Source organism: Halomonas sp. TH-94 (assembly GCF_057473365.1).
On record NZ_JBYCKL010000070.1, the window covers coordinates 1 to 40,503 of the forward strand.

Annotated in this window: 38 protein-coding genes; 9 read left to right on the forward strand and 29 right to left on the reverse strand. The window is 64.7% G+C overall.

Going from position 1 to position 40,503, the window contains the following annotated elements; translation table 11 throughout:
• Both AC2VNO_RS14020 and AC2VNO_RS14025 read right to left on the reverse strand, forming a co-directional pair.
• Positions 1–302 (reverse strand): contractile injection system protein, VgrG/Pvc8 family (locus tag AC2VNO_RS14020; protein ID WP_486934701.1); only part of this gene is annotated, 302 nt, incomplete at its 3' end.
• Positions 303–525: 223 nt separating this feature from the next.
• A complete protein-coding gene (locus tag AC2VNO_RS14025; RefSeq protein WP_486934702.1) occupies positions 526–1,044 on the reverse strand; it encodes an Hcp family type VI secretion system effector in 519 nt (172 codons plus the stop codon).
• 289 nt (positions 1,045–1,333) lie between these two features.
• Here AC2VNO_RS14025 and dksA point away from each other — a divergent pair, with 289 nt between their 5' ends.
• The 3 genes from dksA (at position 1,334) to AC2VNO_RS14040 (ending at position 4,459) form a co-directional block, all read left to right on the forward strand.
• A complete protein-coding gene (gene dksA / locus AC2VNO_RS14030) occupies positions 1,334–1,762 on the forward strand; it encodes an RNA polymerase-binding protein DksA (protein WP_486934703.1) in 429 nt (142 codons plus the stop codon).
• A complete protein-coding gene (gene zigA, locus AC2VNO_RS14035) occupies positions 1,762–2,982 on the forward strand; it encodes a zinc metallochaperone GTPase ZigA (RefSeq protein ID WP_486934704.1) in 1,221 nt (406 codons plus the stop codon). Before dksA ends, zigA begins: the two co-directional genes overlap by 1 nt.
• Before the next feature lie 169 nt (positions 2,983–3,151).
• Positions 3,152–4,459: a serine hydrolase gene (locus AC2VNO_RS14040; RefSeq protein ID WP_486934705.1), complete on the forward strand. Its 1,308-nt coding sequence runs from the start codon at positions 3,152–3,154 to the stop codon at positions 4,457–4,459.
• 85 nt (positions 4,460–4,544) lie between these two features.
• Here the strand turns inward: AC2VNO_RS14040 and AC2VNO_RS14045 are convergent, their stop codons facing one another.
• From AC2VNO_RS14045 to AC2VNO_RS14065, 5 genes are read right to left on the reverse strand one after another with little or no spacing between them, the layout of a single operon-like run.
• Positions 4,545–5,981, reverse strand: coding sequence for an ABC transporter ATP-binding protein (locus AC2VNO_RS14045; protein WP_486934706.1), 1,437 nt, complete (start codon positions 5,979–5,981; stop codon positions 4,545–4,547).
• A complete protein-coding gene (locus AC2VNO_RS14050) occupies positions 5,978–6,802 on the reverse strand; it encodes an ABC transporter permease (protein ID WP_486934707.1) in 825 nt (274 codons plus the stop codon). The genes AC2VNO_RS14045 and AC2VNO_RS14050 overlap by 4 nt, the downstream gene beginning before the upstream one ends.
• The gene (locus tag AC2VNO_RS14055) at positions 6,799–7,782 is read right to left on the reverse strand and encodes an ABC transporter permease (protein WP_486934708.1); all 984 of its coding nucleotides are present in this window, start codon (positions 7,780–7,782) and stop codon (positions 6,799–6,801) included. The genes AC2VNO_RS14050 and AC2VNO_RS14055 overlap by 4 nt, the downstream gene beginning before the upstream one ends.
• Positions 7,779–9,305: an ABC transporter substrate-binding protein gene (locus AC2VNO_RS14060; protein WP_486934709.1), complete on the reverse strand. Its 1,527-nt coding sequence runs from the start codon at positions 9,303–9,305 to the stop codon at positions 7,779–7,781. Before AC2VNO_RS14060 ends, AC2VNO_RS14055 begins: the two co-directional genes overlap by 4 nt.
• Positions 9,306–9,349: 44 nt before the next feature.
• Positions 9,350–9,994, reverse strand: coding sequence for a DUF1826 domain-containing protein (locus AC2VNO_RS14065; protein WP_486934710.1), 645 nt, complete (start codon positions 9,992–9,994; stop codon positions 9,350–9,352).
• A gap of 328 nt (positions 9,995–10,322) precedes the next feature.
• Here AC2VNO_RS14065 and AC2VNO_RS14070 point away from each other — a divergent pair, with 328 nt between their 5' ends.
• On the forward strand, positions 10,323–11,198 hold the full coding sequence (locus AC2VNO_RS14070) for a DMT family transporter (protein WP_486934711.1): 876 nt from the start codon (positions 10,323–10,325) through the stop codon (positions 11,196–11,198).
• Here the strand turns inward: AC2VNO_RS14070 and AC2VNO_RS14075 are convergent.
• The 3 genes from AC2VNO_RS14075 to AC2VNO_RS14085 are packed head-to-tail and all read right to left on the reverse strand — an operon-like array spanning position 11,195 to position 13,803.
• Positions 11,195–12,067 (reverse strand): metal ABC transporter permease, encoded by an 873-nt coding sequence (locus AC2VNO_RS14075; RefSeq protein ID WP_486934735.1) that lies wholly within the window; start codon positions 12,065–12,067, stop codon positions 11,195–11,197. The two genes, AC2VNO_RS14070 and AC2VNO_RS14075, sit on opposite strands and share 4 nt — an antisense overlap.
• A 43-nt stretch (positions 12,068–12,110) precedes the next feature.
• The gene (locus tag AC2VNO_RS14080) at positions 12,111–12,899 is read right to left on the reverse strand and encodes a metal ABC transporter ATP-binding protein (RefSeq protein ID WP_486934712.1); all 789 of its coding nucleotides are present in this window, start codon (positions 12,897–12,899) and stop codon (positions 12,111–12,113) included.
• Positions 12,892–13,803 (reverse strand): metal ABC transporter solute-binding protein, Zn/Mn family, encoded by a 912-nt coding sequence (locus AC2VNO_RS14085; RefSeq protein WP_486934713.1) that lies wholly within the window; start codon positions 13,801–13,803, stop codon positions 12,892–12,894. The genes AC2VNO_RS14080 and AC2VNO_RS14085 overlap by 8 nt, the downstream gene beginning before the upstream one ends.
• Before the next feature lie 160 nt (positions 13,804–13,963).
• Here AC2VNO_RS14085 and mntR point away from each other — a divergent pair, with 160 nt between their 5' ends.
• On the forward strand, positions 13,964–14,446 hold the full coding sequence (gene mntR, locus AC2VNO_RS14090; protein ID WP_486934736.1) for a manganese-binding transcriptional regulator MntR: 483 nt from the start codon (positions 13,964–13,966) through the stop codon (positions 14,444–14,446).
• 52 nt (positions 14,447–14,498) lie between these two features.
• Here mntR and thiE read toward each other — a convergent pair whose 3' ends face one another.
• Positions 14,499–15,116: a thiamine phosphate synthase gene (thiE, locus tag AC2VNO_RS14095; protein ID WP_486934714.1), complete on the reverse strand. Its 618-nt coding sequence runs from the start codon at positions 15,114–15,116 to the stop codon at positions 14,499–14,501.
• Positions 15,117–15,182: 66 nt separating this feature from the next.
• Positions 15,183–15,710 carry a C40 family peptidase gene (locus AC2VNO_RS14100; protein WP_486934715.1) on the reverse strand — a complete coding sequence of 176 codons (528 nt, stop codon included), beginning with the start codon at positions 15,708–15,710 and terminating at the stop codon, positions 15,183–15,185.
• 145 nt (positions 15,711–15,855) lie between these two features.
• Between AC2VNO_RS14100 and gloA the strand changes: the two genes are divergently transcribed.
• Positions 15,856–16,389: a lactoylglutathione lyase gene (gene gloA, locus AC2VNO_RS14105; RefSeq protein WP_486934716.1), complete on the forward strand. Its 534-nt coding sequence runs from the start codon at positions 15,856–15,858 to the stop codon at positions 16,387–16,389.
• An 87-nt stretch (positions 16,390–16,476) separates the two neighbouring features.
• On the opposite strand, the gene AC2VNO_RS14110 is transcribed toward gloA, so the two are convergent.
• From AC2VNO_RS14110 to AC2VNO_RS14120, 3 genes are all read right to left on the reverse strand, one after another.
• Positions 16,477–17,445: a Bug family tripartite tricarboxylate transporter substrate binding protein gene (locus AC2VNO_RS14110; RefSeq protein WP_486934717.1), complete on the reverse strand. Its 969-nt coding sequence runs from the start codon at positions 17,443–17,445 to the stop codon at positions 16,477–16,479.
• A gap of 65 nt (positions 17,446–17,510) precedes the next feature.
• On the reverse strand, positions 17,511–19,031 hold the full coding sequence (locus AC2VNO_RS14115) for a tripartite tricarboxylate transporter permease (protein WP_486934718.1): 1,521 nt from the start codon (positions 19,029–19,031) through the stop codon (positions 17,511–17,513).
• 1 nt (position 19,032) lies between these two features.
• A complete protein-coding gene (locus tag AC2VNO_RS14120; protein ID WP_486934737.1) occupies positions 19,033–19,473 on the reverse strand; it encodes a hypothetical protein in 441 nt (146 codons plus the stop codon).
• A gap of 204 nt (positions 19,474–19,677) precedes the next feature.
• On the opposite strand from AC2VNO_RS14120, the gene AC2VNO_RS14125 reads away from it, so the two are divergent.
• Positions 19,678–20,496 (forward strand): helix-turn-helix domain-containing protein, encoded by an 819-nt coding sequence (locus AC2VNO_RS14125; protein ID WP_486934719.1) that lies wholly within the window; start codon positions 19,678–19,680, stop codon positions 20,494–20,496.
• Here the strand turns inward: AC2VNO_RS14125 and AC2VNO_RS14130 are convergent.
• The 6 genes from AC2VNO_RS14130 to AC2VNO_RS14155 all read right to left on the reverse strand — a co-directional run bounded on the left by AC2VNO_RS14130 (position 20,493) and on the right by AC2VNO_RS14155 (position 27,124).
• The gene (locus tag AC2VNO_RS14130; RefSeq protein WP_486934720.1) at positions 20,493–21,230 is read right to left on the reverse strand and encodes a DODA-type extradiol aromatic ring-opening family dioxygenase; all 738 of its coding nucleotides are present in this window, start codon (positions 21,228–21,230) and stop codon (positions 20,493–20,495) included. The genes AC2VNO_RS14125 and AC2VNO_RS14130 overlap by 4 nt on opposite strands.
• 54 nt (positions 21,231–21,284) lie before the next feature.
• Positions 21,285–21,734 carry a DoxX family protein gene (locus tag AC2VNO_RS14135; RefSeq protein WP_486934721.1) on the reverse strand — a complete coding sequence of 150 codons (450 nt, stop codon included), beginning with the start codon at positions 21,732–21,734 and terminating at the stop codon, positions 21,285–21,287.
• A gap of 89 nt (positions 21,735–21,823) precedes the next feature.
• A complete protein-coding gene (locus AC2VNO_RS14140; RefSeq protein ID WP_486934722.1) occupies positions 21,824–22,732 on the reverse strand; it encodes a LysR family transcriptional regulator in 909 nt (302 codons plus the stop codon).
• A 17-nt stretch (positions 22,733–22,749) separates the two neighbouring features.
• Complete coding sequence (locus tag AC2VNO_RS14145; RefSeq protein WP_486934723.1) at positions 22,750–23,916, reverse strand: lipocalin-like domain-containing protein; 1,167 nt, start codon at positions 23,914–23,916, stop codon at positions 22,750–22,752.
• Complete coding sequence (locus tag AC2VNO_RS14150; protein WP_486934724.1) at positions 23,913–26,426, reverse strand: FtsX-like permease family protein; 2,514 nt, start codon at positions 26,424–26,426, stop codon at positions 23,913–23,915. Before AC2VNO_RS14150 ends, AC2VNO_RS14145 begins: the two co-directional genes overlap by 4 nt.
• Entirely contained in the window at positions 26,426–27,124 is a 699-nt protein-coding gene (locus tag AC2VNO_RS14155) for an ABC transporter ATP-binding protein (RefSeq protein WP_486934725.1), read from the reverse strand. The genes AC2VNO_RS14150 and AC2VNO_RS14155 overlap by 1 nt, the downstream gene beginning before the upstream one ends.
• 123 nt (positions 27,125–27,247) lie before the next feature.
• On the opposite strand from AC2VNO_RS14155, the gene AC2VNO_RS14160 reads away from it, so the two are divergent.
• The gene (locus tag AC2VNO_RS14160) at positions 27,248–28,258 is read left to right on the forward strand and encodes an AraC family transcriptional regulator (protein ID WP_486934726.1); all 1,011 of its coding nucleotides are present in this window, start codon (positions 27,248–27,250) and stop codon (positions 28,256–28,258) included.
• A gap of 9 nt (positions 28,259–28,267) precedes the next feature.
• Here AC2VNO_RS14160 and AC2VNO_RS14165 read toward each other — a convergent pair whose 3' ends face one another.
• The 8 genes from AC2VNO_RS14165 to AC2VNO_RS14200 form a co-directional block, all read right to left on the reverse strand.
• Positions 28,268–29,128, reverse strand: a complete 861-nt coding sequence (locus AC2VNO_RS14165; RefSeq protein WP_486934738.1) for a bile acid:sodium symporter family protein — start codon at positions 29,126–29,128, stop codon at positions 28,268–28,270.
• A 92-nt stretch (positions 29,129–29,220) separates the two neighbouring features.
• Positions 29,221–30,957 carry an AMP-binding protein gene (locus tag AC2VNO_RS14170; RefSeq protein ID WP_486934727.1) on the reverse strand — a complete coding sequence of 579 codons (1,737 nt, stop codon included), beginning with the start codon at positions 30,955–30,957 and terminating at the stop codon, positions 29,221–29,223.
• 177 nt (positions 30,958–31,134) lie between these two features.
• Positions 31,135–32,787, reverse strand: coding sequence for a fatty acid--CoA ligase (locus tag AC2VNO_RS14175; RefSeq protein WP_486934728.1), 1,653 nt, complete (start codon positions 32,785–32,787; stop codon positions 31,135–31,137).
• A 77-nt stretch (positions 32,788–32,864) separates the two neighbouring features.
• Entirely contained in the window at positions 32,865–34,052 is a 1,188-nt protein-coding gene (gene bktB / locus AC2VNO_RS14180; protein ID WP_486934729.1) for a beta-ketothiolase BktB, read from the reverse strand.
• A 39-nt stretch (positions 34,053–34,091) separates the two neighbouring features.
• The gene (locus AC2VNO_RS14185) at positions 34,092–35,249 is read right to left on the reverse strand and encodes an acyl-CoA dehydrogenase family protein (protein ID WP_486934730.1); all 1,158 of its coding nucleotides are present in this window, start codon (positions 35,247–35,249) and stop codon (positions 34,092–34,094) included.
• A 3-nt stretch (positions 35,250–35,252) separates the two neighbouring features.
• Positions 35,253–36,809, reverse strand: coding sequence for a fatty acyl-CoA synthetase (locus AC2VNO_RS14190; protein ID WP_486934731.1), 1,557 nt, complete (start codon positions 36,807–36,809; stop codon positions 35,253–35,255).
• 12 nt (positions 36,810–36,821) lie between these two features.
• A complete protein-coding gene (locus tag AC2VNO_RS14195; protein WP_486934732.1) occupies positions 36,822–38,042 on the reverse strand; it encodes an ABC transporter substrate-binding protein in 1,221 nt (406 codons plus the stop codon).
• A gap of 328 nt (positions 38,043–38,370) precedes the next feature.
• Positions 38,371–39,405: an AraC family transcriptional regulator gene (locus AC2VNO_RS14200; RefSeq protein WP_486934733.1), complete on the reverse strand. Its 1,035-nt coding sequence runs from the start codon at positions 39,403–39,405 to the stop codon at positions 38,371–38,373.
• A gap of 218 nt (positions 39,406–39,623) precedes the next feature.
• Here AC2VNO_RS14200 and dctP point away from each other — a divergent pair.
• A partial coding sequence (gene dctP, locus AC2VNO_RS14205; protein ID WP_486934734.1) for a TRAP transporter substrate-binding protein DctP occupies positions 39,624–40,503 on the forward strand: 880 nt, incomplete at its 3' end.

Genomic DNA, 40,503 nt, shown 5'->3' on the forward strand with positions numbered 1-40,503 from the left:
CACAGCGCCGGGCGGGCCACCAGGGAGTACAGGGTGCGCCGATGACCGCGGTCGCCGCGCCCGAACTCGCTGACGATGGCATGCACCCGGCGCAGCGTCTCGCCGTCCTGCCAGATCGTCAGGCTCACCGGGCGGTCGAGCAGCTCGGTGGCCGACAGGCCGGCGTCACGGCTGGCGAAACGCACCTTGAGGGTGAAGGGTGCGGAAAGGGCCTCCTCCAGGGTGAAGTCGACCACCGCCAGCGCGGCGGAATCGGCCCCGGCAAGCTCGAGGGTGAACTGGAGTCCGGTCTGGTTGGCCATGCTTCCCTCCTGGAAGTCAGAAACGCGACGGGTAGCCGCGACAGCAGATTACGTGTCGCCCCCGGCAAGACAAGAGCGCAACGGCACGAAGGGACAAAGGCTGACAGGCATGTCAGCGATGTCGTACGCACCACGACGCCAGCGCTCGGACAAGAACGCTGGCGTCGTGGTGTGAACCATCGCCCCCGCCCGGCGAGCTGGCGGGAGGGGACGAAAGAGCCGATCAGGCCTCGGCGGGAGCGCGCCAGTCGTCAGAACCGGAGGTGCCGGCGACGTTGTGTTCCCAATCGATCTTGCGGTAGGCCAGGGAAACGTCCATCAGCTGAGTGAACTCGGCCTTGGTGGCGTCCTGGGCGTGGGGCATGCGCAGGTTGATGTCGACGATGGTGGCGTCGGTCAGGGTAGTGGTGAAGAAGTGCTCCTGCTTGCCTTCGACGGAAGTGCGGTACCACTTCAGTTCCACGTTCGGCAGCATTTCGCCGGAAGCCAGGGCGTTGTACATCAGCGGCACGGCCTTGTTCAGGGCCACGGTGAAGACGAACGGCTTGTGGGCGCGCTGGCCGGAAGGCTGACCGGACTGCGGGTCGGTGGGCACGGTCACGACGTGCTTGAACTCCTGGACCAGCATCTCGTCTTCATGGCCTTCCACGTAGATGTTGCCCACGGAATCCGGGGTGAAGGCACCAGCGGTGATGTTGCCCTGGGTTTGGCCTTCGATGCTGATATAGCAGGGAGTCGGCATGGTCTGCTCCTTGACGATGTGAATGAAGATGTCCCGATGGACAGCATAGTAATAGCGAAATCAGTGCCATAATTGCTGTAAGCAATTAAAAACAAAGGCTTGGGGTGTTATTTCAAAAAATAGCTAAGCATGTTTAGGCAATAAGTTGCCCAGGTCAGGCAAGAAGTTGCCCGGCGGGCAACTTCTTGCCTGACCTGGGCCTGGATGGGATGGCTGCCGAAAGGTATCGCATGACACTCTTCTTATTTTTATTGTTATGTTATAACAATGCTTTTAGGAGATGATGCCCATGCAAGACGACCCCGAGGTGCAGCGATTGCTGGCCATGCCTGAAGCGGCGTACATGAACGATGAGCAGCTGGCCTTCTTTCAGCGGCGTCTCGTTGCCGAGCAGAGCGAGGTGGAGGCGCACCTGGAAGAGGTGCGCAAGGCCATCGCCGACAATGAACGCAGCGGCGACGATCTCGATCGAGCGGCAGTCGAGGAGGAGGTGAGGTTGCTGCTGCGTCAGGCCGACCGCGAGACTCGCCTGCTGCGCAAGATTGGCCAGGCGCTTCGGCGCATCGAGGAAGGCGATTACGGCTACTGTGCGGAAACCGGGCAGCCCATCGGTCTGGCTCGACTGATGCTGCGCCCTACGGCCGAGCTGTGCCTGGAGGCCAAGGAGCGTCAGGAGAAACGCGAACACCACTACAGCAAACAGCGAGGAGACTCGTGATGTCCCCCAAGACCTTGCCCGTTACCGTCCTGTCCGGCTTTCTCGGCGCCGGCAAGACCACGCTACTCAATCACATCCTGGCCAATCGTGAGGGCCGCCGAGTGGCGGTGATCGTCAACGACATGAGCGAGGTCAATATCGATGCGGCACTGGTCCGGGGCGGACCGGACAGTGCGAATGACGAAGTGGCGCTCAACCGGGCCGAGGAGCGCCTGGTCGAGATGAGCAACGGCTGCATCTGCTGTACCTTGCGCGAGGATCTGCTGATCGAGGTGAGCCGCCTGGCGCGGGAAGGTCGCTTCGACTATCTGGTCATCGAGTCCACCGGCATTTCCGAACCGCTCCCGGTGGCGGAAACCTTTACCTTCGAGGATGAGAAAGGCCAGAGCCTGTCCAGTGTCGCTCGGTTGGATACGCTGGTGACGGTGGTAGACGGCGCCAATTTCCTCTCCCAGTACCTGGAAGCGAAATCGCTGGCGGAGGCCGGCGAGAGCCTGGGCGAAGAGGACGAGCGCAACGTCGCCGATCTGCTGGTCGATCAGATCGAGTTCTGCGACGTGTTGTTGATCAGCAAGACAGACCTGATCGACGAAGCGCAGCTAGCCGAGGTGAAGGCCGTGTTGAGTACGCTCAATCCCGACGCCAAGGTGATCCCCATGGCCAACGGCCAAGTGGCGCTCGACAAGGTGCTCGATACCGGTCGCTTCAGCTTCGAGCGGGCCAGCCTTGCCCCGGGCTGGCTCAAGGAGTTGCGTGGCGAGCACATCCCGGAGACGCAGGAGTACGGTATCTCCAGCTTCGTCTACCGTGCCAGACGTCCCTTCTATCCCGCGAAGTTTCACGAGCTGCTGCATGCCGACTGGTTCGGGGGCAAGCTGCTGCGCTCGAAGGGGTTCTTCTGGCTCGCGACAAGGCCGCAGTTCGCCGGTCAGTGGAGCCAGGCGGGGGGGATCGCCCATTACGGTTTCGCCGGCATGTTCTGGAAGGCGGTGCCCGAGTCGCGTTGGCCCAGCGATCCGGAGACGCGCAGCTACATCATGGAAAAATGGGAAGAGCCCTTCGGCGACATGCGCCAGGAGCTGGTGTTCATCGGCCAGAACCTCGACGAGGCTCGCATTCGCGAGGCCTTGGACGCTTGCTTGTTGGGCGATGCCGAGCTGGCGGACGGCCATCAAGCCTGGCAAGCGTTACCCGATCCCTTTCCCTCCTGGGAGTCGTAATGAGGCTGCTCAGCACTTAATCAACGAAAATTTAATGGAAGCAGCCGGTATATCTGCAAAAAAACCCGCTATTCCGGCTGTAAAGCGTTTCGTTAATAGCCATACTGAGCCAAGGTCCGCTTCAGAATCGGGCCACAGGGGAATCACAAGGGAACCAGAGGTATTCTTCATGCGCTCCTACAACCGACATTACTTCGGTGTGGCCATCTTCTTTTTGTTTTTTATTCAGCTATTGGCGATCAGTACGGCGCAGGCAAACCCCCGCTATGCCGCTATCGTGATCGATGTCGAGAGCGGTGACGTGTTGCATGCGGCAAATCCCGATGCGACGCGCTATCCCGCTTCGCTTACTAAGATGATGACGCTCTACATGCTGTTCGAAGCGCTGGAGAATGGCACCATGCGTTTGAATCAGCCGTTGCCGGTGTCGTCCCATGCCGCTTCGATGCCCGCGTCGAAGCTCTGGCTGTCGGCGGGAAGCTCCATTACGGTGGAAGAAGCCATCAAGGCCTTGGTGGTGCGCTCCGCCAACGATGTTGCCGTGGTGGTGGCCGAGGCGCTGGGCGGTACGGAAGCCAGCTTCGGGCGCATGATGACTCAGCGTGCCAATGAGCTGGGCATGCCCAATACCGTGTTCCGCAACGCATCGGGCCTGCCCGACAATGCGCAGGTCACCACGGCCCGCGACATGGCCACACTGTCGATCCGGGTGATGCAGGATTTCCCCCAGTACTACCACTACTTCTCTACGCAGAGCTTCACCTATCGCGGGACTACTCATACCAGCCACAACCGCCTGGTGCGTAACTACGCCGGAGCCGACGGTCTCAAGACCGGTTTCATTCGCGCTTCCGGCTTCAATGTGGCGACCTCGGCGATTCGCAACAATCGGCGTATCGTATCGGTGGTGATGGGCGGCTTCACGGCCGCCTCGCGGGACACTCACATGGCCGACCTGCTCGACCGGGGCTTTGCCCGGCTGTCCATGCTGCAGCGTGGTGACTGGATAGCGCAGGCCGACGTGCTGGGCGACAGCATGGACCTGCCCGCTAGCCCCCCCGCATCTGCTCAGCAGCTTGCCGCGGCACCCGAGGCCGTCGCCCAGCCGTCGGGCTCGGAAAGCGAGAGACGGATCTCGTTCCAGTCTGAAATGGGTATCGAAATGGGCTCGGCAGACGATCCGATTCGCGCCTTGATCGCCCAGGCGGATACGCCGCGGACATCAGCGACCAGGGGCAACTGGGCCGTTCAGGTCGGCGCGTTCAACAATCCCGATCAGGCACGCCATCTTGCAACGCGTGCCGCCGACCAGCTTGCCAACATGATGCGTGACGTACGTGTCTCGGTAGCGGAGTCGGAGGGAGAGCAGCGTATCTTCCGCGCCCGGTTGGTCGATCTCCAGGAGAGCGACGCACACTCGGCCTGTAACAGCCTGCGTGCCCAGGGTATGGACTGCATGGTAGTGGCCCACTACTGAGCCGTAGCTGCCTCTGACCAGTTTCCTGACGCCCCGCCCATGCGGGGCGTCAGTCGTTTGGGCCTTATCCGCCTGACAGGGCGATTCAGGCCATGGCGGTTTCGAGCTTGCGCTCTGTCAGGCTCGCCGTGCCCCCCAGGGAAATACGCCTGTCGCAGATACGCTCGACCAGCGCGGGGTCGTGGCTCACCAGCATCACCCCGCAATGGCGCTCGCGGGCTAGCTCCACCAGCAGTTCGAGGGTCTGCCGCTGGGTGATGGGGTCGAGGCGTGATGTCGGTTCGTCGGCGAACAGGAAGCACGGCTCTAGCAGCAGCACGCGCAGGATGGCGAAGCGCTGCAGCTCCCCGCCCGAGATTTCACCGGGGCGCCGGGTCAGCAGCCTCTCGTCGAGGCCCAGGCGCGTCATCAATTGCGGGATCTGGGCTCGATTCAGGCGGTGACGACGTATCAGGTCGTCGAGCAGGCGCGAGAGCCGCCAGTGGGGCGAGAATGCCGCCGGCGGGTCCTGATAGAGCTTCTGAAAGCCGAGCCGATGCCCTGTGGCACGTTGGACACGGCCGGCGTCGGCGGACGTTATGCCCAGCAGCATGTCTCCCAGGGTGCTCTTGCCGCAACCGGAAGGGCCGACCACGCCGACGATCTCGCCGGGACTGACCGAGAGCGAAAGATCGCGGAACAGTTCGCGACCGCCGCGGCGCTTGGCCAGGCCGTCGGCGCTCACCACCGTTGCCCGCTGCTCGCCCAGCGGCTGCGGTCGCGGCCAGCGGCTGGGCTCGGCAGCCAGCAGTCGCTGGCCGTACTCGCTCTGCGGGTGAGTGAGCACTTGCTGGGCCGGGCCGCGCTCGACCACCTGGCCCTGACGCAGGATGACTACCTCGCCACCCAGCCGACGAGCGACATCGATGTCGTGGGTGATGGTGAGCAAGGCCCCGGCCGCCTCGGGAGTGCGGGCCAGCAGCTCAACTACCGCGTCGCGCCGTGGTGCATCGAGCCCCTTGGTGGGTTCGTCGGCAATCACGATGGGCGCGCCGCCGGCACTGGCGGCGGCAAAGGCCACTCGCTGTGCCATGCCGCCGGAGAGTTCGCCGGGCAGCTTGGTACCCGCCTCGGCCAGGCCGAGTTCGCCCAGGTCGGCCCAGGCTGCGTGCATGGCGTCGCGCCGCCCACGACCGGCAACGTGGCGATGGCTCTCGGCGACCTGGTGAACGGCACGCATGGTCGGGTCCAGCGCATGCCAGGGTTCCTGGGGCAGCAGCGCCAGGCGGTGGCCCCACAGTGCGCGACGTGACGCGTTGTCGGCGGCATCGAAGCGCTCGCCATCGATGACGAGTCGTCCCGCTGCCTTCAGGCCTTTGGGCAGCGTACCCATGATGGCTTGGGCGATCAGGCTTTTGCCCGAGCCGGTTTCGCCGAGCAGGGTCAGGCGGTCGCCGGGGCCCAGCGAACAGGAGAAAGGCGCGATCGTGACCCCCTCGCCCTGGATGGCGATCGACTCAGCCTGAAGTAAGTACGCACTCATCTTGGATCCCTTCCGGCCAGCAGGTTCAGGCTCATTACCAGCACGAACAGTACGACGATGGGCTGAGCCATGGCCCAGGGGGCCTCGTGATAATAGGGCAGCAGCTCGATCATCATCAGCCCCAGCTCGGCGGTGGGCGGTCGTAGCCCGACGCTGACGAAGCCCAGTGCCGCCATGGCGAGTATCGCGCTGGCGGCACCGAAGGCTGCCAGTGTGAGCACCTGAGGTGCCAGTTCCGGCCACAGGTGCCGGCGGAACAGGTAGAGCGGGCCGAAGCCTAGCAGCCGGCTCGCCTCGAGCTGTGGTGAGGTGACCAGCACGCGGGTGCGGGCCCGAACCACGCGAAAATACTCGATCCAAAGCACCAGCGAGATACCCACGTAGAGCGCCCAGAAGTTGCCCGGGGCGATGGCCACCAGCAAGAGCACCAGCAGCAGTCCGGGCAGTGCCAGGCAGGCGTCGGCCAGGCTGCCCAGCACGCGGTCGAGCCACCCGCCGCGCCAGCCGGCGATCACGCCGAGGATCACTCCGGGCACGGCGGCCGTAACCACGCTGAGCACTGCCATGCCAAGCGAGAGCTGCACAGCGGCTGCCAGTCGCGCCAGCATGCTACGGCCGAGGTGATCGGTGCCGAGCGGTTCGGCAAGCGAGGGCAATTGAAGAATGCGGGAAAGCTGCTGGCGTGCGGGGTCGGCATCGGAGAGCCAGGGCACCAGCCAGGCGAAGGCGAGCAGCAGGGCGAGCAGCGTGGCGCCGAGGCGCTGGCGGCCATTCAAGGCCGGCAGCCAGCGGCGAGCGGGAGTCATGGCTAGCGTGTTCATGCGCTGCGCCTCCTGGGGTCGAGCCAGTGGCAGAGCAGGTCTACCACGGTATTGAGGGCGACGAACATCAGCCCCATGACCAGGGCAGTGCCCTGGATCATCGGCACGTCGCGGGCGACGATGGCATGCACCAGGGCGTGGCCGATGCCGGGCCAGGCGAATAGCGTCTCGACCACCACCACGCCCTCGATCAGATAGACGAACTGCACGCCGAGGTAGGCGACGACCGGCACCGCCGCGTTGCGCAGGCCGTGGCGGAAAAAGCTGAGGCGTTCGCCCAGGCCCTTGGTGCGTGAGAAGGCGTAGTAGGGGGACTGCGAGACGTCGGCCATGGCATTGCGCGCTACCCGGCTGGAGATGGCGGCCAGCGCCAGCGCCAGGGTCAGCGCCGGGAGCACACCGTGAACGGTGCGGCCATGGCCGGCGGCGGGCAGCCAGCCGAGCGACACCGAGAAGATCAATATCAGCAGCAGGCCCACGGCGAAAGGCGGCAGGGCACGCAGCACACTAGCCGCCACCTCGCTGACCCGGTCCAGCCAGTCATTGGGCTTGAGCCCGGCGATCAGCCCCAGCGGTGGGCCCAGCAGCAGCGAGAGCAGCACGGCCATCGCCGCCAAGCCCAGGGAGTGGCCGAGTTGGTGCCAGAGTTCATATATCACGGGTTGGCCGCTGACCAGCGAGCGGCCCAGGTCGAACTGCACCAGGTCCCACAGCCAGCCTAGGTAGGCGGTCAGTGCCGGCTGGTCCAGCGCCAGTTCGGCGCGCACCGCCTCGGCGGCACGGGTATTGACCATGTCGTGCCCATAGCGGCCGGCGGCGATGCGGTAGGCCATGTCGCCGGGCAGCGAGCGGGTCAGCACGAAGGTCAGGGTGCCGACCATCCAGGCCACCAGCCCAGCCTGAAACAGCCGTTGCAGCAGCAGGCCGCCCAGGCCAGCCGTCCAGCGCGGGGTCGTCCGTGTTGCCCACACTGCTCTCATTCGCTCCACCTCAGCTCGTCGATGCGGTAGCTGCGCTCCAGCGCATCGATGGAGAAGCCATCCAGCTCGGCGTTGACCGCTGCGGTTTGCTGGTACCAGGCGACGGGGACGACCGGCATGGCCTCGTTCAGGCGTCGCGCGACCTGCCCTGCCAGTTCGGTACGAGCCTCGGGATCGGCTTCCTGGCGCAGGGCGTCGAGCCAGGCGGCCAGTTCGTCGTCGCGCCACCCCATGGCGCCCCAGTCGCCGCCCATGGTCTCGGGGTCGGTGCCGAAGTCGTCGAGCAGGGTGCCGAGCGGGTCGGGCACCAGGCCGTAGTTGCGTGCCATCAGGCCCAGTTCCAGGCTACCGTCCTGGTGGCCGGAAGGGATCGCGCTGGCGTTGCCCACCTCGACTTCCAGCGCCACGCCGATCTCGCGCCATTGATCCTGCAGCGCCGTCGCCACCAGAGGCAGCTCAGGGCGGTCGGAGAAGGTGCGCAGGGTCAGCGCGAAAGGCTGGCCGTCGCGTTCGAGCATACCGCTGCCGTCGGCTTCCCAACCCAGCTCGGCGAGCAGCTCGCGGGCGCGCTCCACGTCCTGCGCTTCGCCGGCATCGAGACCCAGGTGCCAGGGCCCGAGGCTGGCGGGGAACAGCTCGGCGGCGGCGGCTTCGGTATCACGCAGCAGGCCGGCGGCAATGCCTTCGCGATCGATGGCCAGGCTCAGCGCCTGGCGGGCACGCTCGTCTTCGAGAAGCGTATGAGAGGCATTGACCTTGAAGACGATGGTGCGCGGAATCGGCTCGGCATGTACTGCCAGGCGGGCATGGCGTGCCAGACGTGCGCGGCTGGCCGGATCGAGGGTGAATACCATGTCGGCATCGCCGCTCTCGGCCATCAGCGCGCGGGTTTCGCCGCGCCCGACGGCCAGGTAGCTGGCGTTGCCGATGGCGGGCGTCTCGCCCCAATAGTCGTCGAAGCGCTCCACATCGAGCCGCTGCGGTGGAGCCACATTGGCTACCCGGTAGGGGCCGGTACCTATCACCTGGGTGACCCGCCCCTCGTCGTCGTAGGATGCCGGGGCGAGGATGAGGGTGGTGGAATGGGTCAGCAGAGCCGGCAGCGGCGCGAAGGGGCTCTCGAGTTCGATCATCACCTCGTTGCCATCGGCCTCGATGCCGGTGATGGGGGCCGAATCGAGAATACCCGGCTTGGCCAGGGCGTGCTGCAGGCTCGCGGCCGCCGCATCGGCGGTCAGCGGGCTGCCGTCGTGAAAGATAACGCCTTCACGCAAGGTGAAGCGCCAGGTCAGTCCGTCTTCACTGGGCTGCCAGGACGCCGCCAGCCCCGGTGCGGGCCGGCCGTCGGCGTCGGTATCGACCAGTGTCTCGGCAACGCGCATGCGGCCGTAGACATAGCCCGAGGTCGACGGGTCGGCGCCGGTAATCTCCCAGGGGGCTACTATCGCCAACGGTCGGTCGGCTGCTGCTGCCATGGGTAGCAAGGCGAGACCTAACAAGAGTGAGCGGAAACGCGGGGTCATCGATGATGTCTTCCTTGAGGGTAAGAACGAAAGATTGGCTGGACTCAGCCCGGGTCCAGCGCCAACAGCAGGCGGCGCTCACCGGGGGCGGGCTGGGGGCTGCGGTGAACGAGGCCACGCTCCTCGTTGCCTACCCATCCGCAGCCCTTCAGCAGCGCGAGGTCGCCTACATTGAGCTGTTGAACGGCGCTGGGGTCGGCGACCATATCGGGCTTGGCGGGGTGCGGAGCGCCGAGCCCCGTCCGGTTGACGGCATGTTCGGGTAGCCATTCGCTGGCCGGACCGGCGTAGGTAGTCACGAGGCGCACCGCCAGGTTGTCGACATGGAAGCGTGGACACATCGCACCTTCCAGCGTGCGCAGTCGGATACCTATGGTCTTGGTGTCGAAGAGATACGCCATGGCATCGGCGATGTTGCCGATATCCTCGATCAACGCGTCACCGGCCTCAGGGGCGGGGAATCGGCTCGCCAGATCGTCCTTCATCTCCTGGCCCGGCGCACCGCGCCAGTACCACTCCAGACCGCGCTGGCAACCCAGTTGGCCACTTACGGCCAGCGCAAGGGCCGGATCGAGCCGTCGCTGCATGACGGCCAGAGTGATGTCGTCGTCGAAAATTCGCGGCAGCACCTCGATGTCCGAGCCGAATGCCCAGTGCACCGAGGCGCCGGATGAGGAATGGGGCAGCATGGGCTCCTCCTGAAACTCTATAACATATCAATCATGCTGCGGCTGACCCGAATGGCGAAACGCCGCAGTGCTGAGATCGGGCTGGCGGTTATTCCAGCTGAGTGCTGAGAATGATTCGTTATAACATAACGATAATGGCGTGGCCATGCCCCCAAACGTCCAGTGACGTTCCGGTTTCGACCTCGTCACTACCCTCTGCGCCATCTTGGGGCATGGCACTTGCCGCTTAGCGCTTCACCCGTTAGGTTGTTAATCAACGAACCCCGCCGGCCGTCTCAGGTCGGCGGGGTGGTTTTTTGGCAGCCTGGGATGAAGCGAGGGGGCGTCCATGACACCGTCACTGAAAGGCATCCTGTTCATGTGTGCCGGCGTGCTTTGCCTTGCCATTGGCGATGCCATCGCCAAATGGTTGGGTGAAGTGCATTCACCGCTTCAGATCATCTTTTTTCGTACCCTGGTCTCGCTGCCGCTGATCGCCCTGCTGGCGCACTATGGCGGTGGGCTGCGCAAGCTGCGTACCCGGCGGCCCGGTGTGCACGTGGTGCGCGGGCTTATATACACCGGCACCATGGTTTGCTTCGTGTTCGGCCTGACATTGCTGCCCCTGGCCGAGGCCACGGCGATCGCGTTCGTTGCTCCGTTGTTCGTCACACTGCTATCGGTGCCGCTGCTCGGCGAGCGAATCGACCCGCCGGTGATGGCAGCTTCCCTGCTGGGGTTTGTCGGTGTGTTGATCGTGGTACGCCCAGGTGGCGATGCCTTCCAGCTGGGTTCGTTGATGCTCATTGCCGCCGCGGTGTTCTACGCATTGATGATGATCACCTCGCGGCGCTACGGCTCCACCGAGCATCTCTGGGCCATGGTGTTCTACATGACGCTGGTGCCTCTGGTTCTTACCGCCGCGGCTTTGCCCTGGGTATGGCAGACGCCCCACCCCTGGCACTGGCTGGGCTTCCTCGGGGCAGGGGTGATCGGGATCGGGGCCACGGCCTGCATCACCATGGCTTTCCGCTTCGCCCCGGCGGCCATCGCCGCGCCGTTCGATTACACCGCCATGCTCTGGGCGGTGCTGCTGGGATGGTGGTTCTGGGGAGAAATGCCCGACATCTGGGTGTTCGTCGGCAGCGCGCTGATCATCGGCAGCGGCCTGGCGATCGCCTATCACGACCGCAGGACTACTTTGAAGCGTCGCCCAACGTCTTAAATCCGGTTCAGCCGCCAGCGCCGCCACTGGCGCGCCACCAAGCCGTGCTTGGGAGCGGCCAGCAGGGCGACGAGAAACAGCCCCGAGGCCACCAGCACGATGGCGCCGCCCGAGGCGACGTCGAGCGATACCGACAGTACCAGCCCCACCACGGCGGAAATCACTCCGACGCCGACCGAAATGGCCAGCATGACGGGGAAGCGGTCGGTAAGCAGGTGAGCCGTGGCCCCTGGAGTGATCAGCATCGCCACTACCAGAATGATGCCTACGGTTTCCAGGCTGGCGACGATGGTCAGCGTCAGCAGCAGGATCAGCCCATAGTGAATAAGGCTGGTATTGAACCCCAGTGCCTGAGCCTGCTGGGGGTCGAAGGTGTAGAGCAGCAGGGGGCGATAGGCCAACCAGACGACCAGAAGGGCCACCAGGCTAGCTATCAGCGTGAGGGTCAGCGCCGGTGTCTGCACCCCCAGGACATTGCCGAACAGGATATGCATCAGATGCGTGCTGGTGGCGATCTTGCTGATGATCACGATGCCCAGCGCAAAGGCGGCAGTGAACATCAGCCCCATGGCGGCATCGGCCTTGATCCGGGTATGGCGTTCCAGTGCGCCGATGCCCAGCGAGGTCAGCGCACCGGTAATGAAGGCGCCGATGAAGAATGGCCAGCCCAGCAGGTAGGCGATGGCGACCCCCGGCAGCACCGCATGGGAGATGGCGTCGCCCAGCAGCGACCATCGCTTGAGTATCACGTAGCACGAGAGCAGGCCGCAGATGGCTCCCACCAGCACCGAGGTGAGCAGGGCGCGTTGCATGAAGCGGTATTCGAAGGGAGCTGACAACGGCTCGGGGAGCAGGTTGACCCCGGCCATCAGTACGCTAATCAGCGCCTCGATGACGCCGGTGGCCAGGGCTTCAAGCGGCAATGCCAACCCCCCCGTACTCGGCGGCCGGCGTACCCACCGCCAGGCGTGCCAGCATGGCGTCGCTGAGCATCTCGTCAGGCCTTCCCATCCCGATCAGAGTGCGATTGATCAACAGTACGTTGTCGGCATGGAGGCGGGCGCTGGGCATGTCATGGGTCACCATGATGATGGTACGACCGGCACTGCGTTCACGTTCCAGCGTCGCAAGGATCAGCGCTTCACTGGGCGGGTCGACGCCGGCCAGGGGTTCGTCCAGCAACAGTATCCTGGCCCGCTGTGCCAGGGTGCGAGCCAGCAATACGCGCTTCTTCTGGCCTCCCGAAAGCTCACCGATGGGACGTGAGGCATGGTCGGCCATATCGACCGCCTCGAGAGCGGCTTCGACGGCCTGGCGATGGTCGGGCTTGGCCCAGCGCTGCGGCAGCAGGCGCCGCCATAGCGGATCCTGGCGCATCAGGCCGTAGCGGCCGGTCAGCACCGTTTCACGCACCGAAATGGGAAAGTCCCACTCCATGTTTTCCTGCTGAGCCATGTAGGCGATGTTACCCATCCTGCGCTGCATGGACGGGCGCTCGCCGAGAACGCTGAGCTCACCGCGCAGCGGCGCAAGGCCGCCCATGATGAGCTTAAGCAGGCTCGACTTGCCGGCGCCGTTGGGGCCGACGATGGCGGTCCATTCCCCCTGAGGCAGCGACAGCGTGACGTTCTCCAGCACGGGCTGCTGGTGGTAGGCCGCACAGAGCCGAGTTGTCTCGAGCGCGGGCACCGCATCAGTCATGCTTGCCCCCTAGCGTGTCACGCAAGAGCCGAACGTTATGACGCATCATCCCGACGTAGTCCGGTGCGTCGCCGTCCGGTTCGCTGAGGGAGTCGACGTAGAGGGGGCCTGCGATATCCACTTGGGACTCGTCGGCCACGCTGCGGACGTGGCGATCGGAAATGGTGCTCTCCCAGAAGATGGCGACCGGCTGGCGCTGCTCGATCAGGTCGACGATACGCATGATCTGGCGCGGTGAACCCTCCTCTTCGGCGTTGGTGCCCCAGATGCCGTCATGTTCGAAGCCGAAGGCGTCGGCGAAGTAGACGAAAGCCGCCTCGCTGGTGATGAGCAGTCGCTGCTCCTCGGGTAGGGCGGCGAGAGCTTCCTGCGACTCTTCGTAAAGCGCCTGAAGCGACTCGCTCAGTGCCTCGGCGCGCGCGTTGAAAGCCTCGGCGGCATCGGGCCTCGCCTCGGCAAGCGTTTCAGCGATCACGCGGGCATATTCGGCGGCGGCACGCGGGTCCATCCACATGTGCGGGTCGATCTCGCCGGCATATTCGCCGGTGGCAATCGGCTGGGTGGGGTAGCCGCTCTGCTCCGCCAACGCGACTACCGGTACGCCGTCTCCCACCGTGGCATTGACCTGGCCGATCCACTGCTCGAGACCGTAGCCGTTGTAGAACACCACGTCGGCTCTCTCGAGGGCGATGAAGTTGCTCGGAATCAGCTCCCACTCATGGACTTCGGCTCCTGCCGGGGTCAGCACGTCGAGCTCGGCATCATCACCGGCCACCTCGCGTACCAGGTCGCCGATCACAGAGAAGGTGGCGACTACCCGGAGAGGGGGTTCGTCGGCCTGGACGGGGATCGAAAGGACGAAGGGCAGTGCGGCAAGCAGCATCGCTCCTTTGGAAAACGCCATCATTCCTCTCCTGTGGGTCAGCGGTGACGGGAGCTGTTTCACCTTAGCGATATTTTAGATGGATAGAATCTATTTTAGCCTAGGTTAACTTATAGGGTAGTAGGAAATCTCTATCGGGGCCTTGTTGCTGCGCTATGAGGAGATTGGCTATATTGGCGCGATGACCAACTCGCCCAACGATGTCACCCCTGATCGCCTTTGCAAGGCGGATGCTCTGCCGCCCAGCGACCAGCATGCGCAGCAGTACGCTGCCGTGCGCAACGCACACGAAACCGAACTGCTCGAAGATTACGTGGAGCTTATCGCTCACCTGCTGAAGCATCAGGGCGAGGCGCGCTCGACCGACATTGCGGCGCGCATGGGGGTCAGCCAGGCGACAGTGTCGAAAACGGTGGCTCGCCTGAAGTCGCTGGGGCTGGTTTCGAGCAAGCCCTATCGCTCGCTGTTTCTCACCGAGCAGGGGGAGGCGATGGCGGCCATGGCCCATGAGCGTCATGCCATCGTGTTGCAGTTCCTGCGCGCCCTCGGCGTCAGTGACCGCACCGCTCGCATCGATGCCGAAGGCATGGAGCACCACGTCAGCCAGGAAACCCTGGACGTCATGCAGCGCTTTGCACGCGAGCAGGAGCGTCGCGACGCCTGAGGTCTTCGCCTCAGGGTCGAGGCTCCTTGTGACGTTCCTCAGCTACTCGTCATCAGTGCCCGGCGAAGAACGCCCTGGCGGCGGCCTCGGGATCGGGCTGACCGCAGATGGCCGATACCACTGCCGGCCCTTTCGCGCCGCTGGCACGCACCGCGGCGGCATGTTCCGCCTTGAGGCCGCCAATGGCCACGGTCGGTAGCGGGCTCGCCGCCACCAGTGCGGCCAGGCCGTCGAAACCGAGCGGAGTGGCGTGATTGCGCTTGGTCGAGGTGGCAAATACCGGGCCGAGGCCGAGATAGTCCAGCGCGGCCGGGTCGAGTCGGGCCAGCTGGTCGTGATTCTGTACGGAAAGGCCGAGGATCCTCCCTTCACCCAGCGCGGCACGGGCCGCGGCCACATTGCCGTCATCCTGGCCGATATGCAGGCCATCGGCACCGCTCTCCAGCGCCACTTCCAGGCGGTCATTGATGATCAGCGGGACACCGCTGCCGGCCAATGCCGTCATGAGACGGCGTGCCTGGTCGATCAGCTCACCGTCGCTGGCCTTCTTGTCGCGCAGCTGTACCACGGTGACACCGCCCCGTACGGCGGCCATCACCGTTTCTACCAAACCGTTGCGGGCGCAGAGGTCGGGGTCGGTTACCAGATAGAGAGAAAGATCGAGCGGCATGACATCCTCTGAGTTGAAGCGCTTTGAAAAGTCGGCGAGCGCAGGCACTTTTCGGGTAGAGCGACGTCAGGGGGCCGGCCCGGCGGCACCCAGAAACCGATCCTGCCAATAGTCGATATGCAGCGGCACGCTGGTGACCTCGCGCCCGCTGCCTGGGGCGTGGATCATCTGGCCATTGCCGCGATAGATGCCCACGTGCGTCGCCTTGCGCCGGTCGCCGAAGAACAGCAGGTCGCCGGGCTGGGCACGGCTCACGGCGGGAAGTGCGCGGAACTGCTCGTCGGCTGTGCGTGGTACGGGGATGCCTGCCGAGCGATAGGCCAGCTCCACCAGGCCCGAGCAATCGAGACCTTCCGGCGAATTGCCGCCCAAGCGATAGGGGGTCCCCAGGGCGCTTTGCGCGGTAGCCAGGATCAGCGCCCGCTCGATCGAGAGGGCGTCCGATCCGGGCCGGGGGTCGTGAGTCGCCAGATCGCGGCTGGCACAGCCGGCCAGCAGTGCCAGCATCAGCAGGCAGGAGAAGAGGCGTAACAAGGGCGCTGCATCGTGAATGCGGCTCGGCGCTATCGGGGCGAGCCTGGATGAGATCGGCATCGGCTGTCGCTCTTCGTGGCTGTGCTTTTTCTACTTTAGCGCGTTCCATAGGTGATGGCAGCTGCGCGACTGGAAAAACGTCGTGCGGATCCGCATCATCCTGTTATCGACCACAACGGTGACAGCGACGGCAAAGGAGGCAGGCATGAGCTTCAAGGGAGAACAGCATCCGGGGGTCGCAACGCCGACGGCGGATTCGCAGGGGTTCCGACTCAATCACACCATGCTGCGGGTGAAGGATCCGGAAAAGGCGCTGGCGTTCTACACGCGAGTGTTCGGTATGCGAGTCATGCGCCGGCTCGATTTCGAGGAGATGGGCTTTTCCCTCTACTTCCTGGCCCGCTTGGACGACGCCGAACAGGTGCCCGAGGATAAAGGGGCGCGCACGGTATGGACGTTCAGCCAGACGGGGCTGCTGGAGCTGACGCACAACTGGGGCACTGAAACCCAGGACGATTTTGCCTACCACGATGGTAATGCCCAGCCCCAGGGCTTCGGTCACATCTGCTTCTCGGTACCCGATCTCGATGCCGCGCAAGCCTGGTTCGACGCCAACGACGTCACCTTCGTCAAGCGCTCGGATCAGGGCAAGATGAAGGATGTCATCTTCGTCAAGGACGTGGATGGCTACTGGATCGAGGTGGTGCAGGCCGACCGGCTGGGAGCGCTGGGCGACTGATTTTGCCGCATCAGATACAACGACGCCGCCCAAGGGGCGGCGTCTGCGTTCGAGCTGCCCTGTCTTGAGCCAGGGCAGTCCTCGTGATCACTCCTCGTCGGGCAGGCCGCCGAGTTCCTCGATCAACGCCTTGTAGCCCTCGACCTGGTCGCGCAGGGTCTGGGTCACTTCGTCCTCGGGGATATAGGTCACCGGCATCAGGATGCGCTCTTCGGTGATCTCGATGAAGCGCTCGTCCTGGGTAGCGGCTTCCAGCGCCTCGGCCAGGCGTTCGACGTGGGCGTCCGGCACGTCTTTCGGCACCATCACCACGCGGATTTCGGCGGCATTGATGTCGTAGCCGGCTTCCTGCAGGGTCGGTGCGTCGGGGAAGGCCACCAGGCGATCCTCGGCCAGGCTCATCAGTACCGGCATTTCACCGGTGTCGGCGTAGCCGGAGTGAGTGCCGCCGCTGTAGCCGAAATCGACATCGCCGGAGAGAATCAGCGGTGCCATGCCGGCACCGCCCGAGGTGGGAACGATGCGCAGCTCCAGGCCTTCCTGACGAGCGATGTACTCGATGATCATGCGATCCAGGGCGGTCTGGGTGGCATAGCTTACGCCCGGATTTTCACGAGCGTACTCGACCAGCTCTTCCCAGCTGTCGCCGAACGGACGGTCTTCACCGGTAACGATGGCCGACTGGCCCAGGGTCACGCCCGACACGTAGCGGAAGTCGTCCAGCTCGTAGTCCGTTTCGCTGGAGAGCGGACCGAAGGTGATGGTCATGGAGGTACCGAAAACGAAGGTGTAGCCCTCGTCGGTGTTGTTGGCCAGGCGTGCCAGAGCCACGCCGCCGCCGGCTCCCGGCTGGTTCACCACGTTGACCGGCTGGCCCAGCTTGTCCTCGAGCACGTTGGCCAGTACGCGGGCCTGGATGTCGGTGGAGCCGCCGGCGCCGAAGCCCACTACCATGGTCAGCGGCTTGGTCGGAAACTCATCGGCTTGAGCCATGCCGGCCATGCCGAAGGCCACGGCGGAAGAAAGAATGGCAGTACCCAGCAGTTTCATTTTCATGGTTGTAGCCTCGTGGTTACGTTGTTGTGGTGTGGTAACGGTGCCCGCCAGCGCCAGCCGCGGACTCAGCTGCTCGGCGCCTTGAGCCGCTTGCGCAGCCACTGACGATAGCTGCTCCAGCCCAGGTGCAGCGCCATCAGGACGGTGAAGACGACGAAGGCCAGAGCGATGGGACGATCGAGCAGGATGGCGATGTCGCCGCCCGAGAGGATCACCGACTGGCGCAGGTTCATTTCCAGCATGGGGGTGACGATGAAGGCCACCAGGAAGGTCACGAAGGAGTAGTCGAACTTCTTCAGGAAGTAGCCGAAGATGGCGAAGGCGAATACCGTGACCAGGCCGAAGGTGCCGTAGCCCTGTACCTGAATGCCCGCCAGGCAGAGAAAGATCACCACCGGAATCACGATGTGCGGCGGCACGCTGGTGACCTTGGCGAAGATGCGCAGGCCGTACCAGCCCACCGCCAGCATCAGTAGGCTCGCCACGATCATTCCCGAGAACAGCGTGAAGAGCATTTCCGGGTGATCGCGCAGCATCAGCGGCCCCACCTGGATGCCGTGGATCATGAACGCCCCCACCAGCAGCGCCGCCGATACGCTGCCCGGAATACCCAGGCCGAACAGTGGAATGTAGCTGGCCGGGATCACCGCATTGTCCGACGCCTCGGCGGCGGCGATGCCGTTGGGGTTGCCCTTGCCGAAGCTGTCCGGATCCTTGGCGCTGCGTTTGGCCAGGCCGTAGGCCATGAAGGCGCCCACCGATGGACCGAGTCCCGGCAGGGCGCCGACAAAAGCCCCGATGCCGGTACTCTTGAAGATGGTCGGCAGGGTGCCCTTGAACTCCTGGTAGGAGAGGTCGTCTTCCTTGTCCTTGCTCAGCTTGATCACGCTGGCGCCCTTGTTGCGTCGATACTCGTCGAGCTGCACGAACATCTCGGCCAAGGCCAGCGTGCCGATCACCAGCGGCAGGATCGGCACCCCCTCCATCAGCTCGGCATGGCCGAAGGTCAAGCGTGCCGCGCCCGTTTCGGGGTCGAGCCCCACGGTGCCGAGAATCACCCCCATGCCGCCAGCCGCCAGGCCCTTGAGAAAGGAGCCCCCCGCCATGCCGGCAATGAACACCAGGGCAAAGATCAGGATGGCCGCCAGCTCATACGGGCCGAACTTGAGCGCCACCGAGGCAAACGGAATCACGACGGCAATCAACAGCAAGGTGGAGAGCAGGTCGCCGATGACCGACGCCAGCAGCCCTACCTTGAGCGCCTTGCGCGGCCTGCCGGATCGCGCCATGGGATAGCCGTCCAGGCAAGTGGCCGCTGACGACGGTTCGCCCGGCGTATTGAGCAAAATCGCCGAGACGGCGCTGCCCGCCGCAGTGCCCTTGGAGAGCCCGATCAGGAAGGCGATGGCGGCATAGGCCGACATGTAGAACGTCAAGGGAATGGCGATGGCGATGGCCACTGCCCGATTGAGGCCGGGGATCACCCCGACGATATAGCCCAGCAGCACTCCGCCCAGAATGATCGCAATCGATTCATAGTGCAGCGCCGCGGCAAACGACATCAGAATGGCATCGAACCCGATCATTTCACACCACTCCAATGCGCATCAGGTGCGCCGTCAAGCCATATAGGCCGGCGGCAGGAATCACCGCGGTGAGTACGACCACGTACCAGCGCCGCTCACCCAGGATCACCAGCAGCGAGCCGATCAGGAACGGCGCCACCCAGGTGAGCGGGAAACGATCCACCAGCACGATGAAGCCAAGCACGAAGAGAAACGGCCAGGTCTGGTGCCATAGATGTCCGGGCTCGGGCAAACGGAAGAACGGCTGACGCTGGCGGATCAGTACGATGGCACTGAGCAGCGAGAGCGCTGAGGCACAGACCAGCATGACCCAGGCGCCCAGGGTGGCCAGGGTGCGGGGGTGCATGCCCACGGCGAAACCGCGGCCTCCATAGGTGGGCACGATCCAGGCCAGCAGCAACACCGCGACGGCGGCGACGCCCAGGCCCGACCAGAAATTCATTCGCACTGTGTGAGTTTCGGTCATTTTGTTTTAGAAGCGCCGATTTGGGTAACTGGGAAGACCTAACCTGTTGTAGGCAGCCAACGATTGAAACAATTGCAGCGGCAGAAGGGATTTGGCGCTGCGTTGCACTCTGGTGCACTTTCTGCGAAGGTTAGTGCGCCAGACTGCACCACCTCAGGCTGGTACCTGCGGGAGCACCCTATGCACGACGACTTCGTCGACAATCTTCGGCTGTTGTGTAGCTACTATCCTTCGATCGCCGAAGTATGTCGGCGGCTCGAAATCAACCGCGCCCAGTTCAATCGCTACTTGAAAGGGCGCTACCGGCCCCGGCATGCCGCCATGCAGCGCCTTTGCGCCTTCTTTGGTGTGGAAGAGCACGAGCTCTACCTGCCGCATGAGAACTTCGTCAGTCTGGTACAGGCAGGGCGGATACCGAACGAATCCTCACGAATGGGCGGCGTCGGCTGGCCCGACGAGTTGCTCCACCGCGGCCGCGAAGGCATGGCGCGGTATCTGGGCCGCTACTTCGAGTACTACCACTCGATGGCGCAGCCGGGGCATGTCATCCGTACGCTGGTGTGTCTCGAGGAGCGTGAAAGCGGCATCGTCTATCAGCGTACCGAACGCATGCAGGCAACGACCCAGGCGCGGCCCTGCCACAATCGGTATCTGGGGGTTGCGGTCAAGCTGGCCGACCGAATTTTCCTGACTGACCACGAAACCCTGAACGGCTATGAAGTGACGCACACCATCCTGTTTCCGACCTTCCAGAGCCAGGTGACCCGCTTGACCGGGCTGAGGCTCGGGGTGGCGGACAACAGCGAGCGCATGCCCTGTTGCGTGCGTGTGCTTTTCGAGCGTCTTGACGAGCAGGTGGGCATGCGTCAGGCGCTGTCGCAGTGCGGACTGCTCGCGCTCGATGACCCCAGCCTGGATGCCGAACTACTGGCGGCGGTGCGCAACGACGTAGCCCCGGGGGAGCAGCATTTTCGCGCCCGCCATCAGGGCGAATTCTAGGCGAAGGCGTAAACGTCCATGGCCAGTACGCCATGCTCCACGCTGTGGTGCAGGCGGCTGGCCTTGCCGCCTGCGCCCATCGCCACCAGCAGCGGCTGGAAGTGCTCGGGGGTGGGGTGATTGCGCCGCGCCTGCGGAGCGGTTTCCCAATCGAGCAGGGCACGGCGTTCACCCGACGTCAGCGTCTCATGTATCCAGTCGGTGAACTCGCCGACCCAGGTGGGCATCGGCATGCTCCGTTCCTGCATTTCGCTGAGGTTATGGGTCAAGCTGCCCGAGCCGATCACCAGAACGCCTTCCTCACGTAGCGCTGCCAGCTTTTCCCCAAGCTCCATGAGGGCCTGGTTCGTCCCGCTCACCGGCAGCGATAGCGATATCACCGGCACGTCGGCGGCGGGAAACATCAGCGACAGCGGTACCCAGGCGCCGTGATCCAGGCCGCGCTCCACCGGCACGGCGTTCAACTTTCGGGCCAGGCGAAGGGCCAGCGCGGGGTCGCCCGGAGCCGGATACTGGCATTCGTAGAGTTCGCGGGGAAAACCGCCGAAGTCGTGAATGGTCTCGGGCCGCTCGCTGACGCTTACCAGCAGGCGCTCGCTGGCCCAGTGGGCCGAAACCACCACGATCGCCTTGGGCGAGAGGGTCTGGCCGAGTTTACCCAGGAAGTCGTGAGCCGGCGTCTCGGTCAGCGCCAGCATGGGGGAACCGTGAGATATGAACAGGCTGGGCAGCATGGCGAAGCTCCTCGGTGGCTGGCGCCGACAGGCGGCGCCAGGCAGTGAATTCATTCAGGCGAAGCGGCGGCTCAGCGTCAGGCTACCGCTGCCGAGGCCGGCCTGCACCAGCAGGGCGACGGTCCAGAACACGGGAAACTCCCAGCCGCCGCCCGGGTTGGAGAAGAGCCAACCGTTGCCGATATGCACCCAGGTGGCGCCAAGCAGTATGGGCACCAGGGCCAGGCTGATCCAGCGCGTGTAGACGCCGAGCAGCAGAGCCAGACCGCCGCCGACTTCAGCGAGAACGGTCAGGTAGGCGATGAAACCGGGCAGGCCGAGTGACTCGAAGTAGCCGACGGTGCCGGGCAGGGTGAAAACGAATACCTTGAGCAGGCCGTGGGCAAGGAGCATGACGCCGAGCGAGATACGCAATAGCGCTGTGGCATGGGCTTGAAGACCCTGCTCCTGGGTGCGGCTGAGCAGGGGGGTACGTGACGGCGCGTGTGTGGCTTGGGTTTGCATGGCAGGAACTCCGTTATATGTCAGGGTATGCCTGCACTCTACGCCGCCTGGAAGTTGGGATAATCTGTTTCCAATGCACATCTTTGTCGCTAAATAGGCGACAATCCCAGTTCCCGCTCCCATTCGGGCGGATCGCCCCACGCTTCTGCCAAGAAATCGAGTAGGCGTTCGACCTTGGCCGGCAGGTGGCGCCGCGCCGGGTAAACGCCATGTATGCCTATCGTTACGCTGGCCTCGTCGACCAGTAGCGGTACGAGACGTCCGCTCCTGATGCTCTCGTTGACCAGGAAGCTCGGCTGGTGGGCAATACCCAGCCCGGCCTCGGCAGCCTGGGTCAGGACGTCGCCGTTGTTGCTCTCCAGCGGGCCCTGAACCGTCAGGCGCTGCCCACCGAACTGCCACTCGCTGCCATTGGCGGTGCGATAGCGCAGACAGCGATGTTCGCTCAGCTCGGCCAGAGAGCGCGGCTTACCGAAGCGCGCCAGGTAGTCGGGTGAGGCGCACAGCAGCAGGCGGCAGCGCGCCAAGCGGCGGGCCACCAGGCTGGAGTCAGGCAATTCGCCGATGCGGATGGCAAGATCGTAGCCCTCCTCCAGCAGGTCCACGCGGCGGTCGTTGAGATCGAGGCGTACCTGCAGCGCGGGGTGCGCCACCATGAAACGCGCGATCAACGGCGAGAGAAAGCGCGTGCCGAAGGACATCGGACCGTTGAGGCGCAGCCGTCCGCATACTTCGGTGGAGCCGGCGCCCAGTTCGGCTTCGGCTGCTTCCAGCTCCAGCAGGATGCTCTGTGCACGGGCCAGGTAGCTCTCGCCGGCTTCGGTGAGGTGCAGGCGCCGAGTCGTGCGCTGCAGCAGTCGCACTCCCAGGTGGCTCTCGAGTTCCATGACCAGTCGTGACACCCGCGTGCGCGAAAGGTCCAGCATCTCCGCCGCGCGGGTGTAGCTGCCGAGTTCGGCGACGCGCACGAAGGCGGTCATGGCGTCCAGCAGATTCATGGGCTCTCCTCGCAATCTCAGTAGCCGGTCATCTCCAGGTAGCCGATGCCCAGATTTTCGCCGCTCTGGGCATCGCTGGCGATCACTTCACCCTCCCAGTAGGGCACGCTGGTGTCCATCCAGCGTTCGGCGTGGGGCGCCTCGACGATCAGGTCGAGCCCGGCACGGGGGATCGCCAGGCGCCAGCGGGTCGGCACTTCGCGTCCGGCGGCCTCTTGGGTCGCGAGCGGTTCCATGTCGATCTCGTCCGGTGCCAGCGGGGTGGCCTCGCCCTCGGGGTCGATCCAGGTGCCGGAGCGGTAGTCACCACCGTCCGCCCCGCCGCCGCGTAGCTGGAAGGCCATCAGCTTGTGGCCGCTCGCCAGATGCAGCGAAAACCAGTCCCAGCCCCGCTGCTCGGGCCCCAGCAGCTGGCTGCTCCACTCGCGGTCGAGCCAGCCGCGTCCGCTCACCGTGCGGGTTTCGCCGTCCAGGGTGACCTCGCCTTCCACGCGCCAGAACGGCTGGCTGTAGTACATCGAGCCCTGGCCGTCGGCAGATTTCTGGCTGAAGCCTGCGGCGCCGTGTAGGACCAGCGGCCCCTCGGCGGTAAGCGCCAGGTCGTAGCCGAAGCCGCCGTGCTCGTCGTCCTGGTGGGCCGTCAGCTGTAGCTCGGCGAAGGTGTCGCCTGCGTTCATCTCCTCTGACGTGTCGTCTGACGTTTCTCGCTGGCTGGCCAGCTGCCAGTGGTCGATCCAGGCGCGAAACGGTTCGGCCACCGTACCCGCCTGGCCTGCGTCGTCAGAAGAATGGCTGCGGGCGAAGCGCTCCGCCACTCGGTGGGTGTCGCCGCGGGAGACCGCCATGTGCGCCATCCACAGCTGGTCGGCGGCCCAGGGGGCGGAGTCGGGGCGATCGTCCGGAGAAGTGAGCGCCTGGCGGAACAGGGTCCACTGCAGGCCCAGGGGGTCGCCGCGCTCGTCTTCGAGGTTGGCGGTGAGGTACCACCACTCGATGCGATAGTCCGGGTGGGCGGCGTGGTCCTCGGGGAAGCGCAGGGTAAGGCCCTCATGGGCCTGGGCGAAGTCGCCGGCCTCCTCGCCCAGCCCGGCGAAACCGGCGGTCTCGGTGGGCGGCGACTCCTCGGTGCAGCCCGAAAGCCAGAACACGGCCAGCAGCGACAACAGGGCGGCAACGCGCTTCATGTGGCCTCCTCCGCCAGCAGGGCGCGTGGTGGCGTACGCCACAGTTTCGCTGCCGGCAGTGCGGCGGCGGCCAGCGCCACGCCCACCGCGGTGGCCAGGGTCAGGGCCATCTCGGCAGGAAAGATGAACAGCGGCAGGCGCCAGCCGAAGGCCGCAACGTTGATCACCGCCACCAGCCCCAGGGCAAGCAGCGTGCCCAGCGGCAGCGCCAGGGCGCCGACGACGAAGGCCGAGCCGCCGAGCTGGGCCAGCTGTATCGTCATCAGCCGTGCGCGTGGCACGCCCAGCGCCCACAGCGGAGCCAGTTGGCGGCGGCGCTCCCGGGCCTGGGCCAGCAGGCTCGCCAGCAGCGCCAGGGCGGCCACCGCCAGAGTCAGCGCGGAGAGCGCTCGGGTGATGGTGAAGGTGCGCTCGAAGATCCCGGTGGCGATGCGCTTCACTTCGCGCTGGTCCACCAGTTCGTCGCCACCGATGGCAAAGCGCTGGCGCAGGCCCTCTCTCAGCGCCGTTCCGTCGCCGTTCGGGGCCAGTACGATGCCGATGGAGCCCGGCGGTGCGGCGAAGCGACTGACTAGCTGGGGCGTGGCCAGCAGCACCTCGCCTTGGGTGTTGCCGTAGTCGGGGTAAACGGCGGCTACCGTAAGAGTCTCCTCTCCGCCCGGTGCCGTCAGCGTAAGCCGGTCGCCCGGGGCGAGCCCCTCGGCAAGGGCGAGCTGCTCGTTGACGAAAGCGGCCTCACCCGCGGCAAAGGCCTGCCAGGCATCGTCACGTCCGGCCTGGGTAGCCAGCAGCGGCCAGCTCGGCATCAGCGTCGCCCCGGGAGTGATGCCGTAGACGCCCACCGGCAGGGCCAGTTCGCGAGTTTGCTCGCCGCGCTCCTCTGCGTAGTACTGTATGGCCACCAGGGTGGCCTCGCTGCGGCGGGTAGGCAGCAGCTCGTCGACCTCGGTGCTATCGGCCAGCCAGGCGTGGATGTCGTCGTGCTGCTCGGCGGGCGGGCGCAGGTAGAAGTCCGCCACCAGGCGCTGATCGAGCCAGTCGAGGAAGGTGAGGCGAAAGCCGCCGACCATGCTGCTCACACCCAGGTTGGCGGAAAGCGCGATCAGCAGCGCCATCATGGCCAGCGCCAGCCGGGGTAGCTGCAGCTGCAAGTCGGCCAGCGCCCACTGGGCCAGGGGGCGGCGGGCGACGAGGCGGCCGAGCCCGGCCAGCAGCAGGGCGATCAACAGCGGCAACAACAGAGCGCTGGCGAGCAGCAAGGCCCCGATCAGAGCGAAGCCGGCCAGCAGCCCCTCACCTGGTGGCTGGTAGGAGAGCCACAGCCACAGCGCCAGGCCGCCCAGGGCCACTGCGCCGCCCGCCACGCCCATCAGCTTGAGCTGGCGATGAAAGCCGGCGCGCCAGGCCTGGGCCTGGCCCAGCCCCAACACGCTCAAGTGTGCCGCTCGCCACAGCACGCCACTACCGGCCAGCAGCAGCCCGCCCAGCGTCACGGCGAGCCCGCCGAGCCAATAGTGCCAAGGCAGGTTGAGAGTCACCGCCACGTCGGCGCCATACAGGCTGCCCAGGGTGGCGGCCACGTCGGGTTGCAGCACGCGCGCCAGCCACACGCCGCTGACGATACCGGCCAGGGCGCCAAGCACTCCCAGCAGCACGAGCTCGAGGGCGAGGAGCCCGACCAGCCCACGTCCCGACACGCCGAGCGCCCGCAGCGTGCGCAGCAGCCCCAGGCGCTGTTCCAGGGCCAGGCCCAGCGCCGCCTGCACGATGAACAACCCCACGACCAGAGCCAGCAGAGCCATGGCGCTGAGATTGAGATGAAAGCTTTCGGTAAGCTGGCCCGGCGAGACCAGCGTGGCCGCCCGGGTCAGCACCAGCCCCTCGGGGGCTTGCTCCAGCGCGTTGGGAGAGGTGACCAGGCGGGCGATGCGCTCGCCGCTGTCGAGCAGCGCGGCGGCGGCGGCAATGTCCATCACCAGCGTATCGGGCGGCAGTGCGGGGGCCAGCGTCAGCGGCGGCAGCCGGCCCGCAGCCAGCTGCGGCTCGGCGCCAGCCGCTTCGCGGTGGCTCACGCCCAGGGCGGGCAGGGTGTCCGGGGCCACGCGTGTCTGCCACGGCGGGGTGAGAAAGGCGGTTAGTTCGCTGGTGCTGCCTGCCGAGGCGAAGGCGTTGTCGCCGGGCAGGGTGAAGGGGTCGATGCCGATCACCGTCAGCCGGGTGCCGTCCGGAGCTTCGATGGTGCCTTCCAGCAGCGGCGAGACGGGCAGGCCGGCTCGGCGTAGGCGCAAATAGTCGTCGCGGGTCAACGGCTCGCCGTCGCGCCGTTCCAGGCGGTCGAGCCCGGTGGTAAACAGCGCCTCGGCGCGAGCGTAGCTGTCGCGGGCCGAGGCGTTGATCGCCTGCACGCCGCTCCACAGAGCGCTGGCCACCCACAGCCCGAGCAGCAGCATGGCGAGCTGGCCGGGGTGACGCTTGTAGTGGGAGAGCAGGGTGGCGAAGGCAGTCAGCATCAGCGGCGGCTCGGCTCCGGTCCCGTGGGCTCCGATTCCGTGGGAGTGCCCAGCCGACCGTGGGTGAGGCGCAGGCAGCGGTCCAGCGGCGCCGCCACCTGGGGGCTATGGGTTACCAGAAGCAGGGCGCTGCCGGCTTCGCGCACCAGCTCCAGCAGCAGTGCAAGGACTTCGCCGGCGGTGGTTTCGTCCAGGTTGCCGGTGGGCTCGTCGGCCAGCAGCAAGGCGGGGCGAGGTGCCAGCGCCCGGCCGATGGCCAGGCGCTGCTGCTGGCCGCCGGAGAGCTGCTCGGGATAGCGCCGTTCCAGCCCTGCAAGGCCCAGCCGCTGCATCAGATGCGCCGACCAGTCGGCCTTTTCGCGCCCGGCCAGCCGCGCTTGCAGGCGCAGGTTGTCGCCCACGTTCAGGCTCGGCACCAAGTGGAACTGCTGGAACACCAGGCCCAGGGTATCGCGGCGCAGCCGGGCGCGGGCCGGCTCGTCCAGCGTGGAGATCGAACGGCCGGCCACGTCCACCTCGCCGGCGTCCGGCAGGTCGAGCCCCGCCGCCAGGTGCAGCAGGGTCGACTTGCCGCTGCCGGACTCGCCCATCAGTGCCAGGCTCTCGCCAGCGTCGAGCCGGAGGTCGACGCCATCCAGCACCGCAAGCGGCCCTTGAGGTGTGGGGTAGGTCTTGTGAACCTGGCGGATTTCGAGCATGGCGGTTCCCGTCGAGGTTACTGCGATGATTCCATGGTCGCAGAGTATCTGGCCAAGGCAGCAAGTAACTTACCATGACCACACGACTTCATGTGGTCAGGTTGGAAACAGAGGGAGCGGGGCGTGACCGTCACGGTATCCATGCATTTCGTCAACGAGCTGTTCCGCGGGGTGCCCGAGAGCGAGGTGGCCCGCGAGACTCATCTTGTCCGCGCAGGGATCTCGCCGTTTCTGCTCACCGCGCCCCATGGGCGGGTCACCGTCGAGCAGTTCGCCACTCTCTACCGGCTGCTGGTGAACGAGTGCGACGACGAGACGCCGGGGTTCTTTGCCCGGCCGCTGCGCGGCGGCACGCTCAAGCTGCTTTGCCTGAGCGTACTGGAAGCCCCCACGCTGAAGGTGGCGCTGCACCGCTATACGTTGTTCTTCCGCATCGTCCTGGACGACTTCGGCTACGAATACAGCGTCGAGAACGGACTGCTGAGGGTGGCCCTGGTAGAACATCAGCTACCGAAGGGCAGTCGCATCCTGGTGCACGAGCTGATGCTCAAGCTGTTTCACGGTATCGCCTCGTGGATGATCGCACGCAAGCTTCCACCGGTGATGATGGAGTGCGCCTACGCACAGCCGGCCCACAGCGCCGACTATCTCTACTTCTACCCGGGCAAGGTGAGTTTCGAACGGCCGCAAACGGCCATGTATTTCGATGCCGCCCTGCTCGAGCAGCCGATTCGCCAGACCAAGAAGCACCTGGGCGCCTTCCTGCGTCGGGCGCCGGCCGACTGGTTTTATGTCTCACTCGAGGAGCGGCTGGTGTCGCACCGGGTGCGCGAGCATCTCTCACGCCACCTTGCCACTGCGGGCTCGGTGCACGATGTGGCGCGGGCGCTGCATATGTCGGGCCGCACCCTGGCGCGGCGGCTGGCCGCCGAAGGCACCCATTTCCAGGCGGTCAAGGACGAGCTCCGGCGCGATTTAGCCATCCAGGCGCTGACCCGCTCCGAGCGGCCGCTGCTGACCGTTGCCGATGAGCTGGGCTTTCAGGACCTGGCCTGCTTCAGCCGTGCCTTCAAGGCCTGGACCGGCAATTCGCCCGCTGCCTATCGGCGGGCGATCGCGCCGTCACCTGCATGATTCTCCCGCTCAGGCCGGTTCGACCTTGGCCTGATCCCGGGCCAGCTCCTCCTGACGGGTCCAGCGGCGATAGAAGAGGGTGGCAAAGGTAGAGTTGATGACGATGAAAAGCGAATACATGACGGGCATCAGCAGGATGAGCTGCTGCGTTTCCCCCGCGAACGTCATGATCACGATCAATACCGCCAGCGGGCCGTTCTGGATGCCGGTTTCCAGCGATACCGTTCTGGCCTTCTGCGGATTAAGCCGCAGTACACGAGAGAAGAGGTAGCCGAAAGCGAAGCCGATCAGGCCGATCAGGATGACGGCGGCATACACTTCCCAGCCGGTCTCGACCAGCAGACGCCAGTTCCTGGGCACCCAGGTCACTACCAGGAAGAGAATGACGACGGCGCCGAGAATTCCGCCCATCAGTTCGATCACGGCACCGATATTGGAGTTCTTGCGGCGCAACCACATGCCGATAAGGGTCGGAATCAGCAGCACGAAGAGCAGCCGGGCGATCTGATCCGGCGGGATGCGGAAGGCATCGTCGATGCCTTGGGTGTAGAACTCCATCAGCAAGGGCACCATGATGAAACCGGCCAGGGTGGAGCAGATGGTCATCATGATGCTCAAGCTGAGCAGGCTTTTGGAAAAATAGGCGAAAATGTTGCTGGTCGTACCACCGGGCATACAGCCGATCAGCACCAGGCCCACCGTTTGCTCAGGCGTCAGATTCAATACGCGCGAAAGCAGAAAGGCGATCAACGGCATCAACATGTACTGGGAGGCAAAGCCTACCCCGACTGCCTGAGGATGGCGCAAGGCCAACTTGAAATCCTTGAAGGTCAGCGACGCTCCCATGCCGAACATGATGATTACCATCATGATGGACAACAAACTCTCTTCCAATGGACTCAGCATTCTTCATTTGCTCCACTTTTTTGTTATCAGCGCCGATAAAGCCACCGATGCTTCGGTCAGGCTCGAGTCACGCTGGCGCGTACTTCCTTGCGCAAGACCTTGCCGACCGGTGTCTTGGGCAATTCGTTCCAGAACACGACTTTCCGGGGCACCTTGTAGGCAGCCAGCTCCTGCTTGCAATGCGCAATCACGTCCTTTTCGGTGATGCCTTCTTCGCGCAAGACCACATAAGCATGGACGGCTTCGCCGGTATGGTCGTCGACGACACCAATCACCGCCGACTCCTGCACCTGTGGAATGCGGGCGATACAGTCTTCGACTTCATTGGGGTATACGTTGAAGCCGCTGACCAGAATCATGTCCTTCTTGCGGTCGACGATGGTGAAATGCCCATCTTCGCTCATGACACCGATGTCGCCCGTGTAGAACCAGCCATCCTTGATGGCGCTGGCGGTTTCCTCCGGGCGATTCCAGTACCCCTTCATCACCTGCGGCCCACGAACGACGATTTCGCCCGGCTCGCCAAGCGCTACCGGCTCGCCCTGCTCATCGACGATTCGCACGTCGGTATCCGGGGCGGGTATGCCGATGGAGTCCGGGCGCTCCTGGCCGATGGGGTTGAAACAGATGACCGGTGACGTCTCGGTGAGTCCGTAACCCTCGGCAATCGGGCTGCCCACTACCGTGCGCCAACGCTCGGCGACCGCCTTGTGCAGGGCGGTGCCACCCGCCAGGGCAACCTTCATCGACTGGGGCGGATAGACGGTGAACCACTCTTCGTTCAACAGCGCGTTGTAAAGCGTGTTGACTCCCGAGATCCAGGAAATGGGGTAGTTGTCGAAAGCGCGCTGGCAGTTCTGTATCGGGCGTGGATTGGGCACCAGCACGTTGTGCGCGCCCTTGTGATAGAAGGCCAGCAGGTTAACGGTGAAGGCAAAGATGTGGTAGATCGGTAGGGCCGTCAGGATGCACTCCTTGCCCGGCTCGATGTGGCCACCGGCAACCGAGTCCACCTGCTCCAGATTGCTGATCAGGTTGCCGTGGGTCAGCTCGGCGCCCTTGCTGACCCCGGTGGTGCCCCCCGTGTATTGCAGCAAGGCGGTGTCCGAGCGGGTCAAATGCTGCCAATACTGGCGAACCTCGGTGCCGGTGGCGGCCTGCGCTTCCCGTCCTTTCTTCAGGGCCTGGTCGATGGTGTCGACATCCAGCCGGTGTACGGGAATTGCCCGGTTCCAGTATTTCAGGACGAGCTTCAACACCCCCTTCACGACGGGAGGGAACCACTGGGCAACGGAGGTCACCACTACCTGCTTGATGCCCGTGTTTTCAATGATGGCCTCCAGCTTGTCGACGAACATGTCGACGATGACCACTGCTTGGGCACCGCTGTCATTGAATTGATGCTCCATCTCCCGCTTGGTATAGAGCGGATTGACGTTCACCAGAATGCAGCCGGCCTTGAGAATGCCAAAGACAACGACGGGCAGCGTCAGGCAGTTGGGCATCTGCACGGCGACACGGGTGCCGGCCTCCAGTTTGACGCACTCACGCAGATACACGGCGAAGGCATCCGACATCTCTTCGACGTCGGCATAGCTCAGCCGGCCGTTCATGCCGTTGGGCATGCAGGTGGTGAAGGCGAGCTGTTGGCTGTAGTGCTGCCCGGCCGCCTGAATCAGTGCCGGCAGGTTGTCGTGCAGGTGGTGGCTGGCGGTTGCCACGCTGGCGTCGGATTGAGTGTCCCGGTAGTGGCGTGCCCAGGGCTTGTGATCGTAGTAATGTGCATTCGCCATGAATGGCCTCTCGTGATGGCCTGGCTGCTGTGTGCGGTGGCACTCTTGGCCCCGCTCAGCGACTCAGTCCCATTATTATTCATTGTCTACAGTAACCAGCTCTGTCGTTTAACAACAGTTGAACAGCAGTCGCCACAGGGGCCGCCGAGCGACCCCTTCCTGCTGCCGTCTGCGGAATCACACCTCCTGGCGAATGCGCTTCTTGTCGAGCTTGCCCACGCTGGTCTTGGGAATCTCGTCGACGAAGCGCACGAACGACGGAATCGCCCAGCGGTTGATGCGTCCCACCTCGACGAAGCGCTCCAGGAATGCCTGGACCTCCTCGGCCTTGGGCGGATTATTGAGATCGCTGGGTACCGCAAGTGCGGCGGGGCGCTCGCCCCACTTCTCGTCGGCCACGCCGATCACCGCCACCTCCGAAATGCCGGGGAACTGGCCGATCAGGTTCTCCAGCTCCAGCGAGGAGATCCACTCGCCGCCGGTCTTGATCACGTCCTTGATGCGGTCGCGAATCTGCAGGAAGCCGCGCTCGTCGATCACCGCCACGTCGCCGGTGTGCAGCCAACCGTCGCGCCACAGCTCTTCGCTGCGCGTTTCTTCCTTGTAATAGCTCTGAGTGAGCCAGGGGGCGCGTACGCGCACTTCGCCAACGCTTTCACCGTCGTGGGGCAGCGGCGAGCCGCTCTCGTCGACCACCTGGAGATGCACCAGCGGTACGGCCACGCCGGCCTTGCAGCGCCATGGCAACTGGGTGGCGAAATCGGCTTCGTTGATGTCCCGGGGCAGGATGTCGGCGGTGAGCAGCGGGCAGGTCTCGGACATGCCGTAGGCGCTGCGGGTGTCGATGCCCAGCTCCCACGCCTTCTGCGCCAGCGGCTGAGTCAGGGCGCTGCCGCCGACAAGTACCTTCCAGCCGGTGAGATCGACCTTGCCCGAGGCGATGGCCTCGGCGCTGACCACCATGTTGAGCAGGGTCGGCACGCAGTGGGAGAAGTCGACCTTCTCGCCAACCAGCAGCTTGACCAACATTTCAGGTTCGTAGCGCCCGGGGTAGACCTGGGTGGCGCCCATCAGCGTGGCGGTGTAGGGCACGCCCCATGCATGCACATGGAACATCGGCGTGATCGGCATGTACACCTTGTCGCGGTTGAGCAGCTCGAAGCCTGGGGTCTGAAAGGCGTTGGCCTCGCCTAACGTGTGCAGCACCAGCTGGCGATGGGTGAAGAACACGCCCTTGGGGTTGCCGGTGGTGCCGGTGGTGTAGAACAGCGTGGCCACCGCGTTCTCATCGAAGGTGGGAAAGTCGTAACGGGTCGGCTGCTCGGCCAGCAGTGCCTCGTATTCGCCGGCCAGGGCGAGCGAACTTTGAATCTCGGCAGGAGCATCCTGGCACAGCAGGTAGCCGCGAACGCGCGGCAAACGCGCGGCCAAGGGCTCGAGCAGCGGCACGAAGTCCTCGTGAACCAGTACGAAGTCGTCTTCGGCGTGCTCCATGGTGTAGAGGATCTGCTCCGGCGACAGGCGTACGTTCACCGTGTGCAGCACCGCGCCCAGCATGGGGATGGCGAAGAAGGCTTCCAGGTAGCGGTGGCTGTCCCAGTCGAGCACCGCCACCACGTCGCCGGCCTTGACGCCCTGGGCGCTGAGCACGTGAGCCAGCTGGTGTACCCGCTCACGGAAGCGGCGATAGTCGTGGCGGCTCAGGTCGCGGTAGACGATCTGGTTGCTTCCGGCCATGCGCACGCCCGAATCGAGCAGTTCGCCGATCAGCAGCGGCGGGTTGGTCGCGGAGGGCGTGGCAGGCAGGATCTTGGGCGTGACGGTCGTCATGTGCGGCTCCTTGTCTTTGTTTCCGTCCTGATGCGCTGACCCGAGAGGGTCTCGGGCGCAGTCGCTTGTGGGTGCTCTCAGCAGCGTTCGATCAGCAAGGCGATCCCCTGCCCGCCGCCGATACATAGCGTGATCAGCCCGTAGCGGCCGCCGGTGCGCTCCAGCACGGCCAGCGCCTTGATGGTGAGTATCGCGCCGGTGGCGCCGACGGGATGCCCCAGCCCCACGGCGCCGCCGTTGGGGTTGAGCCGCTCGGCGGGAAAGTCCAGTTCCTGGGCCACTGCCATGGCCTGGGCGGCGAAGGCCTCGTTGGACTCGATCACGTCGATGTCGGCAATGCTGAGCCCGGCCTCGTCGAGGCAGCGGCGTACGGCGGGAATCGGCCCCAGGCCCATCACGCTCGGCTCGACCCCGGCAGTGCTGGCGCAGATAAGCCGGGCTCGCGGCGTCTGGCCGCGGCGACTGGCTTCGTCGGCATGGGCCAGCACCAGGGTGGCGGCGCCGTCGTTGATGCCCGAGGCGTTGCCGGCGGTGACCACACCTTCCTTGGCGAAGGCGGGCTTGAGCCGGGCGAGGTCTTCCAGCGTGACGCCCTCACGCACGTGTTCGTCACGGTCGAACTGCCGTTCGTTCTTGCCTTCGCGCACCGTGACCGGAACGATCTGCTCATCGAAGCGGCCCTCGGCGATGGCGCGGGCGGCCTTCTGGTGGCTTTCCAGGGCGAAGCGGTCGATTTCCTCGCGGCCGAGCCCGCAGCGCTTGGCGATGTTCTCGGCGGTCACGCCCATGTGGCCGCTGCCGAAGGGGTCGCTGAGTACGCCGAGCGTCAGGTCGGTGACGTTGGCGTGGCCCATGCGCAGGCCGTTGCGCGCCTGGGGCGGCAGCAGGTAGGCGCCGCGGCTCATCGACTCGGCGCCGCCGGCCAGCGCCAGACGGCTGTCGCCGAGCACGATCTGCTGGGCGGCCGAGAGGATCGCCTGCACGCCGGAGCCGCACAGGCGGTTGACGTTGAACGCCGCCGCGCCGTCGGGCACGCCGGCCTCCAGGGCAGTGTGGCGGGCCAGGTAGGCGTCCTGGGGTCCGGTGGTAATGATATGGCCGTAGACGGCGTGGTCGATCTCGCCAGCCTCGACGCCGGCACGGGCCAGCGCCTCGCGGGCGGTAACGGTGCCCAGCTCATACGGGGCGAGCCCGGCCAGGCTGCCGCCGAAGCTGCCGATGGCGGTGCGCGCACTGCCGAGAATGACGACGGAATCGAGCCGCATGGTGTTCTCCTGTCTTCTTGAATTGCCGTGAGCAAGCGATCAGGCGGCGTCGCTCTTGCCGAGCAGCGAGCGGGCGATCACTTCCTTCATGATTTCCGAGGTGCCGGCGTAGAGGGTCTGCACGCGGGCATCGAGATAGAAACGCGAAATCGGGTATTCCCGGGTATAACCATAGCCGCCGAACAGCTGCAGGCAGGCGTCGATGGTGCGGCACTGCATCTCGCTGAGCTGCAGCTTCAATATGGCGGCATCTGTGCTGCTCATCTCGCCGCGGCGGTGCTTGGTCACGCACTGTTCGAAGTAGGCGCGGCCCATGTCGATCTGCGCGCGCACCTCGGCCAGGGTGAAGCGGGTGTTCTGAAAGTCGCCCACGGCGCGGCCGAAGGCGCGGCGTTCACGCACGTAGTCGAGGGTCAGCGCCAGCGCCCCCTCCATGGCTCCCAGTGCCTGGGCCGCCACACCGAGGCGCTCGCGGGGCAGCTCCTGCATCAGGTAGGTAAATCCCGAGCCCGCTTCGCCGAGCAGGGCATCTTCGGGCAGGCGCAGGTCGTCGAAGAACAGCTCGGCGGTGTCGCTGGCGTGCTGGCCGATCTTCTTGATCGGCTGGCCGCGGGAGAAGCCGGCAAGCGAAGTGTCGACCAGGAACAGCGACACACCGCGAGCACCGGCGGCGGGGTCGGACTTGGCGCAGACGATCACCAGGTCGGCCACTTGACCGTTGGTGATGAACAGCTTGCTGCCGTCCAGTCGCCACCCCGTTTCGGTACGGCTGGCGCGGGTCTTCATCGCCGCCAGGTCGCTGCCCGCGCCGGGCTCGGTCATGGCGATGGCGCCGATGGCCTCGCCGCTGGCCATGGCCGGCAGCCAGCGCTCGCGCTGGGCCGGCGTGGCGATGTGCAGCAGGTAGGGCATGACGATGTTGGCGTGAATGTTATAGGCGCTGGCTAGGCCGCCGAAGCCTTGGCGCGAGATCTCCTCCAGCGCCAGCTGGACGATGGCGAAGTCGGCGCCGCTGCCGCCTAGCTCATCAGGCAAATCGATGCCCAGCAGGCCGGCCTCGCCGAGCTTCGTCCACAGCGAGCGCGGCATCTCGCCGGCGGCCTCCCACGCTTCGTAGTGAGGCGCCACTTCCTGCTCGAGGAAGCGGCGGATGGTGTCGTGGAACAGCGGCGTCAGGTCGTCTTGCGGTGCAGTCATGGGTCAGCTCAGGTCCTTGCGCAGGTGGCGCTTGAGTATCTTGCCGGCGGTGCTCTTGGGCAGGGCGTCGGCGAACAGGATGCGCTTGGGCACCTTGTAGGGCGCCATGTGGGCCTTGGCGTGGGCGATCAGCTCCTCTTCGCTCACTTCGGCTCCTTCCTTGGTGACCACCACGGCGGTGATCGCCTCGATCCACTTCGCGTCGGGCAGGCCCACCACGGCGACCTCGGAGACGGCAGGGTGCTTGAACAGGCCCTCCTCCACCTCGCGGCTGGCCACCACCACGCCGCCGGTGTTGATCACGTCCTTGATGCGGTCGACGACGTAGAGGTAGCCCGCCTCGTCGAAGTAGCCCACGTCGCCGGAGTGGAACCAGCCGCCGGCGAAGGCTTCCTCGTTCATCTCGGGCTTGTTCCAATAGCCGGTAAGCAGCTGCGGTGAGCGGTGGACGATTTCACCGTGCTGGCCGGGCGGCACGTCGTTCATCTCCAGATCGACGATGCGCGTTTCCACCGTGAGGATGGGGCGGCCCGCCGACGCCGGGCGCTCGGCGTGCTCCTCGGGGCGCAGTACGGTGGCCAGCGGCGCGATCTCGCTCTGGCCGTAACAGTTGTAGAGCCCCACGCCGGGCAGGCGCTGCTGCAGTTCCTCCAATACCGGCACCGGCATGATCGAGGCGCCGTAGTAAGCCTTCTTCAGCGTGGAGAGGTCGAAGGTGTTGAAGTCGGGATGGCGCAGCAGGCTGATCCACACCGTGGGCGGGGCGAAGAACGAAGCGATGCCCTCGCTTGCGATCTGCGCCAGGCAGTCGTCGGGCAGCGGCGCCATGTGCAGGTGTACCGGAGCACCCAGCAACAAGCCCGGCATCAGGAAGACGTGCATCTGCGCCGAGTGGTAGAGCGGCAGGGCGGCCAGCATCGGCTCGTCGCCCTTGATGTCGAGCTCCACCATGCAGGCCATGTACTCGGCGAGCAGCGCCTGGTGGGTCATCATCGCCGCCTTGGGCGCTGCCGTGGTGCCCGAGGTGTAGAGCAGCTGGGCCAGACTGTCGGCAGCGACGGCCACGTCCGGCTCGCTGTCGTCGCTGGCTTCGTCGAGGGCCGCCTGAAGCACGTCGAAGCCGGTCCCGCCTTCGGCGTGCAGTGTCCCGGAAAGCGTGAGGCCGAACCCTTCGCTCGCTTTCGTCACGTTGTCGGCCAGGCTCAGGTCGCTAAGCAGCCCGACGGCACCGGACTGCTCTAGGATGTAGTGCAGCTCGTCGGCGCTCAGCGCGAAATTGACCGGCACATGGACCAGGCCGGCGCGGGTAGCGGCCAGCCAGGCAATGGCGTAGGCGTCGGAGTTCTTGCCGTAGGCGGCCAGGCGGTCGCCCGGCGTCAGGCCCGCCGCCAGCAGGCGGTTGGCGACCCGGTTGACCGCCCGGTTCAGCTCGGCGTAACTCCAGCGCCGGCCTTCGAAGGCCAGCGCCAGCTTGTTGCCATGCTTGCGTGCGCTGCGGCTGAGCGCGGCGCCGATGGTGTTCTGCTGAATCCTGAGAGTGTTCTGGTTCGAATGGCTCATCTCGACCTCTGCTCAGGCGCCGTTGACCAGATGGCACTGGCTTTCGGAAAGTGGGCGGAAGGCTTCTTCGGCAGGAATGGTGCGCACCACACGGAACAGGTCGTCCTCGTTCTCGGACTCTTCCGGTGTCTTCACTTCGACCAGGTACATGTCATGCACCATGCGACCATCTTCCCGGATGTAGCCGCCGGTGGCGAAGATGTCATTGATCGGGGTTTCCGCCATCTGCCGGCGCACGGCCTGGGCTTCGTCGGTACCGACGGCTTCGATGGCCTGGAGATAGTGCAGGGTGCTGGAGTAGAGGCCGGCGTGAACCATGGTGGGCATGCTGCCGGTGCGCTCGCGGAAGCGCTCGGCCCAGGCGCGGGTCTCGTCGTTGAGATCGTAGTACCACGCCTTGGTGAATTGCAGCCCCTGGGCGGCATCGAGGCCGATGCTGCGTACGTCGGTGCTGAACAGCACCATGCCGGCCAGTACCTGACCCGCCTGGGTGATGCCGAATTCGCCCGCCGTGGTGATGGCATTGATGGTGTCTGAACCGGCGTTGTTCAGCGCAATGACATCGGCGCCGGAGGCCTGGGCCTGAAGCAGGAACGAGGAGAAATCGTTGCTGGGGAAGGGGTGGCGCGCCTTGCCCACGATAGTGCCGCCGTTTTCGAGTACCACGCGCTCCACGTCGCCCTCCAGGGCGTGACCGAAGGAGTAGTCGGCGCTCAGCAGATACCAGTTCTTGTAGCCTTCCTCGGTGATCGCCTTGGCGGTGCCGTTGGACATGGCCCAAGTATCGTAGACCCAGTGGATATGGTTGGGCGAACAGCTCTCGTTGGTGACGCCGGAGGAGACGGCGCCGTTGACCAGCCCCAGACGGTTCTCCTCTTCCAGCAGCCGCACGGCGGCCAGGGTGACGGAAGAGGCCACCAGGCCGGTGACCATATCGACGTTACGTTCGTCGATCCACTCGCGAACGATGCTCGAACCCACGTCCGGGCTGTTGCGGTCGTCGGCACTGAAGACCTCGATGCTGGCGCCTGCCACGCTGCCGCCCACGTCTTCGATAGCCATCTGGATGGCATCCAGCCCCATGGGGCCGATGGGGTCACGATAGGGGCCCGACATGTCGGCCAGGTAGCCAATGCGGATCTCGTTGTCGGTGATCTCGGCCTGAGCGGTATGGCCGGCCAACAGGATGGAAGCGGCGAGTGCTCCCAGGGCGAAGCGGCGTGTCATTGTCATTGTGTAGCCTTTGGCTTGTTGTTGTGACATCCGGCGCGTAGAACGCCGTCTGTGTATAAGTCTGTGTACAGTCTGGTGAACTTTTGTGCGTAGGTGCTGAACTGCCTGTGCATAACGCGATTCAGCCCCTGACGGCACCTTCATGTTAGGAGGAAAGCGATTCGCCAGGTTTACGCATCGAGCCACACTTTTTGCATTTCGTGCCATCTCGCGAGGGCAAAGGCGCAAATAAGACTTTAGTTCAAAGGAAGGGGTGGCAGAACGTGCCATCTGTCGTTTACGGCACTGAATCGAGTGAAAGCCGAGGGAGTGGCTATCGAGGGAGTGGCTATCCGCTCTTTCTGAGCTGATGCGGTGATTTTCCCGTCCAGCGTTTGAAGGCTCTTCTGAAGTTCGCGCTGTCGCTGAATCCCAGTCTTGCTGCGATGTCCTCCGTGCTCATTTTCGTTGCCAGCAGATACTCGGTTGCCAAGGTGCAGCGTGCGTCATCCAGTATTTCCCTGTAGCTCGTCATTTCCGCATCCAGCTTTCTTCGCAGGGTACGTGTGGTGATGCAGAGCAAATTGGCGACGGCTTCCATGCTGGGAAAGCTGTTCGGTGACATCATCAGGACTTGATAGACCTCCCCCGTGATTCCAGACGACATCTTGGTCTGGCCGAGAAGTTGGTTGCAGGTCTCCTGAAGCAGCTTGATGGAGAGCCGATTGCCCAACAATGGAGATTGGTCGAGAATTTCCTTGGGGTAGTGGATTTCACTCGTCTCTTGGTCGAAATGGCACTCGCAGCCAAGATACTTTTCGTGGATCTCCCGGGTGCCTTCGCCGGAATAGGCAAGCAAGGCCTTCGTTGGCGTCAGGCTTGGGCCGACGGCGTCTCGAATATGAATGACGTTCTGCGCCATTTGCTGCTGGATAAGGAAGTTGCGCGTGTCGATGTTGGTGATATACGAGTAGGCTTCCCTGAATGCGAAAATGGCCGACTCTTCAGACTCCCGCCATGTCATATGCAGGGTCGGCGTCGCCAGGGGATGATATTTCACGCCGAAATTGAAGTAATCACGAATGGTCGGACTGGTGAGCAGGGCGTATCCATACATACCGTAAGCCGTCAAATGCAGCCTGGCGGCAGTCTCGAAAGGGGTGGAGAGGTTGGCCCCTGCTTCAATGACGTTCGTGCACGCATCGATGTACTGCTTGATGGACACCAGGGTGGCCGGGTCCGCGAGCGCCTCCTGATCCAAGCCAACACCATCCATCACCACCTCGGGCGCGATGCCCTGTGCTGCCACGGCATCGACCAAGGCGGCAATCTTGTAGGGTGCGTAGATCTTCTGATTCAGCAGGTTCGTTTGGAAAGCAGGCATGGCTGCCTCGATGAATGTCCGAAAAAGACCTCATGAAGACCGTTTCTGACCTTCCTTGAGCCCAGGATACCTTTGTAGAGTAGCCCCAGACAACATCGCTCCCGAGGCCATACATGAGGGGTCGCCAAATGAGCACCAGCCAGGTCTGGGTTGTCGGGAGTGGAAACACCTCTTTTATAAAAACAGCATCAAGCTGATTGAAAGGTAAGGAAAACAAGATGAAATCCCAGCACGCCATCATGCTCGCGGGGTTCGCCATCGGCGTGAGCCTGGCCTCCCTGAGCGCCACCGCTCATGCTCAAGAGCAGTGGACCATGACCACCACCTGGCCGGACAGTATCGATGCGATCAAGATCGACCGCCACTGGGTGGAACTGGTCAACAAGATCGCCGGCGACGAGCTGCAGATCGACTTCCGCGCCGGCGGCACCCTGATGCCCGGCACCGAGGTGTTCGATGCCACCGAGACCGGCAGTATCGACGCCTCGGGCGACTGGCCCGGCTACTGGGCCGGCCGCAACCCGGCGTTCTCGCCGCTGGCCTCCACGCCCATGCTGTTCAATGCCGTCGACTACCTCAACTGGATTCAGCAGTGGGGTGGCCGTGAGCTCTACGAGGAGGTCTACGGCCAGTTCGGTCTGGTTTACTTGCCATATGGTGTGCTGAACAACGAGTCCGGCTTCATGGGGCGCACTCCCATCGAGAGCCTGGCCGACCTGGACGGCAAGCGCCTGCGTCTTGCCGGACGTGACCAGGGCCGTGTGCTCGAACAGCTCGGCGGCTCGCAGGTCACCCTGGCCGGCGGCGAGGTCTACCAGGCCATCGAGCGTGGCGTGGTCGACGCCGCCGAATTCTCGGCGCCGGGCATCGACTACAGCGTGGGCCTGGCTGAAGTGGCGGACTATTGGGCCACCCCGGGGTGGCACCAGTCGGCGACGGTGTTCGGCGTGATGATCAACCAAGACGCCTGGGACGCCCTCTCCGAAGAGACCCAGGAGAAGCTCAAGATCGCTGCCGACGCCACCATGGCCTGGTCATTGGCCTGGTCCGAGAGGGAGTCGACCGAGGGCACTCAAAAGTTCATCGATGCCGGCGTGA

Excerpts from the sequence above, each read along its gene's own strand:
- AC2VNO_RS14025 (WP_486934702.1), bottom strand. The coding sequence starts at position 1,044 with ATGCCGACTCCCTGCTATATCAGCATCGAAGGCCAAACCCAGGGCAAC.
- dksA (WP_486934703.1), top strand. The coding sequence starts at position 1,334 with ATGCAAGACGACCCCGAGGTGCAGCGATTGCTGGCCATGCCTGAAGCG.
- zigA (WP_486934704.1), top strand. The coding sequence starts at position 1,762 with ATGTCCCCCAAGACCTTGCCCGTTACCGTCCTGTCCGGCTTTCTCGGC.
- AC2VNO_RS14040 (WP_486934705.1), top strand. The coding sequence starts at position 3,152 with ATGCGCTCCTACAACCGACATTACTTCGGTGTGGCCATCTTCTTTTTG.
- AC2VNO_RS14045 (WP_486934706.1), bottom strand. The coding sequence starts at position 5,981 with ATGAGTGCGTACTTACTTCAGGCTGAGTCGATCGCCATCCAGGGCGAG.
- AC2VNO_RS14050 (WP_486934707.1), bottom strand. The coding sequence starts at position 6,802 with ATGAACACGCTAGCCATGACTCCCGCTCGCCGCTGGCTGCCGGCCTTG.
- AC2VNO_RS14055 (WP_486934708.1), bottom strand. The coding sequence starts at position 7,782 with ATGAGAGCAGTGTGGGCAACACGGACGACCCCGCGCTGGACGGCTGGC.
- AC2VNO_RS14060 (WP_486934709.1), bottom strand. The coding sequence starts at position 9,305 with ATGACCCCGCGTTTCCGCTCACTCTTGTTAGGTCTCGCCTTGCTACCC.
- AC2VNO_RS14065 (WP_486934710.1), bottom strand. The coding sequence starts at position 9,994 with ATGCTGCCCCATTCCTCATCCGGCGCCTCGGTGCACTGGGCATTCGGC.
- AC2VNO_RS14070 (WP_486934711.1), top strand. The coding sequence starts at position 10,323 with ATGACACCGTCACTGAAAGGCATCCTGTTCATGTGTGCCGGCGTGCTT.
- AC2VNO_RS14075 (WP_486934735.1), bottom strand. The coding sequence starts at position 12,067 with ATGGCCGGGGTCAACCTGCTCCCCGAGCCGTTGTCAGCTCCCTTCGAA.
- AC2VNO_RS14080 (WP_486934712.1), bottom strand. The coding sequence starts at position 12,899 with ATGACTGATGCGGTGCCCGCGCTCGAGACAACTCGGCTCTGTGCGGCC.
- AC2VNO_RS14085 (WP_486934713.1), bottom strand. The coding sequence starts at position 13,803 with ATGGCGTTTTCCAAAGGAGCGATGCTGCTTGCCGCACTGCCCTTCGTC.
- mntR (WP_486934736.1), top strand. The coding sequence starts at position 13,964 with ATGACCAACTCGCCCAACGATGTCACCCCTGATCGCCTTTGCAAGGCG.
- thiE (WP_486934714.1), bottom strand. The coding sequence starts at position 15,116 with ATGCCGCTCGATCTTTCTCTCTATCTGGTAACCGACCCCGACCTCTGC.
- AC2VNO_RS14100 (WP_486934715.1), bottom strand. The coding sequence starts at position 15,710 with ATGCCGATCTCATCCAGGCTCGCCCCGATAGCGCCGAGCCGCATTCAC.
- gloA (WP_486934716.1), top strand. The coding sequence starts at position 15,856 with ATGAGCTTCAAGGGAGAACAGCATCCGGGGGTCGCAACGCCGACGGCG.
- AC2VNO_RS14110 (WP_486934717.1), bottom strand. The coding sequence starts at position 17,445 with ATGAAAATGAAACTGCTGGGTACTGCCATTCTTTCTTCCGCCGTGGCC.
- AC2VNO_RS14115 (WP_486934718.1), bottom strand. The coding sequence starts at position 19,031 with ATGATCGGGTTCGATGCCATTCTGATGTCGTTTGCCGCGGCGCTGCAC.
- AC2VNO_RS14120 (WP_486934737.1), bottom strand. The coding sequence starts at position 19,473 with ATGAATTTCTGGTCGGGCCTGGGCGTCGCCGCCGTCGCGGTGTTGCTG.
- AC2VNO_RS14125 (WP_486934719.1), top strand. The coding sequence starts at position 19,678 with ATGCACGACGACTTCGTCGACAATCTTCGGCTGTTGTGTAGCTACTAT.
- AC2VNO_RS14130 (WP_486934720.1), bottom strand. The coding sequence starts at position 21,230 with ATGCTGCCCAGCCTGTTCATATCTCACGGTTCCCCCATGCTGGCGCTG.
- AC2VNO_RS14135 (WP_486934721.1), bottom strand. The coding sequence starts at position 21,734 with ATGCAAACCCAAGCCACACACGCGCCGTCACGTACCCCCCTGCTCAGC.
- AC2VNO_RS14140 (WP_486934722.1), bottom strand. The coding sequence starts at position 22,732 with ATGAATCTGCTGGACGCCATGACCGCCTTCGTGCGCGTCGCCGAACTC.
- AC2VNO_RS14145 (WP_486934723.1), bottom strand. The coding sequence starts at position 23,916 with ATGAAGCGCGTTGCCGCCCTGTTGTCGCTGCTGGCCGTGTTCTGGCTT.
- AC2VNO_RS14150 (WP_486934724.1), bottom strand. The coding sequence starts at position 26,426 with ATGCTGACTGCCTTCGCCACCCTGCTCTCCCACTACAAGCGTCACCCC.
- AC2VNO_RS14155 (WP_486934725.1), bottom strand. The coding sequence starts at position 27,124 with ATGCTCGAAATCCGCCAGGTTCACAAGACCTACCCCACACCTCAAGGG.
- AC2VNO_RS14165 (WP_486934738.1), bottom strand. The coding sequence starts at position 29,128 with ATGATGGTAATCATCATGTTCGGCATGGGAGCGTCGCTGACCTTCAAG.
- AC2VNO_RS14170 (WP_486934727.1), bottom strand. The coding sequence starts at position 30,957 with ATGGCGAATGCACATTACTACGATCACAAGCCCTGGGCACGCCACTAC.
- AC2VNO_RS14175 (WP_486934728.1), bottom strand. The coding sequence starts at position 32,787 with ATGACGACCGTCACGCCCAAGATCCTGCCTGCCACGCCCTCCGCGACC.
- bktB (WP_486934729.1), bottom strand. The coding sequence starts at position 34,052 with ATGCGGCTCGATTCCGTCGTCATTCTCGGCAGTGCGCGCACCGCCATC.
- AC2VNO_RS14185 (WP_486934730.1), bottom strand. The coding sequence starts at position 35,249 with ATGACTGCACCGCAAGACGACCTGACGCCGCTGTTCCACGACACCATC.
- AC2VNO_RS14190 (WP_486934731.1), bottom strand. The coding sequence starts at position 36,809 with ATGAGCCATTCGAACCAGAACACTCTCAGGATTCAGCAGAACACCATC.
- AC2VNO_RS14195 (WP_486934732.1), bottom strand. The coding sequence starts at position 38,042 with ATGACAATGACACGCCGCTTCGCCCTGGGAGCACTCGCCGCTTCCATC.
- AC2VNO_RS14200 (WP_486934733.1), bottom strand. The coding sequence starts at position 39,405 with ATGCCTGCTTTCCAAACGAACCTGCTGAATCAGAAGATCTACGCACCC.